This is a genomic window from Candidatus Saccharimonadales bacterium (assembly GCA_036397795.1).
Classification (GTDB): domain Bacteria; phylum Patescibacteriota; class Saccharimonadia; order Saccharimonadales; family DASWIF01; genus DASWIF01.
Genome location: DASWIF010000015.1, coordinates 1 through 40,546, shown reverse-complemented (window position 1 = coordinate 40,546; position 40,546 = coordinate 1). Strand labels below are relative to the sequence as shown.

Below are 40,546 nucleotides of genomic sequence, written 5' to 3'. Positions count from 1 at the left end.
CGAGTAAACTTCGCTATACTAACGGCGGTTCATTCGGCCACCACATTGACGCCAGTTTATATGCGGGTGGTATCAACGATACGTGGGTGGAAATAAAGAATGGCCACAGGTTATCTCTGCGCCAGTTACCTAAAGGCGTTTCCTTGGAAGAATTCCTAGGTATCGAACCAGAACATTAAATTCCTTTCTCTTCGACACAGGCTTAACCCCACCCTAGCATCATGCCAAAGCTAATTTTCCCAGCGGATATTTAAACCCTTCTTTCTGTTTTGCCAGAAAGGTAATGCGCCTTTTCCCGGCGCCCTGGGACTGTCTTTTTGAAAGGCAAAGTCCCTTTCACCGCTGGCTACGCCAGCTTTGGCGACTCTATTTCTTGTGCCGACAAGAAATAGAGGAAAGAAGCGACCGCCAGCTGGCCAAACTCTGGGTTGAACTCACTAGCTCTCAATCAGTAACTTGCGGAACTCTCTCGCTTCGCTCGATCAAACAGTCCTCGTTACATTATTGTTCGCTTCATTCGTTCAATACCGGTTTGGCCAGAGGCGGTATGAATAAAAGATTGTTGATGTCCCCCACAAGAACTAGTCACACCTTGGGCAAAACCATTTTCCCACTCCGCTGGACAGCGGATTCCAAGCTAAATATGATTTAAATCATATTTCCATCCCACCCCGACGCTGGAAGTAATTTAAATCATTTTTTTCAATGCGTCTGCTAGAAGAAGCCTTCTTCGTCAAACTTAACTGCACGCATTCTCCGTCCAGGGTTTGCGGCGACATTTTCTACAGAACTAGCTACTCCGTTTTCTATTAGCGTAAACGAGTGTGGAGGATCAAATGATTTCGGAATAAACGAAGTGTCGCTACACAAAGTTTGCGTAAATTCTTCTAAGTTATCATAGTCAGCTACATCAAGTCTCACTGCTACTACCTGAGTTCCCCGTATTCGATGGTTAGTCCATAATAACAAGAATTTATACCGCTCGTTCTCGGCCGTAAATTCTCCTAAATAACGTACTATACCCCATTCATCACGTGGCGAGGCAACTTTAATCGACTTTGAGTCTAGACTAGCCATAAACTCCCGCTCTAGTTGTAGATTTTCATCATATGTCTCTGCCTCTCGCCATGATAGCTGCTTGCTCATCTGTTCTCCTCTTTAAGTTAGTGTACAACCCGATCAATGTAACGTCTACTTAAAAAGTTATGGTCCAAGGTTAGATAGCAGGAGTGCTTATGCTTCACTTAGTGTCTTTTTTACTTCATTAAGTGTTTGTTTTGACATTCTTTCTTGGCGCGTAATGTAGGTTGGAGGACTGATAAGAGTGTTCCTCACGTTTGACTGCATGGTTTGTATCGCTGCAGTGAGCTCACCGTCATTGTCAAACAAGATTTCCGGCTGCACGGTCAGGAAAAAAGAATAAACGCCCATAAAATATTTCCGTACCCGCCCGTGCTCAACAAATCCATCCACTAACGTCGCTGACAGGTAACCCAGCAGATTCCCGTCAGAGCCCTCCACGGTTCTATATTTCGGATGATAAATCACTTTCTCACCCGTGCTCAACGAATCTAAAGTGTAGCCGCCAAGCTTCGGCTTATTCGAACGAAACTCTTTGAGCGTTCTAATGTGCAAAGTGCCATCCAGACCGTAATCAGTGCAAACTTCATCCAAAGAATTTAGGGACGCTATATACTTTAGGGTCACTTTGTCCATGATATCCATGCTGATTGTCGAGTTTATATACTTCGTGGCGACTGAAAAGGTTGATGCTTGCCCTGCTTGATAAAGGCTCAGGAACTTTTCGAACCGATCATATTCATACGGTTTGAGGTAAGCTGCCGCAATGAGATTTTTAATGAGTCCAGCGGCCTGAGCGGGTGTTTCTACCACAATCAGCAAATCAATGTCAGACTGCTCTGTGACCGCAGTGTCCGCGCCATAGGTGTTAGAACCGGAGAGCAATAGACCACTTACCAACTGTTTGGCGATTCTGCCTATTTCGTGGGCTAATTGAATGTTGACACGAGCATATTGATTCAAAAAATCTCCTAGCAATCGATATTATCTTATCAGGCAGCCGAGAATTCTTAAGCTTCAATCTTCCAAGCTAAACACCCCAGCGGATATTTAAATCCCATTGCCCCCGAGTCTGGCTGATATACTTTGATGATGAAGATTGTGTCTCTAAACATTGGCGGCAACAATGATTTTGCCAGCCGCTTAGAAAGTATTACCGGTTATTTGAGCAGGAGTTCTCCAGATGTAACTTGCCTGCAGGAAGTGATGCTTCAAGAAGATGCGTCTCCCTACTCTCAGGCCAGACAGATAAATAATGTTCTGAATTTCCCGCACATCACTGAACTAATCACCAGGTATTACGTAACTTCCAAAGGAGATGCATACAAAGAGGGCTTGGCTATTATATCCAAACATCCGCTCTCTAATGTAGAGGGCTTCACACACGTCAAAATGCCGGATGACAAGCACCAAAGAATTGCTTTACTAGCAGAGGTTGAAACAGATTCCGGCACTATCAGACTGGCTAACGCCCACTTTTCCAACAATGAATATTCCAGGATGCAGTTGAGCGAACTAACGGACTTGTTATCTGCAAGGCACGAGCAACGCATAATCATTGGCGACTTTAATATGAGTCCGGAAGATGTTAGCCAGCTGGCTGGAGACGGCTATCAAAGCTCGCGTGATTTCAAAGAATATGTATCCTATCCATCCAAATCGGAAACGCTGGATTATGCCTTAGTTCCTAACGGTTTCTCATACAAATCAGTATCTGCAGATGACACCCAACTGTCAGACCACGCACCGCTAACAGTCGAGATATCAAGCTAATGTTAAAGACTATTGAAGACAGCTTTGAATACGGCGGACGGACAATCGAAATCGAGTATCGAGATGACGACAGTTTTGAAGATATTCCTAGCAATGAAACACACCAGGTTTATGGCTTGTGCTTTCTGGACGGCAAGGTAGCTATCGTGGAATACGAGAAGGATAAGCCCAATCTACCGGGAGGAAAGATAGACGCTGGCGAGAGCTGGCAAGACGGATTCAGGCGGGAAATTGACGAGGAACTAAGTATGGAAGTTATTGATATGTCCCCCATTGGCTACCAGTTTGCGACCAACATTGAAGAAAATAAAAAGTACCAGCTTAGAGTTGTGGCTACCATTCGACCAAAGACCGAACAAACTCCTGACCCCGCCGGCACTGTAACGGGTTTTAAGTTCATTGAGCCAAACGAGGTCAACAAACTAATAGACTACGGACCCGTTGGCGAAAGAATGGTGGAGCGAGCTTTAGAAAAGCTCCCCACCCTCAAATCTTAGTCGCCTCAAAAGCAAGATGAGCCGACTAAACAGAGGTGCTTATGCTTGCAGTAGTTAATTTCTAAGTTCAAAATAATGAGATGTCTGAGTTTTTGCAAAACTATTTATATCCTTTCTTTAACTCAAGTTTCTTTATTGCCCTCACGACATTATTGGTTGGAACTGCGGCTTACGTTGTATACAGAATTCAGCAACGAGACAGAAAACGAGAAGCGGCAAATATTATCTTATTGGAAATACAGAGTGCCGAAAGAATACTTCAGTTAATTAAAAAGGGTCTTGCAAAAGATCCACCTACACTGCCGCCTGATTTACGGCTTTTACCTAATGAGAGTTGGAGTAAAAATAACTACCTGTTCATTAAGGACTTTGACAGAAATGAGTGGGACTCACTAACAGATTTTTACAATAAATGTATGCTCTTAGACGAGACCATAAGATATAACAATGCTTCATTCTGGAATGATGTTGAGCAAATACGTTCCAACAAGCAGCGGATTTTAGCAGATTTATCAAAAGAATCGGCTGAAGAGTTAACAGGTACAGTACAGACTCCGAGCGTAGAAGATAAGGATGTGATTATTAAATTCAATGACCTTACTGAAAAATTCGACGAAATCTACATGAGTAAACAAGGCCGGTTTGGTTATACCCCGCAAAAAACTATCGACGATGCGAAGTTGTATATAGGTGAAATTAATCTTCGTTTATCTCAATCCAATATCGGTTTAAAGCTTAAAGTTCTTACCGGCACAAAAACTTCGCTCGAAAAATAATTCTTTAATGAGCAGCTCGGGAAGAGTAATGAGAAACCCGGACCTCCAGGTTCCCTGGCGGATTTATTCCGCCAGGGGGAGGTCGGGGTGTCTCATAAGAAAAAGCCTCCCATAAAGGAGGCTTTTTCTATAATTCGGCACCGTGCTACTTTCCCCCTAAAGAGAAGTATCATCGCCGCAGGTAAGCTTAGCTGCCGTGTTCGGGATGGGAACGGGCGTTTCCTTACCGCTATGGGCACCGAGGCTTCGCTTCGCTCGAATTATCAATATTCAATAACCAATATTCAAAGCGAGGCCTCGATGCACACTTAGTTGGATAGAAAGTGCTTAGCCAATTGATTATTGGCTATTGGTGGTTGATTATTCCCGCTTGAAAAGCGGGTTAGTCACACCGAATACTAGTTAACCTCCAGAATCTCGCACGTATGCGAAATTTCTGGTTATGCAATTTACCTGTTACCAGGGAGTTGAGGTTGGATGGGATCCAACTACAAAATCCTAGCTTTATACCAGGGAATTTTGGGCGAATGCAGTTCGAGGCAGAAGCGAAGCGCTGGGGTGGCTGTACAAAAGTACTGCCGCCCGAAGCATGCAAGCTTCTAACGAAGAAATGCATCGCATGCAACACGGGCCATGAACTTGGTTCATGGGCAGGTGTTGCGACCAAAATTTCCTGGCCGTAAAAAGTCAATGGCCCTATTAGTACGCCTCGGCTGAATGCGTTACCGCACTTACACCTAGCGCCTATCAACCTGATAGTCTTTCAGGGGGCTCTGCAGCTCCTCGCCCACGCGACGAGCAATTATCATTTTACAATTCACAATTTACATTTATTTATCATGTAGCTTTTAACAATTGCGACCGCAATGAAAAATGCCAGATGAAATATTAATGCTATTTGCAAAATGGTCAATGGTAAATACTTCTCACGCAAGTGAGAAGCTGCGGGAAACCTAATCTTGGGGTGGGCTTCGCGCTTGAGATGCTTTCAGCGCTTATCCTGTCCGAACGTAGCTACCGGGCAATGCAGTTGGTACCACAACCCGTACACCAGCGGTTCGTTCTTCTCGGTCCTCTCGTACTAGAGAAGACTCCCCTCAAGTTTCCTTGCGTCCACACCGGATATAAACCGAACTGTCTCACGACGTTCTGAACCCAGCTCGCGTACCATTTTAATCGGCGAACAGCCGAACCCTTGGGAGGTGCTTCCCCCCCAGGATATGATGAGCCGACATCGCTGTCGTTAATTCCATATTTTCATATGGCGTAGACTATATCTTCTCCCTGTCGCTTAAACTTAGACCGATAGGCCATATCTAAACTTTTCTTATGACAGGAGGTGGCGTGTTATTCCGGCAAAATAACCGGAATCTCGTCTTTCGACTCAGTCGTTACGGGGTCATTATTCAGCTTGTACCTCATGGATCCTACTACGTATGGCTCGATTAGATTATGCAAATCCCTTGAGCTAGCTATAGTAAATCGTAGCCTGAAGTAATGTTTGTCTCGGTTCAAAGCTGATTCTAGGCCAAAACTTTTCAACAATAGACTTTGTAAGAACTTTTGTTCTGGCAAAGTAAATTGCTGGGTGTTCAGATAATAAGCTGAGCGAATCCTGGTTCCGTCATCCATAAACCAAACAGCCAAGGATAGCGGATCAAGTTTCAAATCCAGCGGGATTATCTTCTTACCGTTTCGGTAGAACTGCTCGTAGTAAACCGTAAACAACGGCAAACTACGGGTTGTGAACCGATATGCGATTCTTGTGCCTCTGCCGAGGCGTGATTTGGGTTTAGCAAGTATGTAGTCCTGGAAATATCCATATTTCCAATCTACATAATCTTTCTGCTTGTAGGCGTGATTTACCTCGAGCAAAGCATTCAATCGATTGCCTTGCCGGCGTAATGTTCCATCACCTAAAAGACTACCCACTAAAATCGCGTTTTGTGCTGACGTTAGACTTCCCACGGTATTGCCCTTACCTCTTATTATACTTCACAAAAGGTATTAGGGTTTCACCGTTATAAGCCACATTGTTGGTGCAGGATTGCTCCTGCAGCACCCCAATGTTTAAGGTGCCAAACAGCGCCGTCTATGTGAACTATTGGGCGCTATAAGCCTGTTATCCCCGGGGTAACTTTTATCCGATTGCGTCGTCAATCCCACTTTCATGTACGCTCATCGCTACGCGCTGAGTAATTTTCATTGATCGTTTCTCAATTCTCATTGTCGGTATTTTCCATAAATGAAAAATGTAAATTGAAAAATGGTAAATGCTCTTCACGCAGTGAAGAGCGTACGGAACGACGGATCACTAACTCCTACTTTCGTACCTGCTTGGGTTGTAGCCCTCGCAGTCAAGCTGGCTTATGCGTTTGCACTATCATCTCGATTTCCATCCGAGACTAGCCAACCTTTGAACGCCTCCGCTACTCTTTGGGAGGCAACCGCCCCAGTTAAACTACCCGCCAGACACGGTCCGGAAACCAGAAACTGGGGACCAAATTCCAGCAGATACCATATGCCAGATTTCATATGCCAAAGATGTGCCAAATGTCATATGACAAATCTATGAAATATGCAAAATGAAAAATGTTAAATGCCTAAGAATTGCTCCACAATTTGTGGCTCCCGTAAGAGTAAAAGTATATGAAGAGTGGTATTTCACTTGTCGACTCCACGAACGCTGGCGCATCCGCTTCAAAGTCTCCCACTTATGCTGCACGACATACACCCCGACTCAATGTCAAGTTGTAGTAAAGCTCCACGGGGTCTTTTCGTCCTGGTGCGGACAGACGGCATCTTTACCGCCAATGCACTTTCACCGAGTCCTTCGTTGAGACAGTGTCCAGATCGTTACTCCATTCGTGCGGGTCGGAACTTACCCGACAAGGAATTTCGCTCAAATAGACTAATTAGAGTTGTTTTTACGATGCACTCTCGTGTTTTGCATCCTCTATGTCGCCATAGAGATCGGACTATATCTTTACGCTACATGGTTTATGTTGCGTATTGAACGTGTAGTCTCTGAGGGTTCTCTAGTTCTTCGCTTCTGCCGGTTCATAGAACCGGCCAGCCGCCTAATCCGATTTAGACCGGAATTGGCCATGTGTTGTTGGTTCTCAACCATCCTTACGACCATGCTAAACGTCTTAAAATCTGATCGCTTAGCGGTACGCAAATGATTGGCTTCAAAGAAAGGGATGATTGTTTCCAGCAGGTCTTTTCTAGACCTGACGCAGTACCGATACAAACTTTCGCGGTGGTTATCTTTACGTTTGTTCTCGTAAATATTCCCGCACCCGAAAAATGATTGTATGTCCTTGAGAACAGCCTGGCTTTTGGCGCCTTGGGTTATCACGAATTCCGGAAACACCTGGTAGCCAAATTTACTGGTTCTATTCTTGAAGATACTGACAGAAAAACATCCTTCTCCATCGGCAAACCCAACAATCCACTGTGAACTGAGTCTTCCCTGCTGATTGTCCGCACTGACCGGATTGTCACTTGGCATACTATTCTAAGGAATAAATATACCATAGTACCGTCAGATCCACGGGGTTTCCAGCATATAGTTCAATTTTACTAAGGCAGCGATTCTACCTTAGGACGGTTATAGTTACCGCCGCCGTTCACCGGGGCTTCAGTCGCAGACATACATCCGCTTCCTTAACCTTCCGGCACCGGGCAGGAGTCAGCCCCTATACATCCACTTTCGTGTTAGCAGAGACCTGTGTTTTTGGTAAACAGTCGCCTGGACTCTTTTGCTGCGGCCCCAGTGCGCCTCACAAGAGAGGCGCACAGTATACGGGAATCAGTATCTGGGAATATGGAAAATGAGTCTTCCTTGTTCCTGTATACCAGTTCCTTGATACCGTGCGTCTCATCCAGTGAGACGCGCCGGGGCAGACCTTATCCCTAAGTTACGGTCGCTGTATTGCCGAGTTCCTTAACGAAGGTTCGCTCGTACGCCTTGGTCTACTCGACCTGAGCACCTGTGTTGGTTTTCGGTACGGACGGCTATATCTATAAACTTGCCAGCTTTTCTGGTCAGCTTGGGTCACCCGAATTCCGCGCTTAACGCGCAGTTTTATTCATGCTTTACGCTCCGCACTCCATGCTCCGCTTCATATGTCGTATAGCATTTGGCATATAGCATTTGTTATCTGTTATATGCAAAATCTATGCAATATGGAATCTGCTATCTGACATATAAGCGCTGAAGCACATAGTGCGAAGCGCTAGACATTTAAACGGTCATAACCATGAGACCGCTCGGGTTACCATGCCGCGTCACTAGCACGCAACAATATAACCGGTACGGGAATATTAACCCGTTGTCCATCGCCTACGCTACACGCCTCGGCTTAGGACCGACTAACCCTGGGTTGATAAACATCGCCCAGGAAACCTTGCTCTTTCGGCGGTGGAGATTTTCACTCCACATATGGTTACTCATTCCAGCATTCTCACTTCCCCGCGCTCCAGTCTTGCTCACGCTCGACCTTCAGTGCCCGAGGAACGCTCCTCTACCAACCAGCGCGCTGCGCTGGAACTATCAATTAACAACCGTCAACCACCAAACAAATTATTAACTTTTAACGATTAATAGTTGCTTGATAGTTGTTAGTTGCCAGTTGCCAGTTCCAGTGCAAAGCACTGGTTCCACAGCTTCGGTAATATGCTTAAGCCCCGTTACATTTTCCGCGCAGGGTCTCTTGACGAGTGAGCTGTTACGCACTCTTTAAATGTATGGCTGCTTCTAAGCCAACATCCTCGCTGTTTATGAAACCCCACCTCGTTTCCCACTGAGCATATATTTAGGGACCTTAGCTGGTGGTCTGGGCTGTTTCCCTTTTGAGCGACGAGCTTAGCCCCGCCGTTCTGACTGCCACGATGAATTTTTGCGGTATTCGTAGTTTGTCAAGAGTGGGTACGCTGTAAGCGCCCCATCCCTAAACAGAGCTCTACCCCCGCAAACTACGTTCGTGACGCTAGCCCTAAAGCTATTTCGAGGAGAACCAGCTATCTCCGGGTTCGATTGGCATTTCACCGCTAACCACAGGTCATCCAAACACGTTGTAAGGTGTACTGGTGCGGTCCTCCACGAGCTGTTACGCTCGCTTCAACCTGCCCATGGTTAGGTCACCCGGTTTCGGGTCTAATCCCTGCGACTCTACATGAGACAAAACCAAGGTTTTTTCTCATCGCTTCGCTGCTCTTTTTCCAAAAAAGGATAAAATTTTCCGAAGTAAATTCGTAAAATTTTATTTATGAGTAACAAAGCCTAACTGAAAAACTCTCGGTATTGTCTCATGTAATGCGCCCTATTAAGGCTCGCTTTCACTACGGCTCCGCGGTTTTAACCGCTTAACCTGACGCCACAGAAATTAACTCGCTGGATCGTTCTACAAAAAGCACGCCGTCACGGGCTCATCACTGGTGATGAGCCCATATTACAAATTACAATTGTCATATTACAGAGATATAACATATGTCATATGTCATATGCTAAATCTTTGCTATATGTTATTTGCTATATGGAATATGCTCTTCAGCAATGAAGAGCCCGCTCCGACTCCTTGTAGGCACGTGATTTCAGGTTCTATTTCACTCCCCTCCCGGGGTTCTTTTCACCTTTCCCTCACGGTACTTGTTCGCTATCGATCATAAGACATATTTAGCCTTGGAAGGTGGTCCTCCCAGATTCAGACAGGGTTTCACGTGTCCCGTCCTACTCGAGAAGTTCGGTTTTAAGGTCGAACTGTTACCAAATCTAAAGTCGCATGGCTTTCGCGTACGGGGCTTTCACCCTCTTTGGCTTGGCTTTCCAGCCACTTCTGCTAGCCATACGATTTGTAACTCCATCGAAGCTTATAGCAGTGCTTCGTCGCAAGCAGGACGACTCGATTGAACCTCGAGTATTCCTGCCTGGTCGTTTGGTTCTCACAACCCCGTTACTTGTGTTCGGCTGCCACCTTATTCAAGGGGCGCCTCACACAAGAATTTTCAATTTACAATTATCATTTTTCATTGATTTCAAATGAGAAATGGTAAATGTTTGAAAGTTCCTGTGTGAAGCACCTAACTTGAAAACAAGTAAGGTTTGGGCTCTTCCGGGTTCGCTCGCCGCTACTACCGGAATCGTTGTTACTTTCATTTCCTCACGGTACTAAGATGTTTCAGTTCCCGCGCTTACCTCTGATGCGCCTATATATTCAACGCATAGTGACTAGGCATGACCCTAGCCGGGTTTCCCCATTCGGACATCTCCGGATCAAAGCTTGCTTGTCAGCTCCCCGAAGCTTATCGCAGACTGCTACGTCCTTTATCGGTGTCTTATGTCAAGGCATCCATCGCGTGCCCTTGAGTAACTTTTTACGTTTTCGTAACGTTTGGCCGTTTTACCTGCCAGCCGGCAGAGCCGGTTGCACTGTAAAACTCTTGGCGTATCACTGCGTCGAACTCTGCGAGGCTCCCTCGGAGTACGTTAGTACGCCTCAGTACACTTCTCGAATTCTCCTTGTGCTACATCCAAGCCAATCGCTACGAATCTATCTATTCCAAATTGTTTTGCATGAGTGCAGCGCAAGGAAGATGTGCGGAGCTCGAACGAACTGTACAGTAAAGTACAGAGAGTGAGCACCGTAAACATCTGACGATGCGATGCGCCATGAGCGATCGGCAGAGTTGCTGGCTCTGCCAGCAAGCAGGCCGAACGCGGCAAAACGATTTGGGAAATTGCATTGGTTAACTAGTAATCGGTATGACCGATTACAAGATACCTTTCTATCCATCTAAATTGTTAAAGTTCATGTCCGCCAGAGATTTAAAAGGTCGCCTGATTCAGGCGACCAAAGCGTGTCAAAAATACAGTCTAACCTACGCCTGGGTTGCCCCTTTCGATGTTAGAGTCGTATTCATCTTCGCCTTAAGTCTCCTTTTGACCGGCTAACATGGTACCAACTATCAACCAGCGTGTAAAGAGTTTGCCAGGGGCTTTATCGACAAGATGTTTATGTTACAACGAAACCAGTCGATTCAAGGATATTTTATGGCTATAGGCACGCCGTCGGGATATACAGTTTTTATAACAACCTGTTCAACGTGCTTAACCAGCTTTTCGTCCGGATCTAAACGGAGCGGCACTTCTTCTAGCGTTAAATAGGCATGAATGGTTTCGTGTAAAAGTGTTTTTGATATTGATTGGCTGGCCGTCCTGTTTGTTTGAGGCGTACTTAACATCATTAAGTTGTATTTAACTAGATCTATCCCCAGAAAACTTACTTCTATCTGTGGCAAGGTAGCCCCAGATGCGTCGCATCTCTCGACTTGGTTTATTGGCTGGAAGCGCATCCCTTTGATGCAGTGCCCAGCTGGTGCAATGTGTACGTGGTAGACGCTGCCAGCGTGCTTTTTCTGCACTATTAGATCTCGGCGGAAGCATTCTATAAGCTGATTGACTTCCGGATGTGAATATTCTATTTCGTTTGAAAGCGGCGCGTGAAACGACTCTTCAAATTTTATTTGGTCTATCTCTACACCGCTAGGCGCATGTATGACCACTTCGATCCCTGATAGGTCCATGGTGAAGTGCTCGACCGCCGAATACATGTACTCGACACCTTGGGTTACTATTTTCTCTAGGTTTATACTGCTGGCCGTAAACTGTCTGGCAGCTGATTTGGTGCCAATCAACGGTGTTTCAGCCGTCTTTTTTGGCTCGTTGTCCATGGGATATCCGTCAATCTCGCAGCCAGCAGGCGGTAAGACGATCTGGCCGTCCGAATCATATTGGCTCCAACGGCTGACTTCGTCCGCATTGCTTGCAGCAAAAACTAAAGCTACGGCTAATACGCCCAACTTTCGTTTAGTCCAAAACGATGATTTATTTTTTTCCGCGTTCTCAAACTTTACTGCTTTTAGGTATCCGTCTCTGGTAATAGCGTACTCGGCTCTGGGAATGGTGAGCTCCTAAAATGAAATGATGGGGCTGCCTGGATTCAACTAGTGTCAAACTGCCGCTTGATACAGCATAGCGAGCTGATAAACTGTCCGTCAAATCAGCGAGCTTTACTGGGGACCTCGTAACTCAAGTCGAGCTGGACTCGACACAGCATGTTTCGTCAATAACAGTTGGTGGGGCTGCCTGGACTCGAACCGGGGACCTCGTCATTATCAGTGACGCGCTCTAACCAACTGAGCTACAGCCCCTCCAACTGGCATTGACTTACTTATTAAGGTCTGAACAGTGACGCGCTCTAACCAACTGAGCTAGTTAGCTTTTGATTGAGCTAATCTAGCAAAAGCGTACAGCTCGTATGTTAATTATGACGTGGTGGAGCATGTCGGATTCGAACCGACGACCCCCTGCTTGCAAAGCAGGTGCTCTAGCCAACTGAGCTAATGCCCCGTGTCAGAAAATCTTGCCGACTAACAGGAGTTTATTATAAATGAATCTTTGAAGTCTTTCAGGTGTTTCTTCCATATGGTTGTCCAAACGGCTAACTGCGCTCCCTAGTTTTGACCAACCATGACGGTTTTGAACCGCCGCTATTCTACTTAAGATACCTCTTATTAACAAGCTCAGTTTCTGCTATCTTTAAGTTAATGGTAATAGCAAACATTCTACTCGGCTTGATATTAATTGGCGTCGGAATCGTCCTGCTAAAATTTAATTTCCGGGTATCAAACATGTTCAGCCACAATAATGTGTTTGAACGGTATATGGGCAGCGGGGCCACTTATTTTGTTATGCAGGTCGCTGCGGTGCTGGTTATTATAGTGGGCTTTTTACTAATGTCAGGCCTGTTGGATAACCTGATGGGCTTCCTGCTCTCACCGCTAAAAGATATCATTACTGTTTAGTTATATAACTATGTTGATATCTATGTTGTTTAAGAGCTAATCTGTTATATATAAAAACTATATAATTAATTATATAACCATGTTGTATTTCTCAATCCGTAAACAATCGTTACGATAATTGAATTAATTTCAATTCTTATGATCCCGAATGAGGGGGTGATACTTTGCCCAAGCATTACTTAGTAGGAAAATAATCAATAAATTGGAATTCATTTCTAATTTATTGATACAGAATCAGGGGAGAATCACGAAGTTTAAGGAGGGGGTATCTCCCTCCTTAAAGCTGCGCATTTTAAAAGTTTGGTAGTGCAACTCAACGCCGGGTCTGGTCTACCTATCCGTTTAGCGAATAAATTCGCTTGATAGTTGTTACTGGTATACCAAAAATGATGCAACAACTTGGATCGACCTAGCTCACCTCAAGTGCTCTCGCAGAGTCACATGAGGGGCTGGTTCATCTCCCTAGAAAGGAGGTAATCCATCCGCAGCTTCCGCTACGGATACCTTGTTACGACTTAACCCCAATCATCTCCCCCACCTTAGGCCGACCTAAGGTCGGACTTCGGGTGTTGGCGACTTTCATGGCTTGACGGGCGGTGTGTACAAGACCCGAGAACGTATTCACCGCAGTGTGCTGACCTGCTGGTTACTAGCGATTCCGGCTTCATGCAGGCGAGTTTCAGCCTGCAATCCGAATTGGGACCGGCTTTGATGGGATTTGCTCCCCCTCGCGGGTTGGCTGCCCATTGTACCGGCCATTGTAGCGCGTGTGTCGCCCAAGGTATAAGGGAAATACTGACCTGACATCATCCCCTCCTTCCTCCCTGTTACCAGGGCAGTCTGTTTAGAAAAATCCAACTAAACATAAGGGTTGCGCTCGTTGCGGGACTTAACCCAACATCTCACGACACGAGCTGACGACGGCCATGCATCACCTGTCACTGCGTTCCCGAGGGCACAGTTTCCTTTCGGAAGCCTTCGCAGGATGTCAAACCTTGGTAAGGTTCTTCGCTTACCATCGAATTAAACCACACGCTCCACCGCTTGTGCGGGTCCCCGTCAATTCCTTTGAGTTTTAAGCTTGCGCTCGTACTACTCAGGCGGGATGCTTAACGCGTTAGCTTCGCCTCCGAGGGGGTCGATACCCCCGAATGGCTAGCATCCATCGTTTACGGCATGGACTACCGGGGTATCTAATCCCGTTCGCTACCCATGCTTTCGAGCCTTAGCGTCAGTAATGAGCCAGTCGCCTGCCTTCGCCATCGGTGTTCCTGCTGATATCTACGGATTTCACTCCTACACCAGCAATTCCAGCGACCCCTCTCATACTCTAGCTAAACAGTTCGGATACCAGCCACACGGTTGAGCCGTGGGATTTAAATATCCGCTTATTTAGCCGCCTACGCATCTCTTTACGCCCAGTCATTCCGGATAACGCTTGGACCCTACGTATGACCGCGGCTGCTGGCACGTAGTTAGCAGGTCCTTATTCACAAGTTACTGTCATAATCCTCACTTATAAAAGCAGTTTACGACCCGAAGGCTTTCATCCTGCACGCGGCGTTGCTCCATCAGGCTTTCGCCCATTGTGGAAGATTCCCCACTGCTGCCTCCCGTAGGAGTCTGGACCGTGTCTCAGTTCCAGTGTGGCTGATCATCCTCTCAGACCAGCTACCGATCGTCGCCTTGGTGGGCATTTACCCCGCCAACAAGCTAATCGGACGCAGGCTCTTCCCAAACCGCCGGAGCTTTTCTCCTAAGAGGTTATGCGGTATTAGCCAACCTTTCGGCTGGTTATCCCTCAGTCTGGGGTAGATTCCTACGCGTTACTCACCCGTCCGCCGCTCGCCATCACCCAACATTCTGTGTTGGAAAGTTCCAAATTACAAATTCCAAGTCACAAATAAATTTCAATTTCCAAATTCAATTGGTATTTGATGCTTATTTGGTTATTGGTGCTTGATTATTGGTCATTCCAGCACAAAGTGCTGGGCATGCTGCCGCTCGACTTGCATGTGTTAGGCACGCCGCCAGCGTTCATCCTGAGCCAGGATCAAACTCTCCATAAAAGGACTTCTTAAAAGTCCTTGAAATGACTTAAGACTAGTTTGTCTAATGTCAAAATTGACGTTGACGTTGCACTACCAAACTTTTAACGTTCGGCTCCAAATAGTATTCCTCACAAGAACTTATCAAGAGTCAGCTGCCAGCATACAGGTTAACTACAGATGGGTCAAGCATGGAATTGGCGATAAACGTTGTTATTTTTTCCGCTTTCGCTTAGTCCGTCTGGCTCGCTTTGATTGACGGGTTTCTCGCTTTGCCACCTGGAAGTGATCGTGCTCTTCTTTTAGGGCGGCTTTGGCCTGGCGCACTACCCGGAAGTAATTGACACCGCCGACAGCCAGTATCCATCCGATGGCGGCTAACACCCAAAACTTGGTTGTAAACAACCTGATACCCTCGCTCTGTAACCAAACCGCCACCAGGCCTAATATAGCCGGCGCGCTAAAACTGTAGCGTATGGTTCGTTTTAGGCGTTTACTGGTTGGCAGTCTGGTCAAACCTTTCTTGACAATCAATCGATAACCAGCCTGACTGAGGGTGAAGACCAAAATGAACAATCCGTAATAAACCGTCCGCTCGGTGTCGGTGATGGTGTTAAACAAATCTCGTGTGCCCTCGGGCCAATGTCGAAACATGAGTACGCCGCTGGTCATCAGACCGATCAAGCCACCGGCAGCGACTTCAACCGGCGTATGGCCCAATACCTCCCGGATTTTAAAGGCTTCTCGCTGCTCTTTGGGTGTCCGGCTGAGTTCGATGAGCCTGGCTAAAACTCCTCCTTGCTCGCCCACCGCCCGGCGGACTCCAAAGGCGTCATAGACCACGATTAGCGAAAAGACCGCTCCAATACCGAACTCGGCGCTCTCGACCCCATTTAAAAAGGCCAGTACCACTAAAAGAGCAATGACGATGGCGGTATGTGAACTGGGCATATTGCCCGATTTATAAAGATACTTCCAACTGAAATCGCCGTGGCTAGCCTGCAGGAGTAGTTTGGTTGTCTGAGCGATCAACCAGCTAACAAACGGTACAACTATGTATGGGCTGGAAAATATGCTCATGCGGTTTTTCCTGGCTTAGGTGCCGCGGGTTTAGTCTGTTCGCTCGCTTCGGCAGCTTTTTCTTCCTGCTCCTTAATAAGGGCCATGGACGCTACGCTGTCTCCTTGATTAAGCCGCATTATCCTTACGCCCTGGGTGGTCCGGCCCATAGCGGAGATGTCCTTGAGCCCGAGTCGAATAGTCTGGCCTAGTTTTGAGATGATAATTACTTCGTCGGCATCATCGGTCAAAGTCCTCACCCCTACTAATTTACCCGTTTTGGAATTAACAATCGCCGATTTTATACCGACGCCGCCGCGTCGATGAGCGGTAAATTGCTCGATTTTGGTTCTTTTGCCATAGCCGTTTTGACTGATGACAAAGATGTACGAGTTTGCCTTGACGGTGTTCATGTCAATCACCTCGTCACCCTGGCGTAAGCGAATACCGCGGACCCCGCGAGCGGTACGGCCCATCGGGCGAACATCGCCCTCATGGAAACGGATTGACTGCCCCTGGGAAGTCGAAATAATAATCTCGTTTTCTCCAGTCGTTTGGCGAATCCATTTAAGCTCGTCGTCGTCGTCAAGATTAATCGCGATCAGGCCGGATGTCCGTATATTTTGATAACTTTCAATTAGGGTTTTCTTGACCGTGCCAAATTTGGTGCACATAAACAAATAGCTATCGACGGCTTTTACGTCTTTATCCATCCTGATCATTGAGCTAACGGCCTCGTCCGGCTGCAGCTGCAGCAAGTTGACGATAGCGACGCCCTTGGCGCTGAGTCCAACCTTTGGTATTTCATAAACCTTGAGTCGGAAAACTCGTCCGCGATTAGTAAAAAAGAGTAGGAAGTCGTGCGTATTTGCAAATGTTAATTGCGCAATTAAATCTTCCTCTTTTGTTGTAATTCCACGTTTCCCCTTGCCTCCTCTTCCCTGTTTTCGGTATTCATTCAACGCATTTCGTTTAATGTAATTTTCCGCTGTAAGAGTTACAACAACTTGCTCATTGGGAATGAGTTCTTCCTCGCTAAACTTACCCAGCTCCTGAGTAATTATTTTACTGTGCCGTTTGTCGCCAAAGCGGTCTTTGATCTCGATTAGCTCATCCTTGATAATCCCTAATATCTTGGCTTCGTCGCCCAAAATTGTCTTCAGCTCCTTGATTAAAGTCTTTAGCTCTGTCAGCTCGTCTTCGATTTTTTGCCGCTCTAATCCGGCCAGCGTGCGTAGCTGCATCGCCAGGATTGCCCGAGCTTGGAGCTCGGACAGTTTAAACTTCTTGATCAAATTAGCTTGGGCGTCTTCGGCTGTTTGGCTTTTGCGGATAGTGTCGATGACTTCGTCGATGTGGTCCAACGCGGTTTTTAAGCCTTCGAGGATGTGGGCCCGAGCTTCGGCCTTTTTAAGTTCGAACTCGGTCCGACGCCGGACGACCTGTTGTCGGTGTTTAAGATATTCTTTTAAGATTTCCTCCAAACCTAAAACCCTCGGCTGAATACCGTCAACCAGTGCCAACATGTTGTAATGGAAAGCCGTCTGAAGCGGAGTAAGTTTGTACAGTTGGTTCAAAACTTTCTTCGGGTAAGAATCTTTTCTCAGATCAATTACAATTTGCACCGTGCCTCTCGCGCTCTCGTCGCGAATGTCACTGATAGTCGTAATCTTTTTGTTCTTCACCAGATCGGCGATTTTCTCAATCAGGCCGGCCTTGTTGACACCGTAAGGTATCTCGGTAATGATGATCTGACTTTTGTTTCGTTTTCCTTCGTCCTCGATTACTTCGGCTACGGCCCTAATAATTACGCTGCCTTTGCCTGTGCCATAGGCCGCCCGCATGGGTTCGCCACCATAAACGACACCGCCGGTAGGAAAATCCGGCCCCTTTACGTGTTTTAGCAGGTCGTCCAGAGAGGCGTCCTGGTTGTCTATCAGTTCGATTACGGCGTCGACGATTTCTCCTAAATTATGGGGTGGTATATTTGTGGCCATGCCAACGGCGATACCGAGCTGGCCATTCAACAATAAATTCGGAACTTTGGCCGGCAGTACTACTGGTTCTTGCTTACGGCCGTCGTAGTTGGGCCGGAAGTCAACCGTTTCCTTATCGATGTCGGCCAACATCTCTTCGGTTAGCCGGGTCATGCGAGCTTCGGTATAACGCATTGCCGCCGGTGGGTCACCATCCATCGAGCCAAAGTTACCTTGTCCGTCTACCAAGAGGTAGCGGGTGTTGAAGTCTTGGGCCAGCCGGACCATGGCGTCATAGATGGCTTGGTCGCCATGAGGATGAAAATCACCCATAACCGAGCCGACCACAGTAGCACTTTTCCGGTAAGAACTGCTGGCTCTCAAGCCCTCGTTGTTCATCACGTGCAGGATACGGCGGTGAACCGGCTTGAGGCCGTCACGTACGTCCGGCAAGGCCCGCGATACGATAACGCTCATGGAATACTGGAGGTAGCTTTCCTCCATCTCCATTTCAATACTACGAACAGTCTCCCCGCTAACGGCCGGTGTTATTTCGATCTCCGGTTCTGGTATCTTGGCTTTATCGTTCGCCATTTAGATATCCAGTTCCTTCACATACTTGGCGTGGGTTTGAATAAAATTCTTCCTCAGCTCGACTTCCGTACCCATCAGTTTGTTAAATATAGCGTCGGCTTTTTCTGCGTCTTCGACACTAACTTTAAACAACATTCTGCGCTCGGGATCCATCGTCGTTTCCCATAATTCGGTCGCGTTCATTTCTCCTAAGCCCTTGTAGCGCTGGATCTTTACTCCAGTTGGCAGCTTGGTGCTTGCGGACCCATCATCCTCAAGCGACACCGTCAATTCGGGGTCAACTTCGGCTGAGTCCGACGCCTCAAGTCCGAGCGAAGACAGGATTTTATCGCGTTGGTTATCGGTAAAAGCAAATTGGTCTTTTTTCCCTTTAGTAATTTTATAGAGCGGCGGCTGGGCAATGAACATGTGGCCGGCTTCGATGACCGGCAGCATGTGACGGAAGAAAAGCGTTAACAACAAGGTTCGAATATGGCTACCGTCGACGTCGGCATCGGTCATAATTATTATCTTATGGTATCTCAGTCCGTCGAGACTGAATTGCTCGTCAATGCCTACTCCCAGGGCCTTTATCAAGCTGGTAATCTCGGTGTTAGCCAGCATTTTATCCAATCTGGCCCGTTCGACATTTAGCACTTTGCCCCGCAGCGGCAGGATCGCCTGGTGGCGACTGTCCCGGCCGTCCTTGGCTGAACCGCCAGCCGATTGGCCCTCGACGATAAACAACTCGGAATCAGCCGGATTACGGCTGGAACAATCGGCTAACTTACCTGGCAAACCGCTGCCTTCAAGCGCACCTTTGCGGATAACGCTTTCCCGGGCGGCCCGGGCGGCTTTTCTGGCCTGGGCGGCCAGTAAACCCTTACCGACAATTCTTTTGCCAACCGCCGGATTCTCTTCTAGGTAATAGGCAAACCACTCACTCATCACGGTTTCAACATAGCCGCGGACTTCCGGGTTGCCGAGTTTGTTCTTTGTCTGGCCTTCGAATTGTGGTTCTTCCAATTTGACGAGAATGACAGCCGTTAAGCCTTCCCGGGTATCCTCGCCCGATAAGTTCTCTTCTTTGTCTTTAAGTAACCCCGATTTCCGGGCGTATTCATTGATGACTCGGGTCAACGAGGCTCTAAAACCGGTCAAATGGGTTCCGCCATCGGGATTGAACACGTTGTTAGCGAAGGCCTTAACCGTTTCAGTGTAAGTATCGGTATACTCGAGCGAGATTTCTACAATAGCGCTATCGATCTCTTTTTCGATATAAAACGGTTTGTCGATCAGAACGTCCTTGCCTATGTCCAGATGCCGGACGTAGGACTGGATGCCACCCTCGAAATAAAAACTATACTTTTTGCCGCTGCGCTCATCGGTAATCGAAGTTTTAACCCCTTTGGTCAGATAAGCCTGGTGGCGTAACCGGTCCAAAATAGTCTCATAATTGAAATCGACGCTTTCAAAAACCGACTCGTCGGCTTTAAACGTTATCTCGGTGCCGGTCTGATCGCTTTTGCCGGAGACTTTTATCTCCGATTGGGGTACGCCTAGAACATAGTCTTGCTCGTAGGCCTTGCCATCCCGATAAACCCGGGCCTTAAGCTCGGTAGATAGGGCGTTAACCACACTAACGCCGACGCCGTGCAAGCCACCGGACACTTTATAACCACTGGCATCGCCGCCAAACTTGCCGCCGGCGTGCAATACGGTTAGCACGGTTTCCAGCGCCGATTTGCCTGTTTTAGCTACTTTATCGACCGGTATACCCCGGCCGTTATCTCGAACCCGGACTCGTCCGTCGGCTAGGAGTATCACCGCCACTTCTGTGGCGTAGCCGGCAATAGCTTCATCAATGCCGTTATCGACGACCTCCCACACCAGATGATGCAGGCCCTCGATCCCGGTTCCACCGATATACATACCAGGGCGTTTTCTAACTGGCTCAAGACCTTCCAGGACTTGAATTTGACTGGCGTCGTAACTGGAAGTTTTTGCGGACTTAGACAAATTTAACCTCAGACCTCGTAAACGTTTAGCAGTGGTTGAACCCCATCAATCGAGCGACCAATAACCTTGCCTAGCGCTTGCCGCTTGTGTTTTAATTATCGATGAGTGTTGCATATATTATAAAACGCAACCCGGGTATCTGACAAACCAAAATGTTCAAGAAATTAGTTGCTAACGCGGCTTTCAGCCCAAGTATGGTTACGACCATTGGGTTTTATGCCAAACGGCTCAGGCAAGAGGAGTTCACTCGCCGCTTGGGTCTAATTTTCAGTGCTCTAGCGGTAGCGTTACAGACTTTGGCTATAATTTCGCCCCCGGAAGCAACCATCGCGTCCGGACCAAATAATATTATCTACACTGGTGTTACCTCAGTTGAAGACTTGCTCCGTCACTATGATCGAAACGATGATGGCAATGGGCACAGAGATCTGCAACAAATATTTGCTCACTATGGCATCTCGCGCGATGACCTTGCAGATGCAAAAATAACAACGATAAAGTCAACCGACCGTGATCGTAAACTGAGGTCAATCGGCCGAAAGCCTTACGGCAAAGCTGGCGAAGTAGCCGTTCCCATCTCTGATAGCGCGACGACGGTCTACGAAAGATGGTTGTGGTCATGGGATAGCGGCCCTTACTCTACCTACCGCGTATTCCAGGGACAGACCAGTGATGGCCGTTGGTTCGCCGTTTTGATGAACTGTGGCAACCTGGTGGTGGACGAACCGCCGCCCTCGCCCGAAAACCCGGTGGGACAAGTAGAAGCTAGTTGTCTGGGAATTTTTGGCTGGGCCTATGACCCTAATGCCAAATCCCGCGCGATTACCGTAAAGGTAATAATTAAATTAAGAGGCGTAGACGATGAACCAACCCGCTTTACGCTGGCGGCCAACTTACCCGAACCAAAGGCGAGTGTCGGCGGCAACCATGGATTTAGAGCGCCAATACCGCCGGCTAAACAATCGGCTGAATTTAAAACAGCCTATACCGTAGTTGCCATTGATACCTATGGTGGCGGCGAAAATATCGATTTGGCGCGAAACCAAATAATCGATACGAACTGTGCTGACACACCGCCGCCTTGCCCATTCAAGGAGGGTTTAACGCTGCGGGATAAAGAGTGCATCGAGTGCGAAATTGTGCCCGGTATCTGGTACAAAGACAGTGAATGCAAACCGCCGGAAGAACCGCCTTGTCCGATTAAGCCGACCCTGCCCAAGGACGATCCGCGCTGCCTGCCCTGCCCGACTGACTCGTCCAAGTGGATCGACGACGAAGACTGCGAAACACCTTTCCCGTTAATCGTGTTCGTCAAGCGGGCTAAGAATGAAACTCAGGGTATAGACGACGCCAATGGCACAACCGCCCAGCCCGGTGACACGATTATTTATGAAATAGCGGCGGAAAATGTTGGCAGCCAAGCTGACGAAGTACTGTTCCAGGAGGACATCGCAGATATTTTGGAGTATGCCGACTTAATTGACAGCGACGACGCCTCTATCAGTGATGACGGTAACGTTCTGAGCTGGGGCCTGATCGAAGTCAAACCAGATCAGGAAATCATCAAACGAATAACGGTCCGTATCAAAGACCCCATCCCCGCCAGCCCATCGCCGGCCAACAACCTCGAGTCAAATAACCTTGAGTTAAGAAACGTTTGGCACCATAAAACCGTAGTGATTAAGGTCCCCCGTCCGATTGTCAAAACACCTGAAGTACTGGCCGAATCGTTGCCAAACACCGGCCCAACGGCTAACGTGGCTATCAGCTTCGGATTGATAATGCTGTCCGCCTACTTCTATAGCCGTAACCGCCAGTTGACGAAAGAACTTAAGCTAGTCAGCGTAGAATACGCCAGTGGCGGGGCTTAGCATGGCAGAACGACAATCCTCAACTGAAACCAAGTTTGGCCCCAACGAACGAGCCGCCAACAAAGAAATCTTGGCTAAAAAATTTGAGGCTGAACACCCACCAAAGTCGGTCGAGGCTGAAAACCTAGCGGATCGGCGACGGGAAGTCGAATCAATACGACAAAGCTCACCCGAGAGTGCCGGTCTGGCTGAACAGTTAGCCGATGACGATCAACCAGAAGCCGAAACCTATATCACCAAAGCCGATAAAAATCGAGCTTATAATTTGAGTCTGAAACGCGTTCAAAGGCAGCTGGGAGCACCGGGCCGGTCATTCAGCCGATTGATCCATAATCCGGCCGTAGAGCGCGTGAGCGAGACGCTGGAGAAGACAATCGCCAGGCCGTCGGCCGTACTCGGCGGCAGTTTATTTGCTACCGTCGGGCTGGCAATCATGCTCTATGCCGCCCGCCGAAACGGCTTTGCCCTATCCGGTTCGGAACTTGCTTTATTCTTGGCTATCGGTTGGCTGGTCGGTTTGTTGTCAGAACTCCTTTGGCGAAAAATACTAAAGCGCTAAGCCGCCTTACCTTCATCATAGCTTAGGTTGCCATGCTCATCGATTTTAATATCAGCTCCGCTGGCTGCATCCCCCGGTTGGGACGGTGAGACTACGGCGGCTTTATCCATTACTTCGGCGTTAGGTTGTTCACTGATCTTGTCTTTTACCAGGTTAGCCAAGTTTGCGACCTCATCTTTGTCTGATAAGGCGCCGCTAACTTGGCTCTCCGGCTCGTTAATCTGGCCGCTAGCCTTAGCCCGCGCAAAGGCGGTTGGTGATTGGTTTGGCTGGGCGTCGGTCTTCTGGTCCGTGGATTGATTGGTAGCTTCCGCGGTCGAATCAGACGGGCTGGACTTTGATTGATCCGTGGCCGGTTTTGGCGGTTGAGTTCGTCTTTTGGCCAGCCACTCGTCCAAAAAAGAAGTCCCGCCCGGCGGTGTCGGCCGGCGGCTGGAACCTAAAGCCGGTGGCTGTCCAAACGGCGATTCGAACGGGCGTGCTATCGGTGGCTCTGGCGCTGTTTTAAGACGCTCAAATATCTCCGTCTCCACTTTGGCTCTCGACCGGCCGTACTTGGCCGCCGACAGTCGTTTAAGAGCCTGTCCCAGCTCAGGATTAGGGTGGCCAAGCGGCGGAATGGTAGCCAGGCTGAACGGCTGCGACGGTACGCCGGAAATCATCAACCGAACGATGGCGTTATAGTTGGGCAGCTTAACGATGTCTTCTTGATCAAAAACGGGTGAGAATTGTTTAACCAGATAATCCGCGTCATCCGGACCGGCCCTTAATGCGGCGATTGACCCAACATTTCCAAATACAGCGTCTTTTACTTCTTCGCTCAGTTGAGTCGTGAACTGATTGGCAACGATGAGATTAAGGCGATACTTCCTGGCTTCTGACAAAATGGTAGCAAACGAGTCGGTCGAGAAGTTTTGGAATTCATCGACATACAACGAGAAATCCCGTCGGTGCTCTTCCGGTATGGCCGCCCGGCTCATGGCGGCGGCCTGGAACTTCATGACAAAAATCATACCCAGCAGCTTCGAGTTAAGTTCGCCGGTACGGCCTTTGCTCAGATTTACCAGCAGAATTTTGCCCTCGTCCATAACCTGCCGAAGGTCGACCGAGCTTTTAGTTTGACCGACGATATTCCGCATCATTTCGTTGCTCATAAAGGCACCGAATTTGCTGACAAACCAACCGAGAACCTCGCTTTTATGATAGTCAGAGGTCTTGGCCATCTCGCCCTCCCAAAACTCGCGGACGGTTGGGTCGGTAACATATTTTAGCTTTTGCTTGGCGTAGCGGTTATCGGTAAAGATTTTTGGAATATCGATGAAAGTTGATCCGTTTGGATCGCTCATCAACGTTAGGGCGGCATTTCTAAACCAGTGTTCGTAGCGCGGACCGATGATACCGGTATGCCCCGGATCGTAGAGTTTATAGAGCATATTGATGGCTTCTTGGATGAGAAAATCCTTCTGCTCCGGGTTCTGGAATTCAAATAAATTCAGACCCATTGGCTGATCCATATCGGCCGGAGAAAAATAAATAACGTCTTCGGTTCTTTCTTTCGGTACCATAGATATCAAACGCTCTACGGCGTCGCCGTGCGGATCGATAAAGGCAAAACCCCGACCATCTAACATGTCGTACAGAGCTAAATTCTCGAGCAATACCGTTTTACCGGTACCGGTTTGACCGACTATATAAAGATGTCGCCGGCGGTCTTCCTCGCTCAAGCGAATCTCTTTTTTGACACCCCGAAATACGTTGTATCCGAGCAGCGGGCCGCTTTCTGGCAGTTTGTTGGGTCCGTCTACTTGTTTTGAGGATTGTCTTTCGAGCGATGAAGTTGACGTGCCGCGTTGTTCCGGTAAATGAAATATCGTGGCTAGCTCAATGCTGTTTAGAATGGTCCGCTTCGACTCCTGAGGAAAGAATCGAAAGATAAAAGCGGTGACAAAATTTTCGATGTCCTTAGCCGGCGAGAACTTGAAGCCGTTTTTACCGGGCGCATCAAACAAAGCGAAGGTGGCCACCATATTGTTGAGTATATTTTGCGACCGGCTGGCAGTATTAGAAGAGGCTATAACCCGGATTAATGTTTCAAAACCGGGATGTCGGGTCTTACTTTCAACCGCCTCAATATTCGATTGCTCGAGCGCTGACAGTGGTTTATCCGGTTCCTTTTTGTCATCCTTTGCCTCTGGCGGCTTCCAAAGCGCCGTGGCCAGTTCTTTAGCTACCGAACCAGTGGACGTGGACTTTTTCTTGTCACGCATGTTAGATGCGACCTTGAGAGCACTTTTCGACCATTCTTTGCCGGCTGGCCTGATTAGGAGTTGTAAGGCGGCGCCATCTTCATTTGTTAGGTTTGAAAATGCGTTGAAGATAGCCTGGAGAGCGTCTCGCTTACTTTCCTGGAAGGTCGCTATCGGCTTGGCCGAGTCTTCTTTTAGCTCCAATTCGCCGCCGATTGTGCCGCTGATCTTGCCGACCGGGCTGAAAATATTATGTTCTGGTACTTCCTCCACCTGCGCGCTCGGATAGGCGCTGACGATGGCTTGCTCCACTACTGGTACGAGAGTTATCGGCACCGCGGCGTAGAATCGGACCGCTCCTTTTTTGGCGACAATCTCGAAGCCAATGTGCCGCTGGCCGTAGTAGCGCCGCTTGAAACCTTCCTCAACTGTACTGGCTAAAATGTTGTACATCACTTGGGCCTTGGAGATGGTCTCTTCGGCCACATCCCTCGTATCTCTGGAACCAAGCTCCGTATCCTCGCTGGACGGCGGCAAATGGATGACAAGACTGACCATTTTTAGGCCGCGTTCGTAATTCTTTGCTTCGCGCAATAGTTTGCGATACTGAAAATAAACCAAAGCGCCTCCCAATCCCAAGAACAACAAGATTACCAATACGCCTACCATGGTTTAGGCATCTGTCTTTACGACTTTGTTAAACCGTTTAGTCTTGTAGTCGGCCTTTAGGCGGCTAGCCTCATTTTCTTGAGTATAAGGATCGTGCTTATGTTCGTGGACAATCGCTTTGGCTTTATTCACCCACTCTTTTTCGATTACATCGACATCAGCCGCAACCGCCGGTCCAATTTGGGCTGTCGGGTCCGCCTGTGACAATTGTCCGCCGCTTACATCACTGTCTATAACTGGAGGAGGCAATGCAATCGGTATATGACCTTGACTGGCGCTATCCCCGGACGGGCGAATGGTTTCCAGGGATGGGGTGATCGTTTCCGGTTGAGACTGGGTATCTGGCAATCGTTCCGGGCTTAGGTTTGCCGGGCGGGGTGATTCTGCTGAGTTTTGCTTGTTTGGTTCCATACAAGGTAGATTATAACAGAGAAGAAAAGCTTAAGAAGCACTACTTTCTAAGCTTGGCCCAATAAAGCGTAAACGTCACGATAAAGAGAGTTAACAATATGATATCGCCCATCTGTATTTCGATGGTGCCAATAGCTAAAGCGATGACCAATCCTGCCGAGCTAAGTACGATTAAAAGCAGACTGGTCCCTTGCGGTTGCTTAAAAATCAAATGACGCAGCAGTTGACCCCATATCAGTAAGGCCAAAAACACCAGGATAAAGAACAAAGATATCCCAAGCGGGCCCGCTCTATCAGGCGTGGTGCCAAACAACAACAGAGCGACTAATCCAGTGGTAATAACTGCCAGCAAAAGTAGTTTTATCCGTGTAATTTGGTTGTGGTTTTTAATGGTTTTCAATTTGATATTGCCCACAAATTAAAAATAACACCCTATTAGTGTTTTTTGGATGTCATTTTGCGATGAGTTAGATTACTGGAGCGACAAAACCGCCCGACATTTAAGACTTTTGTGGCGCTTGTCGCTCCAGCTGACTGACCGCCCGCTTATAGTTATTAAAACTATGAGGAGCGAAGTTACGCTTGGATAAAAACCAAAGAAACCATAACCAAGCGTGAAAGCCGCGCTTCGTAAGGCACACCGGCTCACGGTGTCTGCGAGTCGGTGTGCCCTACGAAGTTTTAAAATATTTATTTTTAAAGAACGGCTACGTTTGTTTATAGCACACGGGGGGCCTATAGTCAATATAATATTGTTGTTATTAACTCATGTATCAGATGTGATTGTTATCATAGTTTGTTGTTCATAATACTATGATAAATTATATTTAGGCAACTTATGTTGCGCTTTGCCTCGTACTAATTGTGTGGCCAAGCCTAAATAGGATTGTCCTGGACGACAATTCAGTTTGCCGGGTTATTAACAACGTATACTTATTAATATGCGTGCCTACAATCCAATCACTATCAACCGCCGAGCTAAATATGACTATGCCATCACTGACCGGATCATAGCTGGTATTAGCTTGCAGGGACCCGAAGTCAAAAGCGTCCGTCTTGGCCGGGCAGACCTTAAGGGCGGCTTCGCAACGCTAAGCGGCGGGGAGCTATGGCTGAATAATCTCCACATCCCGCTCTACCAGCCGGCCGGTGAGCAGCTCGGCAGTCAGCCGGATCGCCGTCGAAAATTACTGATCCATAAACGCCAACTTAAAAAGGTTGAGGCCTTAAAGCAGTCCGGGTTGAACCTTATTCCGCTAAGCATCGGCAAGCAGGGCCGATTTATCAAACTTGAGCTCGGCATTGGACGCGGTAAAAAACGCTACGACAAGCGGCACAGCATTAAGCAACGCATGGCAGATCGCGAAGCCTTGCAGAAGATTAAACACAAAGCCAAATAGCCAGACCAGGTTTTGGGCCAAAGCTGGTTTTATCGACAGGATATCGTAGCTGAAATTATATAGTTAAGTTAAGAACTGCAATTATATAATCAAACCGACGGCCAAATTTGCCAACATTGAGCCATTTAACGACTTAAGTGGGTAAAAATTGATAGTCCTCACCGCAAAGTTATGCACAGGTTGGCGAATAATAAAGAAAAAAGATTTGACAGCTATTTCGCTAGTGCTATAAGATGTGACCAGCGCTTGAATAAAAAAAGTATTCAGGTGCCAAAAACAAAAAGATAAATCTAAACAACCGCTTCTCGCAGGCGGTTGTTTTAATTTGACGCTAGCCCAAGTCAACAATCATCGAGTTTTTTATAAAAAGCGCTGAAACACCAATCAAACCGCTGGTCGACAATAATTATGGATATTAATAAAGTACGTTTTTTAGTGAATTTATCCTTGGCTTATTTCAATAAAAAATCGAACTGGTAAAAGTTCGATTCCTTATGGTGGAGCTGCGGGGATTTGAACCCCGGTCCACAAGCTTACTCCCCATTCGTCTACGAGCGTAGTTTGGTTAGATTCACTGCGACACTATAAACCAAACGAAAAGTGGACACAGAGTTAATGCCAGTTTAGTGTCGACCGCCGTCCTGGCTTTAAGCCAACGGCTGATCCAAGCCGAATGTATGACGCTTGATCCGCTTATTCGACATCTGCGGTCAAACGGTTCGGATAATTAGACCCGAACTGTTGCGAAAGCAGGTACCCAAAAAGCAGCCTTGAGGTTGCTTAAGGCATCGCTTACGCGCTGCGTAAAGTTTGCAGTTAAAGTTTTCAAACTGTAACGCCGCCTGAACGCGGCTCGCCTGAAATGGGATGTAAAAGAGCTCATGTCGAAGCTATATCAGCCCCATACAATATATAGTACAATAAACAATAATTGGAGTCAATAGGCTTATGTTTAGGTTGTCGACCCTAAAATGGTAGCCCAGGTTAAATCGTCTGCCCCACTTGGACTAAAGGGAGTACCGGTCGAGATAGAATGTGATTTAAATAATGGCTTGCCCAGCATTACCATCGTCGGCCTGGGGGCAAAAGCCATCGACGAGGCTCGTGAACGAGTTAAAAGCGCCTTGTTAAATTCCGGGCTTGAACTGCCCAGAAAACGAATAACAATAAATCTGTCGCCAGCCGACTTGCCAAAGGATGGCGCAAGTTATGATTTACCAATTGCTATATCAATCTTGCTGGCGTCACAACAAATTGAAAACGATCTCACGACGACAGCCTTCGTCGGCGAGCTAGCGCTTGACGGTCGGATCAAATCTGTTCCCGGCATAATCATCCATGCCGAGGCCGCCAAGCTCAGTGGCTGTAAATACTTATTTGTCCCAGCCGATAACGTTTATCAGGCCTCGTTAGTAAAAGGAATCGAACTTCTGCCAGTGCAGGAGCTAAAACAGATTTATCGTCACTTAACCGGTACGGTGGTTCTCCAACCTCATAGATCTGGCGCTTTAAAACTTGAGTCGCCGTCTGCGGCAGAAAGCGATTTTGCCGAGATTAGCGGACAGCAGGTGGCCAAACGAGCGCTAGAGATAGCAGCGGCGGGACATCACAACGTTTTGATGACCGGTCCGCCCGGAACTGGCAAGACTATGCTGGCCAAGGCCCTGCCGACCATCCTTCCGCCGCTAGAAGAGAAAGATATTATTGATTTGACTAATATTTATAGTCTAGCCAGAAACTTGAGTGAGGATATTATCATAAATCGCCCCTTTCGCTCGCCGCACCATACAGCCAGCCAAATATCAATTGTTGGCGGCGGCAAAGACGCTTTACCGGGTGAAATCAGTTTAGCCCACAAGGGTGTTTTGTTTATGGATGAATTACCGGAGTACCCCCGATCAGTAACAGAGGTGTTGCGGCAGCCACTGGAAGATAAGGTAGTCGACATAGCCAGAGCTAATCGCCGGGTCCGTTATCCGGCTGATTTTATGTTCGTGGCCACGCAAAACCCCTGTCCTTGTGGCTATTACGGCGATGAGACGCGAGCCTGTGTCTGTACGGCTTATCAGATAAATCAGTACCAAAAACGAATCTCCGGGCCCCTATTAGACAGAATTGACCTCATAATTCAAGTCGACCGGGTAGGCAGCGGCCGAGTACTCAGCAACGACAGCCGGGCTGAAACCAGCGCGGCCGTCCAACAGCGTGTCGTTAGGGCCAGGAGTCATCAATTAAAGCGAAACGGCGGTCTGGCTAACTCCCAGCTGCCGGCGAAGTTCCTCCGAAACAGCCTGAAGGCTAATAGTGAAACCCTATCGTTACTCGAATCGGCCGTGGATAAGCTCGACCTATCTCCTCGAGCAGCCATAAGAACACTCCGAGTAGCAAGAACTATAGCCGATCTAGATTCCTCGGCCGAAATAGCGCCGCGTCACGCTAGCGAGGCCCTTCAGTACCGCTTACGGGACATGGCTTTGGCTTAACAGATGTTGAACCCCGACAAACTAGCTGCTAGACTTTCTAACGGGTAGCAATAAGGAGTATTCAATTAGTACAAAGGACAATACGCGCGTAAACGACTCTATCCGAGCTTCAGAGCTTCGTGTTATCGATGAGAACGGTGAACAAGTTGGGGTCATATCCAGACAGGAAGCCCTAAGCCGCGCGCAGGCCGCTGGATTGGACTTGGTCGAAGTATCGCCTCAAGCCGAGCCACCTGTTGCCAGAATTGTCGACTGGGGCAAATACGTCTACCAAAAACAAAAACAACAGCAAAAAAGCCGGAAGAAACAAAAAAGCCAGGACCTAAAGCAAGTACGACTAGGTCTTAAGATTGGTATACATGATTTCAATATCAAACTGAAGAAAGTGAAAGAGTTTCTGGACGATGGCCACAAAGTTAGGATATCGGCCGTCTTCAAGGGCCGGGAAATGGCTCACCGAGAACTCGGCTACGATTTGCTTGACAGAGTGCTAAAAACCGTAGAAGATAGTGCGGTTGTCGAACAAGAGCCCCAGATGGCGGGGCGCTTTCTCAGCATGCAAATTAGAAGGAAATAGTTTATGCCCAAGCTCAAAGTACATAGTGGATTTAAGAAAAGAGTCAAGATAACCGGCTCCGGTAAGCTAATCCGGCGGCGCGCGTGGCGCAATCATAACCTCAGTAAAAAACGCGGTTCCCGGCGGCGGTTGTACGCCAAAGATTACAAGTTCGACCCCAGTGATATTCAAAACGTGAAACGTCAGTTAGGAATTTAAGACATGCGTACCACGTCGGCAGTTGCCCGAGCCAAACGGGTTAAGAAGATAAAAAAAGCCACTAAAGGCATGTCCAAGACCAGGCAAAAGAACCTCAGGATGGGCCGGCAGGCCATTGTCAGGTCTTTACAATATCAATACCGTGACCGTCGTAATAAAAAGCGCGATTTTCGTTCTCTCTGGATCAGCCGGATTAATGCCGCGGCGCGAGAAAATGGCGCGACGTACGGTAAATTGATGGCTGGTTTAAAAAAGCTTGATCTTAATTTAAACCGTAAAATATTGGCCGAGCTGGCGGTAAATGAACCGCGAGCTTTTGCTGATATAGTTAAAAAAGCAGTCAAAAGTTAAACAAAAATAATTAAGGTTGATTAAAAAACCCGACCATAAGTCGGGTTTTTTAATCACAAGATTGCCGATAAGCCGGGTTCTGTCGAGTACGATCATCTATCTAGATCCGTCATTGCTGGCGGATTCAAGCGGATATCGTAACCTCTGGCGGACAGCCAATTCACTTTTTAAGAAAAGTAAACTCGAGGTTACCACCTTGCAGCCGACAGGGTTTACCTCCCTGACACGTCGCCGTGCCAGACTGTGAGCTCTTACCTCACTCGTTTCACCATTGCTGCCAGCCGTTAAGCTGGCGAGCTGTGTCGTTTCTGTGGCACTTTCCCTAGGGTTGCCCCCGGTTGCTGTTAGCAACTGTCGTCGTCCTGTGCTGCCCGGACTTTCCTCCCAGCACCTTTTCCTTGCCATAGGAGGTTTGGAACTGGTTATTTATCACAAAGAAAAGGTGCTGGGCGATCGCATAGCAATCTTGCGAGCCAGTACTGTAGCTGATTTTTACATCTTTTTCAAGCAGCCTGCTCGTCCAATATTTTATTGACCTCCTTATCGGCCAGCTTGTTAAGCTCCCGCCTGACATGGACAAAACTAACTAATTGATACTGGGCTACCTGCTGTTTTATGGCCGCGTGTATAGGCCATAAGTCCCGGTTTTTAATTCGGTATTGACCATTCATTTGTTTGACGACTAGCTCACTGTCGATAAAAAACTCAATTTTCTTAGGCTTAAATTCCGCCGCTTTTTCAAGAGCCAACTTAACGGCTTGATATTCGGCCTGGTTATTAGTGGTGACGCCCAAGTACTCTCCACCTTGGTCGAGCAGGTCGCCTTGACTAGTCATAATGACATAACCAGATGCCGACGGACCGGGGTTTCCTCTCGATCCACCATCGGTGAAAATTTGCAAATGGTCATGTGTTGTTGTGTTTTGCTCTACAGTTGTCATATTTAGTACCCTGTTATTTATCTTGTTTTGGTCGGGGATACTGGATTCGAACCAGCGACCTCACGGCCCCCAGCCGTGCGCGCTACCACTGCGCCAATCCCCGACCAGCTTATTGTACTGATTTATACGCGCGAACCAAGGCCCCTAAAACACTAATTGGCAGTTTGAGTTTCGATCGCTTGGCCAAGCGATGACACTCTGCTGAGCGATCAATGCCCGGCTCCCCGTCATTTCACTTTTAATAAAACAGCCCCGCGACTAGGGACGCAGGTGAAACTTGATTCCTGAGAAAGCCAGGTGGGTACCCGCAGTTCGTTGCCACGGCGACAAACCATTTGGGCTCCCGATAATAATTTGTTAGGAAAAAGTCCCATTTACGCCACTATCGCAGGGCTTACTTATTATAGCAAATGTACGCCAGTGATAAGCTCGTATGATACTTCTACGGCCCTTACAAACGTCAGCGATAACAGAGGAAAGATCGCGAACATAAACACACCAATACCAGCTAGACCCAAGCTTTCTATTTGGGACATTATCCGCCTCAGGCCATCAGGGGCAAAGGCATACAGCAGACGCGAACCGTCGAGCGGCGGCCAAGGAATCATATTAAAGACAAAAAGAGCCAAGTTTAGCTGGACTAACAGACCAAGAATGTCTGATACCACCCCGCCGTCAAACCCAATAAAATACCTGCCCCACAAGCCCACCAAAACTGCGATCAGCAAATTAGACAGCGGCCCGGCAACGCCGACTAGCGCCGCACCGTACTCGCCACCCCTGACCCGGCTGGGATTAAACGGCACCGGTTTAGCTGCCGCAAACGGTGGGAAGTTTAAAGCCACCAGAACAAGAGGCAAGAGGATAGTCGAAAAAGGGTCAATATGGGCCAGGGGGTTAAGGGTTAAACGACCCAAGCGCATAGCGGTGTCATCGCCTAGCCAATGACTGGTGAAAGCATGAACGGCCTCGTGGATGGTAATCGACAATAAAATGCCGCCTATGATAATAATAAGTTCAATCATCGCCGCTCATTATAACAATTTGTCTAAATTGCCAGTCAGTTGACAGATACGGGTATAAACAGTAGTATCTAATCTGCTAAGTTTTAGGGAAAACATTAAATGGCACAGAAATGCGATATCACCGGCAAAGGCAAACAATTTGGGCACAATGTTCCGTTTTCCCAGAAAAAGACTAAAAAAGTCTGGAAGCCAAACTTACAGAAGAAAACTTTCATGATGGATGGCAAGAAAGTTACTATGAAATTATCCACCCAAGCTATCCGTACGCTTAAGAAAAAAGGTGTTCTTCAAAACGCCAAGTAATTAATTTAAATAGATTGTTTGGGCTTAAGCTTATATTAGCTGGTCCGGCTCAAAACAACTACTGTTAGCTGCTCGGGTAACGAGCCGGGCTTTATTTTGTAACGCTGTTCTTCCTGCAGTGGAACTCCGAGCTCATCGGTAAACTCCTTTAGTTCGGACTGGGGGACTTCGTACTTGATCGACTTGTCGGCAAAATGGGTAGGAATGACCACCCGAGGTTCAATGGCACGTACAACTTGGGCGGCACCTTCAGCGTCGAGCGTGTAGCCGTGCCCGCCAACCGGGACTATCAAAACGTCAAGTGTCCCCAGAGCCTCAAGTTGTTCGTCTGACAAACTGGGATGGATGTGACCGACTATGCCGACCCGGGCTGCTGGGGTGTCGATTCGATAAATAGTCGCGCCTTGCTGGCCGTCGTCTTCTACATGAGCCCGCGAGGCAATGCCTTTGATTGATATGGTTTTGGCTTCATATTCACCGGGCGTATTTATGACCAGCTGGCTCTCTTTTGGGCTGATGTCAAATGGTTGAGTCAACAAGATGATATCAGCTTTTGCGGCGTCGACTTTCAAGCCCGGCACCGCTGGGTCGACGATTATTTTAGCCGTTTTGGTATTGAGCGCTAGCGCATTGGCGCCTAAAAACGAAATTTCCACTTATCTACTCCTGTTTTATGCGTGATTTTGTATCGATCACGATAGTCTTTTTAGAACCCAATAAATTAATAATAAACCGGTCTTTAACACTCAGACGGTAGTCAAAATCCTCCGGATACATGACCGCAAAGTCCAGTTCGCGGCCTTCTTCTTCCTGAAGTTCTTGGATTAACTTAGCTAATTTGCTTCGATTAACATCACCTACTATCAATAGATCGGCGCCAGCCTGGTCGTCTCGCGTAAACGTACCGCTTAAAATCGCCAGCTCGACCGATCCTAGCTCAGACAGTTTTGCCGCGATACCGCTTTGTGGTAGCTTAAATTCGCTTTGGGCCATAGCTTTTTTGTTGGTGAAGATTGATTTGAGCGAAGCGTAATGAGGATATTTTTGATTAACCTCGTAATAAAGTTTGTTTTCACTCTCTTCAGACTTAATTATGCCAATGTTAAGCAGGTTAGCAAGTTCACGCCGAACCGAGTTTATTTGCTCGTCAATTTTCCGAGTAATTTCACGGACATAAAATGCCCGGTTGGGATTACTCATGAACAACTGGAGTAATTTTACTCTGGTTTTTGAACCAAAGAGCTGCTCAATCATGGAGCCAATTCACCTCTTATTATCACCATTGTAACAAGAAGTGGTAGGTTTTGTAATAATAATTGTTCAGGGCCGTTTGGCCGCGATATCAGCCGCTCTAAGCGCCAGCGAATCATCAATCTCGGATAAATCACTCGCGCCGTAACGCCGTTTGATCGCTCTTAATAACAACTCGTCGGCAAATCTGGGATTTTTTGGCAAGATTGGTCCGTGCAGATAGGTACCAAAAACATTGTGCATTACCGCACCTTCTTTTCCGGATGAACCATCGTTACCTTGGCCTTTTATGACCTTGCCGAGCGGTAATTGATCGTTTGCCAGTTTGGTCAATCCACTATGGTTTTCGAAGCCAACCAATCGGCCAAAGGGCGACTGAACCACAATGTTACCGATTAACCGCCGTTGGCCAGCCAAGGTTTCGGCGTCGAAAACCGATATGCCCTTAATTTCTTGTTGCTCGTCAGTTACAAAACGGTGCCCAAACAGCTGGTACAAGCCGCAGACTAAAAGCATAGTCACCCCATCACCCGCCATCGCCCTTAGCTCATCCCCTTTTTTAAGCAGGTCCGGCATGATCTTACCCTGGCCTGAGTCCTGTCCGCCACCACCCACAATAATATCGGTATCAGCCGGTAACTTATCACCGATATTAAGCGGCCTGAGGGCGGTTTTAAAACCCCGGTGCTGAAGCCGCCAAAGAAGGACTTTGATGTTGCCGGTGTCTCCATAGATGTTCATCTCACGAGGATAAAGCTGGGCTAAATTAATAATCTTTACTGCCATATTTTCTCTAATTCGGCCGTTTTGGATAGTAGCCTTCTAGCTTCAAGCATCGCGGTGTAAGTCGGCAGAATCAATAGTTCTTTTGTTAGCGGTGTGGCATCGATTGCCCGTTTTAGAGCTGAGCTTAGTGACATCTCGGGGTCCGATAACATACCCTCATATTGCAGCCGCAAAGCCATATCGTATGCCCTGGCACCGCTCACCGTAATCCGGCCCGCTATCTGAGACAGGGGTGACAAGTCCACATCCCACAACCAGGACACGTCGCGGCTGTCGGCGTAACGGTCATTTATGATAATTAAAACACCGCCGACTTTCGGCTGGCAGAAGGCTTTTAGGTTTTGGTTGAAGCCACTGGGGTTTTTTATTAGGGCTAGCCGGGCTTTGACACCATGAATGATTACTTCCTCGCCCCGACCAAAGGCTGGTCGTACCCGGCTCAAAGCTATCATATCCCCCGGGTCTATGGCGCCATAGAGATGATTTATCAATGCCAGGGCCGCGGTCGCGTTCTGGGCATTATGGATACCTGAAAATTGTAAGTTTGTCTTGTGCGACAACCCGTCAGCCAAAAATTCGGCTTGGCCGCTTACATCAAACTGCCTAAGCAGTACGTCTGGTGACGGCTGTCGATGACTTTTCATGGGACCAACCAACAAACCCTCGTCCGACGGTAAGAGTGTTTGTAACTGGGGTGAAACTCCAAAATACGTTGTTCTTTTATCATCATTTAGTTTAGTTCCGAGGTCGGCCACGGGCCGATCATTGGCGTTGAGTACCGCCGCGTGTGACTGCTCGAGCGCTTGGCCAATCAACTTAGCCGTTTTATCAATCTCTCCATACCGATCTAACTGGTCCCGCATAACATTCAAGACGACAATGACGACCGGTTTGACTTCTCGAGCGACCAATCGAGCATAGGCTTCGTCGACTTCAAAAACGGCGATATCAAACTCCAGCCGCCCGCTCCATGTAGCTTGTTCCATAACGCTGGCTAGAATTCCCCTGGTAAAGTTGCTACCAGAACGGTTGGAGAGAACCCTTAAGTTACGGTGCTCTAGCAAAGTACGGGCAATCTTCGCAGTTGTGGTCTTGCCGTTAGTGCCAGTTATTAAAACTACACCTTGCTCTAACTGGCCTATCAGCTTGCTTAACAGTCCAGGATACAGCCGCTCAGCAACCAGGCCGGGCAAGGCGGTGCCGTGACGGCCAATCAAGCGCAGGCCGATGATAACCGTTTTCGCAAATAGAACTGTAATACGCTGCCAAAATTTCATTCAGGCTTCAATTATACTTGGTTTGTAACTGTTTCTTAAGATATCGACTGACTTTATGGTGGCTGTCAAACCACTTGATTTCGGAATTGCGCTTAAACCAAGTTCGCTGTCGTTTAGCATAGTTTAAACTGTGTTGAAATATATTCCGTTTGACGTCAGACATGCTAATCTTTTTTTGGTAGTATGGCTCAAATTCGCGGTAACCGATGCCGCTTAAAGCCTCTTGCTGCCAACCATACTTTTTTACGAGGTCTTCTACTTCCCGTCGTAAACCGGCCCTGAACATCGTCTCTACTCGGGCCTTCAGGTTGGCTCTGAGCCGTGCTCGATTAAGTGAAAGGCCAATAATTACAACATTGTTTATTAACTGGGCTCTGTCGTTGTTTGTTGACTCACCAGATTCTAAAAGCCTGACTAAATGACGCCTATTACTGCTGTTATAATATGTTGTAAATCCCTCATCAACCGCCAATTGTCTAAGCTCCATAAGGTTCTTTTTCGATAATTCTTGCCTGATTTTGATGTTATATCGACTTCTAAAAGCATAGTCGAATATGACCGAGTCGACGTACAGACCGCTACCGCCTACCATAATGGGCAGGCGGCCGCTTTGCCTGATTTCATTAATGACATTGACAGCCCGATGCTTAAAATCAGCTACGGTAAAAATTTCGTTTGGCTGGACGATATCAAGCAGGTGGTGCCTTACCTTAGCCTGATCGGCCTTGCTGGGTTTAGCGGTGCCTATATCCATACCTTTATAAATGGTTCTGGAGTCAGCGCAAATTATTTCACCGTTATGTAGCGTTGCCAATTTTAAGGCCAGTAACGATTTACCGCTGCCGGTTTCGCCGACAATAACAACCAACGGCTTTGTCGATGCGGCTGTCAGTCGAGCATTAGAAATGGACGGTTTATCGGTCATAGTCTACTTTTGTTCTCTTGGCGGTGGCCACCAAATATACTTATTAATTTCGATTTGATAGTTGTTATCGACGATTACTCCTTCAGCCGTTAGATCCTGTTTGTGGCCTGGCTTACCGCCATAGTAACCAGAGGCTAGACCGCCGTTTTTATTTACAACACGTTGCCACGGCAGCTCTGGCGGTCCAAAATGCGCCAATCCGCCGACAATGCGGGCAGCCTGTGGACGGCCGCACAGGGCGGCAATCTGGCCGTAAGTCATTACTTTGCCCTCTGGGATGATTGAGACTAAGTCGTAAACGTCGTCTTTAAAATCGCTCACCCTCCAATGATACAATTATCCCCGCTATGAGAGGATCTGAATTATTTCCGGCCAGTGGTGTTTGGCAAGCAACTTCCGATAAAAGAGATGGGCACACGAGCTTCGGCCATATCAACGAGCAGCAGACTAACGACAACATTAATCGCTTCTTGGCGCGGCTAGACTGGCCGATAAAGGGCTATGCCTTTATGAGAATCGGCCATGAACCTGGAAACATCTACGACGCGGTTGAAATCGTCGACAGGCTCGACAAGACCCGCCCTAAGATTAACCGACAATCGGCGCCGATTGTTGACGCCGTTGTTACCAATTTGCCAAACGTGGCTTTAATCCTACCCACGGCAGATTGCTACGCTGTCACCATACATGATCCCATTAACCGAGTATTAGCGCTGGCGCATATGGGATGGCAATCGACAGACGCCAGACTGCTGATAAAGCTAGTTGATCAAATGCGCGCCCGGTTTGATAGCAATCCGACTAATCTACTGGCTCATTTCGGCCCGGGTATCCCGGCTAAATACTACGTTTTTAAAGCGGTTTCCCAGGTTAGAGACCCGGATTGGAAAGACTATTTATTAAAAGACAAGGCAGGCTACCATATCGACCTGAAAGGCTTTAATATTAATCAGCTAACCAATCTAGGCGTAAATCGGCAAAATATCGACCTCGACCCCAGAAATACCGTCGAGGCACCCGAGCTGGAATCAAACTTTATCCATAACCAAGCAAAGTTATCGACTGCCCGACGATTTTTGAACATCGTCATGATGAGCCGGTAGCAGAGTTGTATATCTGGCGTAGCAGTTCGTCAACACGAGACCAACTGTCCGCCCTCTCAACTGGCCCGATGTAGCTGAGGTTTGGTTGGGCTGTTAATAATATCGCGCCTAGTCCCAGTTCGTGAGCCTCGTGCGCGTGGCCGGGATGGTCTTCAACCAGCGCGATACAGCCCAGCGTTTTAGCGAATATCGCTTTGCTCATTTTCAGCCCCTCGTAGTCTTCTCGGTGATAAATCTCAAACTCTATATCTGGCATCCCGAGCCGAAGTTGATCTAGGGTATAGGGCTTAAACCGCCGTTTACGAGCAGTTATGATTACATATTGAAAAAATTGCTGTAGCGATTTAAGTACTTCGATTGCCTCCGGAAAAATATTAATGTTTGCCGTCGACATCTCGTAATCTTGAAACTCATCGACCCGCCTCTGTAGTTCTTGGTTGCTAAGTCCCATCAGCGAGCCGAGGTCATACTCAGTTACTTCGTGCACCTCGTGGCTAGTCTCATAAGTTTCATTGTGCCAATCAAACCACGGTCTCAAGAAAGGTTTTAAAGTGTCGTCAAAATCAAGGGCTAGTTTAAGTTTATTACCGTTCACAGCTTAAGAAGCAGCTCGTCCAGCCGCTCTAAGCCCACCGTTTGCTCTTTATTATTTAGTCTGATGCTGACTTTCTTAACCGACTGGTCTTTGGGCCCGAGAATAATAATGACCGGCACCTTGGACTCCTCGGCTTCGCGGATTTTCTTGCCCAAAGACTCGTTGCGATCGTCCACCTCGAAACGTAGCTCATTGTATTTAAGCGGTTTCATTAAAACTACGTCGTTTAGCCGGTTAGACACCTCTTTGACGTAAGCCTTGACGCTATCGTTAACCGTCAAAATTCTAATCTGCTCAGGTGCCAGCCAAAACGGGAATCGGCCGGCGGTGTGTTCGATATACACGCTTAAAAAACGTTCGATCGTGCCGAGCAAGGCGCAGTGGATCATGACCGGTATCTGTGCTTGGCCGTCGGCATCGGTGTAGTTTAAGTTGAATCGTTGGGGCTGGACGAAATCCAACTGAACGGTAGCCACCTGCCACTCCCGCCCCAGAGCGTCGATGGCGATAAAGTCGATTTTCGGCCCGTAAAAGGCGGCCTCACCGGCCTGTTCGTAATAATCGAGCTTGTTGTTGTCGGCCAATTTTTTGAGGATTGCCTGCGAGTGCTGCCACAGACCACTATCGCCCAGATAGGCATCGCTGTCGTCACGGTACGACAGACGGAATTTAAGAGCAATGGCAAGCTCCGAGTACATGGTCTTGGCGGCTTTAAGCAATCGTCCGACTTCTTGTTCAAGCTGGTCATCGGTGCAAAAGACATGGCTGTCGTCTTGGGTTAATGACCGCACCCGGCTGAGACCATGCAGTTCGCCGGATTTTTCATCCCGATAGTCCGTCGTGTTCTCCATGTACCTGATTGGCAAGTCTCTATAACTCCGCTGTTGTGAGGCAAAGATCTGAACG

32 protein-coding genes, 3 tRNA genes, 3 rRNA genes and 2 other RNA genes are annotated in these 40,546 nt (G+C 47.8%); 13 read left to right on the top strand and 27 right to left on the bottom strand.

From position 1 onward, the window contains the following. Positions 1-714: 714 nt before the first annotated feature. Positions 715-1,077, bottom strand: coding sequence for a hypothetical protein (locus VGA08_01195; GenBank protein ID HEX9679215.1), 363 nt, complete (start codon positions 1,075-1,077; stop codon positions 715-717). 156 nt (positions 1,078-1,233) lie between these two features. Continuing rightward, a complete protein-coding gene (locus VGA08_01190) occupies positions 1,234-2,058 on the bottom strand; it encodes a hypothetical protein (protein HEX9679214.1) in 825 nt (274 codons plus the stop codon). Positions 2,059-2,172: 114 nt separating this feature from the next. Here VGA08_01190 and VGA08_01185 point away from each other — a divergent pair, with 114 nt between their 5' ends. From VGA08_01185 to VGA08_01175, 3 genes are all read left to right on the top strand, one after another. Then, positions 2,173-2,853: an endonuclease/exonuclease/phosphatase family protein gene (locus tag VGA08_01185; GenBank protein ID HEX9679213.1), complete on the top strand. Its 681-nt coding sequence runs from the start codon at positions 2,173-2,175 to the stop codon at positions 2,851-2,853. Beyond that, complete coding sequence (locus VGA08_01180) at positions 2,853-3,350, top strand: NUDIX hydrolase (protein HEX9679212.1); 498 nt, start codon at positions 2,853-2,855, stop codon at positions 3,348-3,350. Before VGA08_01185 ends, VGA08_01180 begins: the two co-directional genes overlap by 1 nt. An 80-nt stretch (positions 3,351-3,430) precedes the next feature. After that, positions 3,431-4,126, top strand: a complete 696-nt coding sequence (locus VGA08_01175; GenBank protein HEX9679211.1) for a hypothetical protein — start codon at positions 3,431-3,433, stop codon at positions 4,124-4,126. A 132-nt stretch (positions 4,127-4,258) separates the two neighbouring features. Here VGA08_01175 and rrf read toward each other — a convergent pair. The 5 genes from rrf to VGA08_01150 form a co-directional block, all read right to left on the bottom strand. Continuing rightward, positions 4,259-4,369, bottom strand: a 5S ribosomal RNA gene (gene rrf, locus VGA08_01170). 435 nt (positions 4,370-4,804) lie between these two features. Then, positions 4,805-10,507, bottom strand: a 23S ribosomal RNA gene (locus tag VGA08_01165). A 660-nt stretch (positions 10,508-11,167) separates the two neighbouring features. Further along, a complete protein-coding gene (locus VGA08_01160; protein ID HEX9679210.1) occupies positions 11,168-11,989 on the bottom strand; it encodes a hypothetical protein in 822 nt (273 codons plus the stop codon). Between the two features lie 274 nt (positions 11,990-12,263). After that, positions 12,264-12,340: transfer RNA gene (locus VGA08_01155), tRNA-Ile, on the bottom strand. A gap of 122 nt (positions 12,341-12,462) precedes the next feature. Beyond that, positions 12,463-12,539, bottom strand: a tRNA-Ala gene (locus tag VGA08_01150). A gap of 110 nt (positions 12,540-12,649) precedes the next feature. Between VGA08_01150 and VGA08_01145 the strand changes: the two genes are divergently transcribed. Further along, on the top strand, positions 12,650-12,994 hold the full coding sequence (locus VGA08_01145; protein HEX9679209.1) for a hypothetical protein: 345 nt from the start codon (positions 12,650-12,652) through the stop codon (positions 12,992-12,994). Between the two features lie 466 nt (positions 12,995-13,460). On the opposite strand, the gene VGA08_01140 is transcribed toward VGA08_01145, so the two are convergent. From VGA08_01140 to gyrB, 4 genes are all read right to left on the bottom strand, one after another. Further along, positions 13,461-15,063 (bottom strand): 16S ribosomal RNA (locus VGA08_01140). A gap of 192 nt (positions 15,064-15,255) precedes the next feature. After that, entirely contained in the window at positions 15,256-16,122 is an 867-nt protein-coding gene (locus VGA08_01135) for a divergent PAP2 family protein (GenBank protein HEX9679208.1), read from the bottom strand. Continuing rightward, positions 16,119-18,671, bottom strand: coding sequence for a DNA gyrase subunit A (gene gyrA, locus VGA08_01130; GenBank protein ID HEX9679207.1), 2,553 nt, complete (start codon positions 18,669-18,671; stop codon positions 16,119-16,121). The genes VGA08_01135 and gyrA overlap by 4 nt, the downstream gene beginning before the upstream one ends. Continuing rightward, positions 18,672-20,669, bottom strand: a complete 1,998-nt coding sequence (gyrB, locus tag VGA08_01125) for a DNA topoisomerase (ATP-hydrolyzing) subunit B (GenBank protein HEX9679206.1) — start codon at positions 20,667-20,669, stop codon at positions 18,672-18,674. Between the two features lie 152 nt (positions 20,670-20,821). Between gyrB and VGA08_01120 the strand changes: the two genes are divergently transcribed. Both VGA08_01120 and VGA08_01115 read left to right on the top strand, forming a co-directional pair. Continuing rightward, positions 20,822-22,540, top strand: a complete 1,719-nt coding sequence (locus VGA08_01120) for a hypothetical protein (GenBank protein ID HEX9679205.1) — start codon at positions 20,822-20,824, stop codon at positions 22,538-22,540. Beyond that, positions 22,527-23,099 (top strand): hypothetical protein, encoded by a 573-nt coding sequence (locus VGA08_01115; GenBank protein ID HEX9679204.1) that lies wholly within the window; start codon positions 22,527-22,529, stop codon positions 23,097-23,099. The genes VGA08_01120 and VGA08_01115 overlap by 14 nt, the downstream gene beginning before the upstream one ends. Here VGA08_01115 and VGA08_01110 read toward each other — a convergent pair. Genes VGA08_01110 through VGA08_01100 form a run of 3 tightly spaced genes read right to left on the bottom strand, consistent with a single transcriptional unit; the run spans position 23,096 to position 26,840 of the window. After that, complete coding sequence (locus tag VGA08_01110; protein HEX9679203.1) at positions 23,096-26,014, bottom strand: ATP-binding protein; 2,919 nt, start codon at positions 26,012-26,014, stop codon at positions 23,096-23,098. The two genes, VGA08_01115 and VGA08_01110, sit on opposite strands and share 4 nt — an antisense overlap. Positions 26,015-26,017: 3 nt before the next feature. Continuing rightward, on the bottom strand, positions 26,018-26,425 hold the full coding sequence (locus VGA08_01105) for a hypothetical protein (GenBank protein ID HEX9679202.1): 408 nt from the start codon (positions 26,423-26,425) through the stop codon (positions 26,018-26,020). Between the two features lie 40 nt (positions 26,426-26,465). After that, positions 26,466-26,840, bottom strand: coding sequence for a hypothetical protein (locus tag VGA08_01100; protein HEX9679201.1), 375 nt, complete (start codon positions 26,838-26,840; stop codon positions 26,466-26,468). Positions 26,841-27,366: 526 nt separating this feature from the next. Between VGA08_01100 and smpB the strand changes: the two genes are divergently transcribed. Next, positions 27,367-27,825 (top strand): SsrA-binding protein SmpB, encoded by a 459-nt coding sequence (gene smpB, locus VGA08_01095; protein ID HEX9679200.1) that lies wholly within the window; start codon positions 27,367-27,369, stop codon positions 27,823-27,825. A 495-nt stretch (positions 27,826-28,320) separates the two neighbouring features. On the opposite strand, the gene ssrA is transcribed toward smpB, so the two are convergent. Then, positions 28,321-28,728, bottom strand: a transfer-messenger RNA (tmRNA) gene (ssrA, locus tag VGA08_01090). Positions 28,729-28,796: 68 nt separating this feature from the next. Between ssrA and VGA08_01085 the strand changes: the two genes are divergently transcribed. The 4 genes from VGA08_01085 to rplT are packed head-to-tail and all read left to right on the top strand — an operon-like array spanning position 28,797 to position 31,434. Further along, positions 28,797-30,308, top strand: a complete 1,512-nt coding sequence (locus VGA08_01085) for a YifB family Mg chelatase-like AAA ATPase (GenBank protein HEX9679199.1) — start codon at positions 28,797-28,799, stop codon at positions 30,306-30,308. Between the two features lie 25 nt (positions 30,309-30,333). Further along, on the top strand, positions 30,334-30,885 hold the full coding sequence (gene infC, locus VGA08_01080; GenBank protein ID HEX9679198.1) for a translation initiation factor IF-3: 552 nt from the start codon (positions 30,334-30,336) through the stop codon (positions 30,883-30,885). A 3-nt stretch (positions 30,886-30,888) separates the two neighbouring features. Next, on the top strand, positions 30,889-31,083 hold the full coding sequence (rpmI, locus tag VGA08_01075) for a 50S ribosomal protein L35 (GenBank protein ID HEX9679197.1): 195 nt from the start codon (positions 30,889-30,891) through the stop codon (positions 31,081-31,083). A gap of 3 nt (positions 31,084-31,086) precedes the next feature. Then, positions 31,087-31,434: a 50S ribosomal protein L20 gene (gene rplT / locus VGA08_01070; GenBank protein ID HEX9679196.1), complete on the top strand. Its 348-nt coding sequence runs from the start codon at positions 31,087-31,089 to the stop codon at positions 31,432-31,434. Positions 31,435-31,486: 52 nt separating this feature from the next. Here rplT and rnpB read toward each other — a convergent pair. The 4 genes from rnpB to VGA08_01050 form a co-directional block, all read right to left on the bottom strand. After that, an RNA gene (rnpB, locus tag VGA08_01065) (RNase P RNA component class A) lies at positions 31,487-31,903 on the bottom strand. A gap of 34 nt (positions 31,904-31,937) precedes the next feature. Beyond that, positions 31,938-32,375 (bottom strand): ribonuclease HI family protein, encoded by a 438-nt coding sequence (locus VGA08_01060; GenBank protein ID HEX9679195.1) that lies wholly within the window; start codon positions 32,373-32,375, stop codon positions 31,938-31,940. Between the two features lie 28 nt (positions 32,376-32,403). Next, a tRNA-Pro gene (locus tag VGA08_01055) sits at positions 32,404-32,478 on the bottom strand. Positions 32,479-32,776: 298 nt separating this feature from the next. Continuing rightward, complete coding sequence (locus VGA08_01050; protein HEX9679194.1) at positions 32,777-33,400, bottom strand: site-2 protease family protein; 624 nt, start codon at positions 33,398-33,400, stop codon at positions 32,777-32,779. 99 nt (positions 33,401-33,499) lie between these two features. Between VGA08_01050 and rpmB the strand changes: the two genes are divergently transcribed. Continuing rightward, positions 33,500-33,703 carry a 50S ribosomal protein L28 gene (rpmB, locus tag VGA08_01045; protein HEX9679193.1) on the top strand — a complete coding sequence of 68 codons (204 nt, stop codon included), beginning with the start codon at positions 33,500-33,502 and terminating at the stop codon, positions 33,701-33,703. 35 nt (positions 33,704-33,738) lie between these two features. On the opposite strand, the gene VGA08_01040 is transcribed toward rpmB, so the two are convergent. From VGA08_01040 to VGA08_01015, 6 genes are all read right to left on the bottom strand, one after another. Then, positions 33,739-34,359 (bottom strand): MBL fold metallo-hydrolase, encoded by a 621-nt coding sequence (locus VGA08_01040; protein ID HEX9679192.1) that lies wholly within the window; start codon positions 34,357-34,359, stop codon positions 33,739-33,741. A gap of 4 nt (positions 34,360-34,363) precedes the next feature. Next, the gene (locus VGA08_01035) at positions 34,364-34,903 is read right to left on the bottom strand and encodes a transcriptional regulator (GenBank protein HEX9679191.1); all 540 of its coding nucleotides are present in this window, start codon (positions 34,901-34,903) and stop codon (positions 34,364-34,366) included. Between the two features lie 120 nt (positions 34,904-35,023). Continuing rightward, positions 35,024-35,740 carry a glutamine amidotransferase gene (locus VGA08_01030; GenBank protein ID HEX9679190.1) on the bottom strand — a complete coding sequence of 239 codons (717 nt, stop codon included), beginning with the start codon at positions 35,738-35,740 and terminating at the stop codon, positions 35,024-35,026. Then, positions 35,731-37,017, bottom strand: a complete 1,287-nt coding sequence (locus tag VGA08_01025) for a MurT ligase domain-containing protein (protein ID HEX9679189.1) — start codon at positions 37,015-37,017, stop codon at positions 35,731-35,733. Before VGA08_01025 ends, VGA08_01030 begins: the two co-directional genes overlap by 10 nt. 7 nt (positions 37,018-37,024) lie before the next feature. Further along, positions 37,025-37,942, bottom strand: coding sequence for a tRNA (adenosine(37)-N6)-dimethylallyltransferase MiaA (gene miaA / locus VGA08_01020; protein HEX9679188.1), 918 nt, complete (start codon positions 37,940-37,942; stop codon positions 37,025-37,027). A gap of 3 nt (positions 37,943-37,945) precedes the next feature. Beyond that, positions 37,946-38,263 carry an MGMT family protein gene (locus tag VGA08_01015; protein ID HEX9679187.1) on the bottom strand — a complete coding sequence of 106 codons (318 nt, stop codon included), beginning with the start codon at positions 38,261-38,263 and terminating at the stop codon, positions 37,946-37,948. 26 nt (positions 38,264-38,289) lie between these two features. Here VGA08_01015 and VGA08_01010 point away from each other — a divergent pair, with 26 nt between their 5' ends. Beyond that, positions 38,290-39,045 carry a polyphenol oxidase family protein gene (locus tag VGA08_01010; GenBank protein HEX9679186.1) on the top strand — a complete coding sequence of 252 codons (756 nt, stop codon included), beginning with the start codon at positions 38,290-38,292 and terminating at the stop codon, positions 39,043-39,045. On the opposite strand, the gene VGA08_01005 is transcribed toward VGA08_01010, so the two are convergent. Next, positions 39,029-39,640 (bottom strand): hypothetical protein, encoded by a 612-nt coding sequence (locus VGA08_01005; GenBank protein HEX9679185.1) that lies wholly within the window; start codon positions 39,638-39,640, stop codon positions 39,029-39,031. The two genes, VGA08_01010 and VGA08_01005, sit on opposite strands and share 17 nt — an antisense overlap. Next, positions 39,637-40,546, bottom strand: a 910-nt coding sequence (locus VGA08_01000; protein ID HEX9679184.1) for a threonine--tRNA ligase, incomplete at its 5' end; no start/stop codon positions are given. The genes VGA08_01000 and VGA08_01005, both read right to left, overlap by 4 nt.

Coding starts and splice junctions, on each gene's coding strand:
- gyrA (HEX9679207.1), bottom strand. CDS start 18,671: ATGGCGAACGATAAAGCCAAGATACCAGAACCGGAGATCGAAATAACA.
- VGA08_01110 (HEX9679203.1), bottom strand. CDS start 26,014: ATGGTAGGCGTATTGGTAATCTTGTTGTTCTTGGGATTGGGAGGCGCT.
- VGA08_01035 (HEX9679191.1), bottom strand. CDS start 34,903: ATGAGTAATCCCAACCGGGCATTTTATGTCCGTGAAATTACTCGGAAA.
- miaA (HEX9679188.1), bottom strand. CDS start 37,942: ATGACCGATAAACCGTCCATTTCTAATGCTCGACTGACAGCCGCATCG.
- rplT (HEX9679196.1), top strand. CDS start 31,087: ATGCGTACCACGTCGGCAGTTGCCCGAGCCAAACGGGTTAAGAAGATA.
- VGA08_01185 (HEX9679213.1), top strand. CDS start 2,173: ATGAAGATTGTGTCTCTAAACATTGGCGGCAACAATGATTTTGCCAGC.
- rpmB (HEX9679193.1), top strand. CDS start 33,500: ATGGCACAGAAATGCGATATCACCGGCAAAGGCAAACAATTTGGGCAC.
- VGA08_01085 (HEX9679199.1), top strand. CDS start 28,797: ATGGTAGCCCAGGTTAAATCGTCTGCCCCACTTGGACTAAAGGGAGTA.
- VGA08_01030 (HEX9679190.1), bottom strand. CDS start 35,740: ATGGCAGTAAAGATTATTAATTTAGCCCAGCTTTATCCTCGTGAGATG.
- VGA08_01105 (HEX9679202.1), bottom strand. CDS start 26,425: ATGGAACCAAACAAGCAAAACTCAGCAGAATCACCCCGCCCGGCAAAC.
- VGA08_01010 (HEX9679186.1), top strand. CDS start 38,290: ATGAGAGGATCTGAATTATTTCCGGCCAGTGGTGTTTGGCAAGCAACT.
- VGA08_01135 (HEX9679208.1), bottom strand. CDS start 16,122: ATGAGCATATTTTCCAGCCCATACATAGTTGTACCGTTTGTTAGCTGG.
- VGA08_01050 (HEX9679194.1), bottom strand. CDS start 33,400: ATGATTGAACTTATTATTATCATAGGCGGCATTTTATTGTCGATTACC.
- VGA08_01175 (HEX9679211.1), top strand. CDS start 3,431: ATGTCTGAGTTTTTGCAAAACTATTTATATCCTTTCTTTAACTCAAGT.
- VGA08_01060 (HEX9679195.1), bottom strand. CDS start 32,375: ATGACAACTGTAGAGCAAAACACAACAACACATGACCATTTGCAAATT.
- VGA08_01180 (HEX9679212.1), top strand. CDS start 2,853: ATGTTAAAGACTATTGAAGACAGCTTTGAATACGGCGGACGGACAATC.
- VGA08_01195 (HEX9679215.1), bottom strand. CDS start 1,077: ATGGCTAGTCTAGACTCAAAGTCGATTAAAGTTGCCTCGCCACGTGAT.
- rpmI (HEX9679197.1), top strand. CDS start 30,889: ATGCCCAAGCTCAAAGTACATAGTGGATTTAAGAAAAGAGTCAAGATA.
- VGA08_01120 (HEX9679205.1), top strand. CDS start 20,822: ATGTTCAAGAAATTAGTTGCTAACGCGGCTTTCAGCCCAAGTATGGTT.
- VGA08_01025 (HEX9679189.1), bottom strand. CDS start 37,017: ATGAAATTTTGGCAGCGTATTACAGTTCTATTTGCGAAAACGGTTATC.
- smpB (HEX9679200.1), top strand. CDS start 27,367: ATGCGTGCCTACAATCCAATCACTATCAACCGCCGAGCTAAATATGAC.